Source organism: Halorubrum sp. JWXQ-INN 858, assembly GCF_009806985.1.
GTDB lineage: Archaea > Halobacteriota > Halobacteria > Halobacteriales > Haloferacaceae > Halorubrum.
In genome coordinates, this window is record NZ_WUAX01000014.1 from 1 (window position 1) to 57,671 (window position 57,671).

A 57,671-nucleotide genomic window follows, 5' to 3' on the forward strand; every position below is an offset into this window, starting at 1 on the left:
GAGTTCCGGGCGAGTACACTGCAATACGACAAGGCGACCGACGAGTTCTACTTCCACATTACAACCCGGAAGGACGATGACGACGAGTTCGAGGTTTCGGAAGATACCGGGCACCAAACAGTCCTCGGTATCGACCTCGGCGTCAACAGCCTTGCAGTATCTTCGACCGGCACGTTCTGGCAAGGTGACGACTACGATCATTGGTGCCGCGAGTTCGAGAAGCGGCGTGGTGAGATGCAACAGCGCGGCACGCAAGCCGCGCACAACGCACTCGTTCGCCTCGGAAAGCGCGAAGAAGCGTGGCGGAAACAGTACATCCATGTCGTCGCCAACGAGATCGTCACGGAAGCTGTCGAGAACGGATGCGACGTGATCGTGTTCGAGGACTTAACAGACATCCGTGAGCGGCTTCCACAGGCGAAGTGGCACCACGTCTGGGCATTCCGTCGCCTCTATGAGTACGTCGGGTACAAGGCCGCTGAACGAGGCGTTGCGGTGAAGCAGGTTGCGCCGAACCACACGTCCCAACGTTGTTCTCGGACGGACTGTGGGTTCACGCACGAATCAAACCGTGATGGTGAACACTTTGAGTGTCAGAAATGCGGTTACGAGGTCAATGCGGACTACAATGCAGCGAAGAATATCGGGGTGCGATACGCCCGGAAACAGGAACACAGCCTCCGTTCCTCGCCCAAGTCGGGGAGCGGAGACGCACCAGTAGACGTGCGTGTGAATGGTGGGATGTTGAGCGGCGAGAGTTACCAGCCTATTGCTGGCGACTAATTGCCGGGAGTCCACATCAAAGCCCCACCCTCAACGAGCGAACCGCGTATGCGGTGAGCGAAGTAGGGTGGGGTAGTTTACAGCGGTTCGGTTGTATCAGCCAGAGATCCAACCCGTGATCGGATGATACATAGTGCGAGCGCATACCCGCGTCTTTAGGCGCGGGAGGAGGTCAAGAACTCCAGGCTCGGCTTTCGGGACTCGGTGAGGAGTGACGCCGTGCAGAACCATAATCTCGGAGGATAGATTTGATGCGTGCCTTCTATCCAATTCTCATACCATGTGCGAAAAGTCGTGGGGAGAGTCTCCACGAATTCTCAATAAAGTATCTGTTCAGTGGTTGCAATAGGCATCTACTCGCTAATCCTGAATATCATGGCGTCTATTGACGCAGGAATTTTTCGCTTTTCCGCCGTGAAACCTGATCGTATGCCATCGCGGCGACACCCTCAAATCGATTCAGAGTAGTAATTTACATATCAAGATGAGTCCGGAACCCACCTCGCCTGACCGCGACGCTGATACGTTCCTTGCGCGGTTAGCGATCGAGGCGCCATCACCGATCCTCGTCGCAGAGGCCGACACGGGGACCGTCGTGGCAGTCAACGAGGCTGCGACCGATCTGTTCGGCCGCGACCGGTCGTCGCTTATCGGGATGCACCAGACGGAACTGCACCCCCCGGAGACCGAGACCCGTCATCGCGAAGGATTCGAGGCAGTTCAGAAAGGCCAGCAGCAACACGCAATTGCAGAAGTCGACGATCCAGTAACGATCCTTCGTGCAGACGGATCGACAGTCCCCGTTGACGCAACATCGACGACGATTACACACGGTGGCACCGAGTACGTACTCGGCGTCTTTCAGGACGCAAGCGAGCGCATGGCGTATCTCGACCGGCTCGAACGCCAGGCGACCGCGATGGATCTGACGACGTCCGGTATCGCTCTCCTGAACGATGACGGTGAGTACACGTATCTCAACGACGCGCACGTCACGATGTTCGGGTACGAGGACCCCGATGAGCTACGCGGCGACACGTGGCGACAAGTGTACACCAACGACGTCATCGAGCGGATCGAAGCGGAAATACTTCCGATCGTCGAAAAGACGGGGTCGTGGGACGGTGAACTGGTCGGCGTCAAACGCGACGGGAGTTCTATCACGCAGCAAGTGTCGCTTGCGCGGCTTCCCGACGGCGGAATAGCCTGTGTGAATATCGATCTCACCGAGCGGGAACGCCGGCTTCGTCGACTCGAGGAGACGCGTTCGCTCGCTGAAGAGATGATGATGGCGAACGAGTACGAAGCGGTGATCGAGACCGCGATCGAGGGGGTGACGGAAATTATCGACCGACCGTTCTCCGGCTATTGGGCGTGTAAAACCGTTGAGACGGAGACGACTGCTGCTACCGCTTCCGAGCAGACGGTGACTGACGCGCTCGTTCCAGTTGCTGTCTCCAGCGCGGGGCAGTCGATCGTCGATGAGGTACCGGAATTCCGGCCGGGCGAGTCGCTCGCGTGGAAAGCGTTTGATGCCGGCACGCCCGCATACTATCCGGATGTTGCCGCGGAGGCTCACGCCCACAACCGTAAGACGCCAATCGGTGCCGAATTCATCGTTCCCGTTGGAGATGACGGCGTGTTTATTGTGGGAGCGCCAGACACGGCTGGTTTCGACGAGAGCGAGCGCGAACTCGTCTTGATCATTACCCAATATCTCAGTACAGCGATACAGCTCGCCGCACAGAGACGGCAACTGCGCGAGGCGCGTGATCGAATCGAGGCCGAACGCGATCAGCTCGAACGAATCATCAACGCGGTCCCGCAGCTCATCTTTGCGAAGAACACCGACGGAGAGTTTCTGCTTGCAAACGAGGCGGTCGCGGAAGCGTACGGCACTACGGTGACGGATTTGATCGGGTCGACCGACGCCGACTTCACGGCCGACCCGGACGAGGTGGACGCGTTCACTGAAGACGATCAACGGGTGATCGAGACTGGCGACCCGCTGTATCGTGCCGAAGAGACACTTACCGACGCCACGGGTACGGAACGCGTATTGGAAACGTGGAAGATACCGTTTACCCCGCTCGACAGTGACGACGATGCGATACTCGGTGTCGCCAACGACATCACCGAGCTCACCGACGCACGCGACGAGATCGACCGACAGCGCCGGTTGACGAACCTGTACGCCGTGAGCAATCGTGTGTTCCAAGTAACGGATCCAGCGGACGCGTTCGACGCGTGTGTCGAGGCGATCGCCGACGTCGTGACAGCCGACGAGATTGGCGTATACAACCGCGACACGCCAGACGGAGCGCTCGTGCGGATCGCGACGGCGGGCGACGAGTCCGAAACAGCGAGTCGACAGCGGATCCCGCCGGGCGAAACGGACCTCTGGGGAGCGTTCAACGAACCCGGCACATACTGGCTCGACGGCGATGCCGTTCTCGACTCGACCGTGGCGGGCGAAAAGCACGCGCTCGTCACACAGCTCGATGACGCAAGCCTCCTGAGCGTGATCGTCGAGGAACCCGACGAGACGCTGGAGTCGTTCATTCGGGCGGTGAGCCAACAGGTTTCGGCGGCGCTCACACAGATACATCAGCAGACATCAATAGAGGGCCTCTCGGGTGACGTTGCGCGTACGGAACAGCAGGCAGATCGGTATCGAAACCTGTGGGCGGCGGTAGCCGAGGCCGTCGAAACCCTCGTGGCGGCCGACACAGCGGCGGCGGTGCGCGATGCAGTCATCGACTTCGGTGACCGAGTAGCGGAGTACGCGCTCGTCGGCACGTACGACCCCGTGACCGAGCGGGTCGATCCGCTTTCGGTGTCTGAGCCGGGCGGGCCGGCAAAGCTGTACGAAACGAGCGAGGAGCCGTTTCCCGCAGTCGCCGCCGCCTCACAAAACGAGCAGCAGCGTGTCGTGGACAGGCGGGCGCCCCCGAACGGCCACGGCGAGTATGTCAGCCGGTTGCTCCAGTTCGGCTACCGAGAATCGCTCGCGGCTCCACTAAGCTATCACGGGACCGTCCACGCTGTCGCCGAGTTCACCAGCACGGACGTCGGTCGGTTCAACGAGCCGGAGCGCCGGGCGATCGAGGCCGTGACCGACGCCGCCGGAATGCGTTTGTCGTCGCTGGACTCGACACACGGGGCGAACGCACCGCTCGTCTTCGATCTCGAGTGTCAAAACCCGTCGCCACTGTTTCCGGACCTTCCAGCTGACGGCACGGTCGTCGTCGAACACGTCGCGCTGACCGGCAGGGAGCACTTCCACATGACCGGCCGAATCGAGGGGTACACTGACACGGCGTTTCGCGACTACGTCGCAGTGACACCCGGTCTCGAACTCGAGAAGATCGACTCGGTCGAGGGCGACGCACACGAGGTCGCGGTGCGGATGACGGATACGCCGAGCCGGTCGCTGGCTCCGGTTCGCGACGTGCTTATCGAGACGGACACGCAGCTGCGTGGCGTTCGGTCCCGCCCAAACGCCGACGTCTTGGAGTTCTGGACGACAGATCCGACGGTGGTCGGTCACGTCCGTGAGAAGCTGTCCGCCGTTTCCGAGTCGCGTCGGCTCGTCTCGAAGCGGCATTTGTCCCGGTCGATCGAGGTCGGCGACGGGCCGAGTGGGAGCCCGGGGCTGACGCACCGACAGCAGGAGATAGCCGAAACAGCGCTTCAGGAGGGGTACTACGATGACCCGCGTGGTATCAGCGGCGCCGACCTCGCCGATCGGTTCGACGTGTCCTCGTCGACGCTCCACCAGCATCTACGGGCCGCGGAGTCGAAGATCATGCGTGGATTCTTCGAGTGACGAGCTGCCACCGACTGTTGCGAAGTTAAACACGGACATATCAGGCATTCTCTCCGTCTGGCATACATATCCGGGCGCAGAATTAGGATCGCTCACGGAGCATCTGTCAGTATGAATCCTCCCCGCGATCGTGCGGCGCGAAATTCGACACCCCGCCGTTACCGCCACCCCCCAACACGAGGAGGAGATTCCGCGTGAGTACCCGCTCGTTCGACCGGGCCACGATAGTGTACGAGTACCTGAACCGGTCAGATGATCTCACCGTGAGCGCAACGAGCGATGAACGCTCGTCGTGGGTCGATTCATCCGTCTATGCCGACGATTACGCGGACAGTCTAATCAAGCGGCTTCTTGACGCCGAGAGCCATCCCGGTGACGCGTTCGAAGCCGTCTTACAGCCGTCGCCAGAAGCGATCGCTCCGGCGTTCATCGCTGACACTGGCGTCCAACCTGACGATGTCGTTGGCTTTGCCGCGCCGAACTCTCAGCTGTTCGATGACTTGTTTTATGCCGTATACGCGGCGATGACCGAGAACGGCGCCGTACTGACGACGAAGTACCCGCGCCATGAGGTACGCTCGCAACTCTCGACGGTGGATCCGACCGTCATCGACGCGACGCCCGGGGCGGAGACGGATGGCGGCGTTGACGTCGCGACGCCGGAGTCCCGACCGGTCCGGTGTGGTGACCTCACCTCGCTCGGTGTCGCCGCCGAACGGGCGACGACACGACTCGCGACGGGTGATCGAACGGGAACATTCGCGATCGCGACGTTGACCCAACTGCTGGCGCATCATGACTCGACTGCACTCGATAGGTTCCTCCACGAACTGGTCGGCCAGTGGCGAAATCAGGGCGTCGGCGGGCTCATCCACCTGCCACCAGCGAGCGACATCGACGGTTCCAGCTGGTTTGGGTCGGCACACTTCGATTACGTTATTGAGATGCGAACCGACGACGGCCAGATTGAGGCGCGAGTGTGTGGAAAGCGAGATGTTGCCCCCACATGGCAGGTGGTTGGCTCGTCGCCGTGCTCGGATAGTGAAGCGTCGGCCCAAGCAGTGGACCGACAGCCTTCCGGAATAGTCGATGAAGACGGCGGCGAGTCTACCCCGGAGTGAATACGGTACTGTTACCCGACGAGTCCGTGTCACAACCCGGCCTCGGTTGCTGGGTTTCGGATCGCTGCCCCTCGTTGTGAGACGGGGCTTTGCCGACCCTTCCACACGCCTCGCAGTTTGTACGGTATGCCCCCTAGGACATCTGCCCGGGTGCGGCTAAACCCAGATTACGGTTTGCTGACGACGTCGGAACGCGAAGCACAACTTCGGTACCTGTGTCGGTCACGTCGACGTCGATCTCCCCGCCGAGTACCGAGACTAACATCCGAATCAGCCAGATCCCGAGCCCAGAACCGTGCTGTAACGGCGTCTCTTCGCCGGTGACGAGTACCTCCCGCTCGATATCTGGCATGCCAGGCCCGTCGTCGGCCACGACGATCTGGAGCCAGCCGTTGTCGACCTGTCTCACCGATACGTTGACGTACGGATCTTCTCGGTCTCCTGCGGCCACCGCGTTCTTTATCACCTCGGTAAGTGGGTGTGTAAGCCATCGTGAGACACTCTCGTTGGTCGCGTCGACAGAGACCGCGATCGTTGCGTCCGAGTGGTCATCTCGTACCGCCGTTGCGGCCGTTTCAGTGACCTCAGCGATGTTAACGCTCGACTCGTCGTGTGGTATCTCCCGTATCGCGCGATCGATCACCTGCATTTTGTTCGTAAGTCGTTCCCACCCGTCGAATATACGCGTCAGTCGGCGGAGATGATCCTGACGACAGTCAGCGTCCGGTTCCTCGGCGAGTATCGTTGTCCATCCCACGAGTTTATTTAAATCGTTTCGGACGTTGTGTCGGACGACCCGCTGGAACACCTGTAAATGCTGTCGCTGTCGCGTCTTCACGGTGATATCCTTCCCTTCAACCGCGATCAGCGTGATTTCACCAGCGGCTTTACGAATCGGCTTGAACGACACGTCGATGCGTGCGAGACCGTCTGGACCCTGTAGCTCTCCTTCGGTCTGGACGAGTTCACCGTCACCCGCGCGGTTGACCGCCTCACAAACCGTGAGCCCGTGGCCCGGGTCAAGGTTCAGCCACGGGAATTTGTCGATCGGTTCACCAACTATTGTCGACCGATCAACGCCGATGCGTGTAACCAGCGTATCGTTCACGTCGGTCACGATTTTGTTGGGGCGGACTAACGCGGTAAACTGGTGCAGGCTGTTAAACACTGCCTTCAGTCGCCGAGTGTACTTCTCGCGTTCAGAGATATCGATGAACAGCACATCGGTACCTACGACTTCGTCGTCGACGGTCCGCGGGATCGCCCGTAACAGACACGGGACCGTGTCGCCGTCCGTCGTCACGAGCGTGCGTTCCGCAACGGTGAGATCGCCGCTAAGCGCGCGTTCGTAGCCGTCTGTTTGGAGCGAATCGGCCGAGGTATCGTCGTAAAACTCGCTGAGCGGCTGTCCAACCACCGCCTCGCGCTCGTACCCCAGCGCATCGAAAAACGACCGGTCACAGGCCTCAATGACCGCTTCGCCGCCAACGGCCCGAGTTTGAACGAACAGCAGCGGGCCCTGATCAAACAGTTTCGACGCCCATCTCACACGCTCGGAGCGCTTCGTCGCGTCTCGCCCCATCGCCAGCACACTGGCGGAGCCATTACCGGCATCGCTCGCAACGGTGTGTAGATCTATCCACGTGACTTCGCTGTCATCCGTCTCGATTCGTATCGTCTCAGCAGCCGGATCGCCGGTCTCGATCGGCCGCCGTAAGGCGTCAGCGGCACGCTCGCGGTCTTCGGGGTAAACTACTGTTTGCCATTCGTCTATCGTCGTCGGGCTCGCTCCGACCGCCTCTCGTAAAGTGGCGTCCAACGTGACTGTGTTGGTACTGAAGTCCCACTCACCGATGCCCGTCTCCGTCCCGCTGAGGACGAGTTCCAGCCGCTCAGTCTGGTTTCTGAGCTCTCTGATCCGCCGTCGTTGCTCGGTAATATCGTGTTGAACTCCGATGTAGTTTGTCACGATTCCGTTTGCGTCTCGAACCGGCGTCACGGAGAGCTTCGCCCAGTACGGTTCACCCTCCGCGGTGTAGTTTCTCAGCTTAGTTGTTATCGGTCGCTCGGTTTCGATCGCCGTACGGATTCGCTTTGTCGTCTCCGAATCTGATCCGGGGCTCTGGAGGAATCTCGGGTTTCGGCCGAGAGCCTCTGACCGCTCGTATCCGGTTAGCTGTACAAATTCCTCGTTGACGTACACCAACGGGTTCCCCGGTTGGGTTGGGTCCGTAATCTGGATGCTGGTCCCTGCTTCGTCCAGCGCCCGCTCTTTTAATGCGAGTTCGTGTTCCCGTGCTTCACGATCGCTCACGTCACGCACTGTACAGACCATTCGGGACGGGGTGACTATTGTCAGGGACAGCTCTGCCGGGAACGTCGTTCCATCTGGCCGACTTCCCCTTACTCGCCCCTGCCAGTGACCATCGCGTTCGAGCGCGTCGAAAGCTTCCTTCTCGATCCGTGCCGCTTCATCCGCAGCGTATAGCTCCTGCCAACTTCGACCGAGCAGCTCCTGTTTGCTGTCGAATCCGTACATATCGACGTGCGTCTGGTCGATATAGACGTACGCCTCGTCGTCAAGGATGGCGACGCCATCGGCGGCGTCCTCGATCGCCTGTTGAAACGCACCGAGGCGAATATCCGAGGCGATCTCGCCTGTCGGGTCACGGGTCTGGGAGCTAATACGGTCGAGTGCCGCGGCGAGTAACCCTGCTGCTCGCTCGAGAACATCACGGACAGCGGCCTCGTCCAACGCGGTCGCGAGATCGTGGTGATCCCAGCCAACCGATAGCACACGCTCGGAATCGATCGGAACGAAAAGTTCCTGACGCGGAAGCCAGCGGTTATCATCCGGTGCGATTGGTCCGGCCACCCCGTCAGTTCGAACCGGCGCATCAGCCGTGAAACATCGCTTGATTAGAGCTGCTTCTGGTGGAGGGATTCGAGCCGACCGACCCGTCTGGCGTTCGGAACTGAACACCGGTGGGGACGACTGTTCCGACGATTGGCCATTCTCAAGGTTGCTACCATGCTCGTTGCGGCTTCGCCACACGGTAATCGCTGTGTCCCCCAGTGTGGTACGGACCGCAGTCAGTGTCCGATCAATAGCGCCACCTACTGTCTCTTCCCGGTTGAGATCGATGCCGAGGTTGAACAGTGCGTCATCGGTCATCTCGTCACAACTGGTCATCTGTCTGTGTTGCCAGCGGTTCAGTCGAAGACGACTGCGCGGTGAGGTCGTCAATCGATGTCTGAATGGCCCAGAGTTGCTCCACCACTGCCCAGAGCGGATCGCCGAGTTCAGTATCCGAAGTGTTGCTAGCGGCGGTCCAGACGTATTCTTCGGCCTCGGCGAACGCCGCTGCCGCCGCTTCGAGAGCCGCTTCGGTCGATTGCTGTGCGCGTGCGTCGGCTGACGGTCTATGGTGTGCTGGCCGTGTGCGGAACGCGTCTGCGTCGACGACCTCGATCCATCCGTCATGTGTCACAGTCACGAATACATCGTCGTATCGAAACGAAAGGGTCCCCTCTTCAATACGCGTTGTTGAACTATCCGGACCACCAAACAGGAGGTTGATTGTGTCGGCGTCGATATATCTGTCGAGACGCCGGAGATTTTTCGCATCTGTATTTTTAAACTCGGAGACAGCAGTGAATACAGCGTCGAGTGCTGACCGAGTAGTCGTCGGATCAAACCGAGTAACTGACGAGTCCGAGTTCATAGGTCTGTCAATATACATAAATAGTGGATCAATATATTTCGTCTCGCGGACCACTCCGCCTCTCATGGCCTATACCGTATATGTACGTGTGCGCGACTCTCGACAGACATCCGCTGGTAAACTTCATAAGACAACCGCGATTATCGAATCAGTCACAGATCGCCTGGCTTAGAGCGGAAACCCGCGTGACTCGATGGTCCCTTCGAGCCACGCGTTTTGCCTCTGACAGATTCCCCACTTCGTCGATAGCGTCAACCTAGTCTAGAGGTCGACAGGTTTCAGTCAGTCGAAGAAAAGTTATTTTCTTTGGCGGAACAGTCCGGCATCGAACAAAAGAATCGAATATTTGGGGGGAAGAGGCTGTGCTGAATCGCCATACAGCAGCAAGCTTGTATGTGGGTTAGCCAGATACGCCTCTGAGTTCGGGGGCAGCGTTGTCATTCACTGTGTCTACTCATCCTCCGTATCTGTTGCGGCCAAAATCTCAGGATACCGGTTCCGTATCGTCATCTCGCTCACGTCCGTAGCATCAGCGATATCTGTCTGTCGGAGCGACTCATCGCATCGCTTAGCGGCCGCGTACAATGCCCCAGCGGCGATGCCTACCGGATGTTTCCCGCTGTGAACGCCGTTTTCAACCGCTATTCCGGCGAGACGTCGTGCCTCTCGCTCTGTCGCGTCCGTACACTCCACGTCCGACGCGATCCGTCCGATGAACGAACGGGGGTCTGTCGGAGCGATTTCCAACCCGAGTTCACGTGAGACGTGTCGATACGCCCGCTCGACGCGAATTTGTTCGACGCGACTCACTGTTGAGACCTCGTCAATAGAGCGCGGGACATCATCCATGCGACTCGCCGCGTATAGCGCCGCAGTGGCGACGCTTTCAACGGCTCGACCCGTAACGAGTCCGTCCGCAAGTGCGCGACGATAGATGACGCCTGCTGTCTCTCGGGTGCTGTCGGGTACGCCAAGCGCGGAAGCCATGCGATTGATCTCACCGAGTGCATGCATGAGATTCCTATCCGCAGATGAGCGTCGTCGGAAGCGCTCATCCCACCGTCGGAGGCGACGCATCTGTTGTCGCTGTTCTCCTGACAGCGCGTTCCCCTTCGCATCGGTGTTTTGCCACCCAATCATCGTTGACAACCCTTTATCGTGTAAGAGGTTCGTGCTTGCTGGTCCGACGCGGGAGTCCTGATCGCCGGTGCCGTTTGGCGTGTACAGTTTGATGTTCGTATCAAGCGTCGCGTCTGAAACGACGAGTCCACAGTCGTCACAGACCGCATCAACGTTATCATCGGCTCGACGAAGTCGTCCGTGACACTCCGGACATGTGGTCCGACTGTGCTGTCCGTCCCTACCCTCCTCCGAAACGGAGTGGGTAACAGACTGTCCGTCGCCGGTTTCGCTCGATGAAGGCTCATCAGTACCGTTTCTGCGGGAAACTGTGTTCAGCCACTCTTCGTTAGTGCGCTCTTTCATCATGTGGCATCACCTCTCGTGACTGGGACAGGACAGACGCGTTCTACTGTGTGTCTGGCCAGTACTGTTCATTGTGAGCTCTGAGCTGGCGTTGAGTCGCTGATCCTGATACCATGCGCGGTAACTCTCGTAGCAACGGCAGATGGAACTGACCACACAGTCTTAGTGGGCACGGTTACCTCATCGATCGCGAGGCAGACGAGTTTTCCTTGTCCCCGCCGCGCCGCAATGACAAATTCAAACTGGCGTGATAGGTTGTCAGTCGCTGTCACGTGGACCGTTGAGAGCCCGTTCGCGCTCTCCCATGTTGTCGTGTCGACGACGCTGAGATCGCCTGCGGGAGTGACAGCAGTCGAGCCACAGGCTGGACAGCACCCTTCGTGTGGGGCCGTTCCGAGGTACCCGTAGTCGGTCTCACACGCAAAGCAGTGTTCCATGGTCCCTGACTAGTACCGATCCACGATCGTCTCTGCAATGTGTGACCGACCGGAACATGCCGGACAGGCGACTACGTCACCACCGTCTAACCCGAACACCGTCACGAATCGCTGTGAGACGTGTCCTCCGCAATGTGTACACTCCGGCATCGAATTACCCCAGCGAGCCCTCCATCTCGAGTTCGACGAGCCGGTTCAGCTCGACGGCGTACTCGATGGGCAGCTCTTCGGTGATGGGCTCGATGAAGCCCGAAACGATCATCTGTTTCGCGTCGTCGTCGTCCAGCCCACGCGACTGGAGGTAGAAGATGTCCTCGTCGCCGATCTTCCCGACGGTCGCCTCGTGGGCGACATCGACCTTCGACTCGTTGATCTCCATGTACGGCATCGTATCGGAGGTCGACTCGTTGTCGAACATCAGCGCGTCGCACTCGACGGCCGTCGAGGAGTTCTCCGCGCCGTCAGCTATGTGGACGAGTCCGCGGTAGTTCGTGCGGCCGCCGTCCTTCGCGATCGATTTCGACTCGACGGTCGACTTCGTCTCCGGCGCGTTGTGGTACACCTTCGCGCCCGTGTCGATGTCCTGCCCCTCGCCCGCGAAGGCGATGGTGATGTGGTTGTCGGAGGCGCCGCGACCCTTCAGGATCGTCGAGGGGTACAGCATCGTCGCCTTCGACCCCATCGACCCCGATATCCACTCCATGCGCCCGCCCTTCTCGGCGATGGCGCGCTTCGTGTTCAGGTTGTACGTGTTCTTCGACCAGTTCTGCACCGTCGAGTACTGGACGTGGGCGTCCTCGTCGACGAACACTTCGACGCCCCCACAGTGAAGATTAAATTTCGAATACTTCGGTGCCGAGCATCCCTCGATGTAGTGGACTTCGGAGCCCTCCTCAGCGATGATGAGCGTGTGCTCGAACTGGCCCATTCCCTCGGAATTCATCCGGAAATACGCCTGAACCGGCATGTCGACGGTGGTGTTTTCGGGGACGTAGACGAATGAGCCGCCGGACCAGATCGCACCGTGAAGCGCCGCGAACTTGTTGTCGCTCGGTGGGACGCACTCCGTCATGAAGTACTCCTTGACGAGCTCCTCGTGCTCTTGGACGGCCTCGTCCATGTTACAGAAGATGACGCCCTTCTCCTCCCACCGCTCCTGCATGTTCTGGTAGACGACCTCCGATTCGTACTGCGCGCCGACGCCCGAGAGCGCGTTCTTTTCCGCCTCGGGAATGCCCAGCTTGTCGAACGTGTCCTTGATCTCGTCGGGCAGCTCCGTCCAGTCGTCGACGCCCGCCCGGACGTCCACGTCGGGGCGGATGTACGGGATGATCTCGTCGACGTCGACCTCGCTCAGGTCCGGCTGGCCGGGCCAGTCGGTCGGCATCGGCATCTCTTGGAACTGTCTGAGCGCGCGCAACCGGCGCTCCAGCATCCACTCGGGTTCGTCTTTGTCCTCAGAGATGACGCGGACCGTCTCCTCGGTGAGCCCCTTCTCGCTTTTGAAGGCGGACTTCTCCTCTTTTTTGAACTCGAAGCGAGCCTCGGTGTTTGTCTCTTTAAGATCGTCTTGTTTTGAACTCATCAAAGTATTCTTCAGAGACTACGAATATAAGTGTGGCGCGCTAGAATATACTTTTGTAACGTATATAGGTTTCTTTAACGAAAGAGAATAACTTTATGAGGTTTAATTTGGTTATTCTAATTAATGAATTTAATAAGCGCCGAGAGGGCGATTCCGTGCAAAAAGGAACACAGTCACTCGTTAGCGAGAACGACTCGACAGCATTCAATCGCCGCTTCGATGTGGCGGTCGGCGACCACATCGTCTGTTTCGTCAGCCGACTCAAGCAGTGTGACAACCTGACGAACCCGTTTCTGTCTGGTTTGCGGGTCAAGATCGTCACTGGTAGCATCACGGGCGACTGCTTCAGCCTCTCCGAGCCATCGGTTCGTTGCTGGCGCTACTGGGCGATCTGCGGTCGCAGTTAGATGAGTCGCCAGTGCGTCGACCGCAGCCCGCGGCTCGGTTGGGATATCTATTTCGTCCGTCATCGTTGACGTATTGGCACCCACTGTGAAGAATTGTTGTCCCAAGCTACACTCCAGATGATTGAGGCGTCCCCAGCCTAGCACGACCCCTTGTTAGCCAGTGGTAACGCGTCCTCGGTATCTGTCCGGTCTCGTTCGATAGACACACCAGACGACACAAACCAATACGTAGCCGAGAACGACTGTGATCGAGTCGCTCCTCCGGATTGACGTCGTGCTCTTCGTCCTCATCGGCGTGCTGGGCGGCGCACACTGTATCGGGATGTGCGGTCCACTTGTGACGATGTACTCGAAGCAGATGACGCCGCAGCCTGACAGCGGAACGACGACAGCCAACGACGGACGTGCCGGTCATCTCACGACCTACGAGGTTCGCCAGCACTTCCTGTTCAACGTCGGGCGAGCGACGACGTACGCAATTCTTGGAACTGTCTTCGGCGCGCTCGGAAGCGTCGTCTTTGTCACCGCTGATCAACTGACACCGATGGCTGGCCTCCTGCGAGGCATTGTCGGTCTTGCGGTAGGAGGGTTCATTGTGCTGACAGGGGTTCGGTACGTCATCGGAGGGAGTGGAGGCGATATTCGAATACCCGGCGTACAGCGCGTCACATCGTGGCTTGCGACGCGAGTTCACCGACACGTCAACAGCCCAAGTATTGTCGGTCTTGGCGCCGTCCATGCGTTTCTTCCCTGTCCGATGCTGTATCCCGCGTATCTGTTCGCTTTCGCGAGCGGATCCCCGACCGCTGGGGCAATCGCTCTCGGTGCCCTCGGTATCGGGACGATCCCGGCCGTCTTCCTCTATGGAACGATTATCCAGTCGATCGACGTTGCCCACCGGCGTCGCGTCCATCGGTTGCTTGGCGTTGTGTTCGTTGTGCTGGGGTACGTGTTGTTCGCGCACGGACTGATGGCACTCGGTATACACCTCCCACACCCAATGTTCCCACATTATCAGCCTCTCGGTGGGATGGGACACTGACGCATTCGATGGATGTGTCGAATTAGTACCTAATTCAGTAGATTTCTCTAGGCAGAACACGGAATATCGAGGCGGAACCGTGACCGGAGACCGCGGCAGACCCAACAGACAGGTCTCCTAAGTTGATATACACCCGGAACCCAGACGGGGGTCTGTTGAGGATTTTAAAGACATTACACACCTCGTCTGGACCTGTACCTCACGTACGGACTCTTTCCATATCACTTCGATATATCGAACAACAGGACAGGGGGAGACCGTAATTTCAGACCACTCTCGTGTCGACTGGGAGATTCCGGGAGGAACTGGCAAAAAGAGGCCAATACCAACCGAACTGGATACTTTATCCGATGCGACTGAGCTCACTTACGCCAACAAAATAGACGTGATTGGGGATATAGGGCCGGATCTAATGGGATTTTCTGAAACAGATGAAGCCAAAGCATTCGCTAATAATCACGTCGGATCGACTATCACGTACAAGAGTAGCGATCGACCACTCGTCGATAAAATCCAAATGACAGATATGGAGTAAGTAGACCACTTTACTGTTAACCGCCTCAGAAATCACATGCACTGTTCTGACGACTCAACTCGCGACGAGCGTCTGTGAATGCGCTCTCTGTGTGAAGCGTACCAACTAGGGATTACTATTCGGAACAAGCTCAAAGAAACCGATCTCGTCACCGCGTTCGAGAAGCTCGATCATTCGATAGATGCTATCGAAGACGGGTATCCAGCGTGGCATCCTGCGCCGCTCTCTTTTCGCGCAATGGTTCTCTCGTTCGTGTTCATGGAGATAACGGGTGACTCGTACGCTGACTTCACTCGACGACTCACCCGGCAACCGGAAGTGGCGACTATCCTCGGTTTCAGCCGAGTGCCCGACGAATCGGCGTTCTCGCGGGCATGGCGGAACCGATTCGATGACGCGACCCACGAATACGTCCACGCTGCCGCACACTTTGTTGTCAAAGAGGTCCACGATCGCAACATCTCAGCGCCCGAGGTTCGGCCAAAGGCAGAGATCGTCGAGGATACTGAGGAAGCCGCAGACTCAATAGAAGACGAATCCTTCTCACAGGAGAAGATCATCCAGACGACGCGCCTCGCGCGTGATCACGCCTTTGGACACTTCGACTCTGATCGGGCGCCGAACGCCTCGTACGAGGACATGCAATTTTTCGAGTTACAGACGTTCATGGGGATGGTTCGGTGCGGAACTGGGCAGGGAGCGACTCGCTTCCAATACCGTCGTGGGGAAGAGTACGGTCCCCACGGTGATACTCATCTCCGCGCAGTCAAGCAGTTCGATCCTGACGAGCTCGTGGACGGCTTCAACGAGACGACGGATCGCTTGCTTTCCGTGATCGCCTCTGAAGTGTCCCTTCGGAGACCAGTTACCGCTGCGATCGATATCACGACTATCCCCTATTACGGGGATGTCGAAGGGATGCCGATGGTCAGTGGAACGAAGGGCAGAGACGATCGAGCGTTCAAATTCGCGACGCTCTCGATCATTGGACAGAATATTCCGCTCGTTCTCGCCGTTGAGCCAGTCCGAGAGAGTTCTGAATGGGATGAGAACCCGCCGAATCAGATTCATCGAACAGTACGGCAACTGGTTCGGCGAGCGAAAGAACACGTCCCGATCGAGACAGTGCTGTGTGACCGAGAGTTCGACTCAATGCGGGTGTTCCAGACTCTTTCGAACCTCGGTGTGAATTATCTCATCCCAAAACGGATCTCCAACACCGAGCGGGAGGTGTTTGACCAGATGGACGAAGACGGTCAGGACGTAGCTGTGGAATCGTCTTCTGTTCACGTCGAAACGGGTTCGCACTCAATGCGGTTCCTGTACGTGCCGTCGACGAGTGGTGAGGGAATGACCGTCTTCGCGACGAATCTCCGGGTTGGACCTGACTAGGCCGAGACGTTCTGTCGACGCTACAGCCGCCGGTGGCAGATCGAGAGCGAGTACAAGAGCATCAAGGGAGACTTTCTCGCGAAGACCTCCTCGAAAGATTACCGTGTTCGCCTATTCTACTTCGTGTTCGCGGTTCTTTTATACAACATCTGGCGGCTGACCGATTTTCTGTTGAAAGCAGGCGTCGACGGAGAGATGGACTACGCACCAGTGTTGACTGCGGGTGAGTGTGTTGAGCTCGTTGCCTCGTCGTTGATTCCGTACGACTAACCCACTGAGATCTCGCTGGGTCCGCTCCTCAAGAGTGACAACCGTATTCAGCAGCGCCAAAATCCACGCAATTTCGTACGCTCTTCTGGTAGTTCGAGAGTAAAGATTCAAAACCGATGCCTGATCGGTGAGAATCACCTCAACTTGATGGCGATTCGATCCAAAACTGGTCTATCCTCCGAAACTGTGGCAGAACGAGATCCAAAATTCTGTATAGCAATATATAGTGTACAAATATTCTTAATACAGAATTTCGCTTCTAGGAGGCTCAAAATCCCCGAATTCTTTCGATGAACCGGATACGACACGTGGTCATGATTATTCTCGTAATCACGACCACTTTGAAGTACCCCGACGCCGTCGGTGAAGCACGACTGCTGCAATCGGCTCAGAAAGACGCTTCCCCCGGGGTAGAGCCGCCAAGAACGGGGTTCGAAATTTCTCTGGGTCGCCTCAGCCGAGTCTGTGAGATGGCGAGGGCCGTGTTCGTGATAGACCAGATGCCTGTGACCTATTATATGACACAGCACGAACGGTGTTCTATGACTGGAGGTGAATCAATTTCCGAGGGCCCGATGAAACGCCAACCCACGGGTGAAGACCGGGTGCGGATGGTCGCCCGACAGGTTTCAGAGCCGCGGACAGCAAACTGGATCGCCTCCGAAGCGGACTGGTCACACGGGCCGACTAAGCGCGCCCTCGAACGGCTCGTCGACGACGGCATCCTCCACCGTGACGACACCGGGACCCACACGACATACTTCCCCGATTATCGTCGTCAAGCACTCACGGAGGCCATACGCCTTCGGGACAGCGACCACACCGTCGAAGACCTCCCCCAATGGCTCACCGAGATGAACGCTCAGATCCGAGGATGGAAGAACGAGTTCGATGTCGAGTCACCGAACCAACTTCGCGGGACGATCGTTGACCAGGTACTCGACGTCACCGAAGAGGATCGTCGCCGAGAGATCTCGCGTGAGTGGGAACAGCTTCAACGGCGAATCGAAATTGTGGGTTTTGCCATCCGAGAGTGGGACTTTCTAGCCACAGCGACCGAACGTGGTGAGGCCCGGAGGTGACGGACCTCGTTCTCCGCACGTCCGTTGCTAGCAGATGAATATTTAGGCTGATTTCGACTCACGTATAATGTTTTTATAGTAGTGGTCCGTGATACGGCATATGAACCGTGAGACGGATAGTACGAACTCGGCTGGGGCAGCTATTTCGCTTTCGATACCCCCTTCAGATCCGACTTTATTCAAACATAAGGCGACGAGCGATGTCCTTCTCTTTTTAACAAATCACCGATTCAGTGACTTCTCACTGCGAGGACTCGCGACACAGATCGGTCACTCACACCAGTCCGTCCGGCGGGCAGTGAACGTTCTCAGCGCGAACGACTTGGTCATCGAATCGCCCGAGAGCAACCAGCGACTCGTCCAGATCAATAGACAGCGCCTGTCGATTCCAGACGATCCGATCCTCCGGATTCCCCAATCAGAGTATCACCAACCCGTCAAAGCCGCGGTTACAGAGCTCCGTGAAAACATCAACGACGTCGTGGGCATCATCCTCTATGGGAGTGTGGCCCGGGGCGAGGCTGACCGACGAAGCGATATCGATCTCTGGGTGCTAACCCGGTCTGGGCGGGCGGAAAGCCAACGAGAAGCGAACGCTGTTGCCCGTGACCTCGAAGACACGGAGTTCGATGGTGACCGATATGCCTACGATATCGATGTCGAGGCTGTCCAGGCGCTCTCGGCATACACCGAAGATATCCGAGAGATCGTCGTTTCGGGAATTCCGGTCTACAAGACGAATGACTTCGAAACCGTCGAGAACCTCCTCTTGGAGGAGGGGGTCGCCGATGAGTAACGGCTCGGACCCGGCTGCTGTGCTCACAGCACTCGACCGCGCACAGGATGCCTTCGAGATGGTCGGACGCGGTCGGACAGCGTTCGAGGACGGAATTAGTGCTGACGAAGACTGGAAGACACAGCTGACGAAAGCGTGCCGACTCCTCGAAGTCGTTGACACGCTTCAGTCACAGGATGGGTACTACACGGCCGTCATCGAGGTCTGTTTCGGCGCAATTGAACGGTCGATCGAGGCGTACGCGCTTGCGATGACGAACGATACGCTTCAGGATTTTCAGGACCACCAGTTCAGCTACGAGCGTGCCCACCAAATCGGGCTGTTTGAGCGGGAGACTGCAGAGGCGATGAAGGACCTCTACAGCGAGAACCGGACAGAGAGTTATTACGGCGGCGGACGTCCAACCCAAGAACAGGCGGAAGCAATGACTGATCTCGCCAGCGCGGTCCATCAGTTTGCAGTAAGCCAAATTCGGGAAGGCGGCGTCTGTTTGTGTGACTGACTACGTTTCAACATTTCAAGAGAGCATGGACCGGAATACACCGACGGAATGGGACCCGGGGACCTCACTTTTCGAGTCGTTCGACCGCTACCTCCAGGACAAGGGGAAAGGCCGCGGTGGCGACGGCGGGAACTATCGACGAAACGCTGCACGCGAACTCGAGCGGTTCGCCGAGTGGGCCGCCGGCGACCGTGGCGATGACGACTGGACTGGGATCGTTCCCGACGACGTCGACCGCGACCCCGCCTTCGAGGACCTCGACGAACGCGTGTTCCGCGCATACGCCCGACATCTCGCCGGGGATCGCGGGCTCAAACAGAACACTGTACAAACCTATTACCGCTATATCTCTGCGTGGTGCGGGTGGTGCGTCAACGAGGGGTACCTCGAGGCACACTACGCACAGCGGGCGAGTGCAATGGCGCCGCTCCCCGAGGACGACGGCCGCAAACCGGGCGATCAGCAGGCCTGGACGTCCGAGCAGCGACACGACCTCACCCGGTACGTCGACGAGCAGACCGGTGACGCCGTCGAAGCGTACACGACGCTCCCGGAGGACACTGCCCCGCTTGAGAAGCAACGAGCGCGCTACACGGCACTGAAGGCGGCTCGCGACCGTGCCCTGGTGTTCGTCCTTGCGTACACCGCAGTCCGAGTCGGTGAGCTCCTTCGGGACCCGAACGACCCGCGTCGACGCGGCGTCCGGTGGGAGGAGATCTCGCTCGACGACGGGAGTATGGACGTCTACCGGAAGAAACAGCAGTGGGACGCCGCGAGTCTCCCCGATCCCGTGATCCTTCCGCTGCGGAACTACCGTCGACTGATGGACCCGCCAACGGAGCGGTGGCCAGTGTTCCCCACGTTCGACCAGCGGACTCTGGCGGAGCTTGTACGGGACGAGCTGGCTGATCGAGGGAAACGCCCAGAAGCAATCGCTGAACGCCGCTCGGAGTACGCTCGTGACCTGCTGCTGGCGCTTGATGAGGACATCCGACCGCCGTCGATCACGACGGATGGCGCACGATCGGTTCTCCAGCGGCTCTCGGGTGCAGCGGAGGTCGGCATCGACCATCCGAAACACGATTATCTCGCCCCCCACGGCGGTCGGCGTGGAATGGGCGAGGTTCTCGTCCGAGCGTTTGGATACACGGTTGCAGCCCGATATCTCGATAACTCTGAAGAGATGGTTCGTGAACGGTATTCGCATATTGAGGCAGGGGAATTGGGTGATGTCGCTACCGAGGCTCTCGAGGAGATCGACAGCATCTCGCACTAGACTGTTCCAAACCGTGAGGGGGCCGACTTCTCGCGGTACCTCAGCGTGCTCGAGAGACCGGCCACCGAGTGCAGGTGCGTCCAGTTACCGCCCGCCACGTCACCGCTCGAGGAACTGCTCGGGCGTCACCCGTGATAGCCGCATGGCGTTGCCGGTGACCCCGAGGCTCATCCCCATATCGCCGACGAGGACGGCCATCGCGACGCTCACGTAGCCGAAGGGGACGCCGACCGCGAGCAGGAGCTTCACGCCGAGGCTGCTCCAGACGTTCTGTCGGATCACGCGGTTGGCCCTGTTCGACAGCGCGTAGAGGTACGGCACCTTCCCGATGTCGTCGCCCATCAGGGCGATGTCCGCCGTCTCGATCGCCGTGTCGGTGCCCGCGGCCCCCATCGCCACGCCGACGGAGGCGGTCGCGAGCGCGGGCGCGTCGTTGACGCCGTCGCCGATCATCGCGACGTCGCCGTACTCGGCTTTCAGCGCCTCGATCGCGTCGACCTTTCCGTCGGGCAGGAGCTCCGCACGGAACTCCTCGATTCCGAGCTGGGCCGCCACCGCCCGCGCGGTTCCCTCGTTGTCGCCGGTGAGCATCACCGGCTCGACCCCGAAGTCACGCAGGTTCGCCACGGTCCGCTTCGCGGCCGGCCGGACCTCGTCGGCGATCGCGACGAGCCCAAGCAACCGATCAGCAGTGCCGACGAGGATCACGGTCTTCCCCTCGCCCTGCAGCGCGGCGATCGCGTCCCCGTAGCTGTGGTGTCCGGTTCGCGTCTCGTGGTGTTCGGATCGTGTCCCCGTGGCGCGTTCGTCGGCCGGCATCGACGCGGGGATGCCGCCGTCGGGAAACGCGACCGGATCTCCGAGGTCGATCCCGAGCTCCTCGAACAGCCCCGGCTTGCCCGCGTAGTACGTTTCACCGTCGATCTCCGCGCGAACGCCCTTCCCGGTGATGCTCTCGAAAGCGTCCGGATCGGGAGCCTCGAGGCCGACCTCGCCGACTCGACGGAGGAGGGCGTCCGCGATCGGGTGTTCGCTCCGACGCTCGAGCGCGCCGCCGTATCGGAGGACGTCCGCGGCCGACGCGTCGTCGAACGGCACGACGTCGGTCACCGTCAGGGCCCCCTTGGTGAGCGTCCCCGTCTTGTCGAACGCGACGGCGTTCACCCGTCCCATCGTTTCGAGGTGGGTTCCCCCCTTGACGAGGACGCCGTTGCGCGCGGCGGAGGTGATCCCGGAGGTGACGCTTACGGGCGTCGAGATGACGAACGCGCACGGGCAGGCGATGACGAGCAGGGTCAGCCCGCGGACGAACCACGTCCGCCATTCGCCCGTGAACGCGTGTGCGTACCCCGCGACCTCGATCGTGGCGGTCCCGTCGATCAGCAACGGCGGGAGCGCGGCGGTCAGCACCGCCAGCAGGACGACGGCCGGCGTGTAGACTCCGGCGAACCGGTCGACGAACTGCTCCTTGTCGGTGCGTTTCGTCTGTGCCTCGCGGACGAGATCGATGATCCGCGACAGCGTCGAGTCGGCCGCGTCGCTCGTCGCCTCGAGTTCGAGATACCCCGCCTCGTTGAGCGTCCCGGCGTACACCGCGTCGCCGCTCGACTTGTCGACGGGGACGCTCTCGCCGGTGATCGGCGACTGGTCGACGGCGCTGTGACCCTCACGAACCGTTCCGTCGACCGGGATCTTCTCCCCCGGACGAACCGCGACGAGGTCGCCGACCACGACCTCGTCGACGGGGACCGTCACCTCCACGCGGTCGTCGTCCCGGTCGCTTCCGTCGCCGCTGGCGTCTCGCTTTTCGCCCGCGTTCGTGGGTGCCCTGATGACGGTCGCCTCGTTCGGTGCCAGCTCCATCAGCTCGCGCAACGAGTCGCGCGTCCGGTCCATCGCGTATCGCTCGAGCAGTTCGGCGGTGCTGAACAGGACGGCGAGGGTCGCGGCCTCGACGTAGAGACCGATCGCCGTCGCGGCGACGATCGCGGTGCTCATCAGCAGGTCGATGTCGAGACTGCGGTTGCGAGCCGAGTAGTAGCCGCTCCGAACGATCGGGGCCCCGCTCAGCAGGGCGGCGGCGACGAACGCCGCGTCGGCCCCGGTGAGACCGAACAGTGGGGTGGCGAAGACCGTCGGGTTCCACCCCGTGACGACGAACTCGAGGAGCAGCCCCGCGATCAGGAAGACGGCACCGATCCCCGTTCGGATCGCGCGCTCGCTCGCCCACACCGTCGTCGTCGGGGCGATGCCCCGGTTCGTCACCTCGTATCCGGTCCCTTCGACGGCGTCGATGACGTCCGCCTCGGTGGTTCTCCCGGGGTCGTACGTCACCGTGGCGGTTCCCGTCGTCGGACGGAGATCGGCCTCGACGACACCACCAACCCGCCCGAGACCCTTCTCGATCTTCCCCGCGCAGGAGGGACAGTCCATCTCCGGGACCGACAGCGCGGCCGTCCGCTCGCGCCGACGCCCCCGCTCGTCCGTCCGGCCCGGATCGGTGCCCGCCGCGTCCTCTCTCATCGATTCGATGTACGAGACCGACCCGGATACGCCTTTCTTGGAGTATTCCAACCGAACGACGACGACCGGGGTTCGGGCAGATCAGGGGACGGTCGACACGTCCCCGGGGATGCGATCGCCCGCGACGTACCGTTCCGCCAAATGCGCCTCGGCGCGCCGCAGCCGGTACGTGAGGGTGGATCTCGGGACGCCGAGCCGATCGGCGAGGTCGCTCACGTCGTTTCGGCGCGGCGTCTCGTAGTAGCCGTGTTCGACGGCGGCCCGGAGCGCCGCGTCCTGCTCGGCGGGAAGGCCGTCGGTCCCGCCTCGAGCGGCCGGCCCAACGTCCGTCAGGCGCGTGACCGCCAGCGTGGCACGGTCCCCGACCGCCTCCTCGACCGCGTCGAGGAACGCTCGGACGTCGCCGCCGCCCGAGTGGATGACCCGCCAGTCGTACTCGCGCTCGGCGTGTCGCGTCTCGAAGAGCGCGCCGTCGCCGAGATGGTCAAGCGCGATATGCGGGACCGACGTACAGACGGGGGTACGCTCCCAGTAGGAGTAGAGCACGAGCGTGTCGGCGGCGTGTTCGAGCACCTGTGTGGTCCGTGCCGCCCCGCACTCCGCCGTGGCGAGGCAATCGGCGTAGTAATCGCCGACGCGAAAGGCCCGCTCGACGTCGTCGAGGGCGTCGGCGGGACCCGCCGCGTGGTCGACTCTCCACAGGCTCTCGGGGGTGGCGTGTAACGACAGCGACCGGATCCGGACCTCGGGGTGGTCGGCGAGGGCGTCCGCCACCGCGTTGGTGCCGGGTTCGTACCGGAGCGTGAAAGCCAGCTCTCGCATACCTTTCGTAGGCGCTCCCGAGGTGATAGCCCTTGTTCACGTCGGGGCTCTCGTCCGTTCTCGTTCGATCGCGTCGCTGGTTCTCCCGTGACTCAGATGGCGTCGTCGGGGTCGTGCTCCGACGCCATCCGCCGGGCTTCCGTCGCGTACTGTACTCGCCGTTCGGGCTCTGAAACGTCGCCGAGGTCCTCGGGTGCGCTGTCTATGGCGGCCGTGGTGTCGCGGACGTCCTCGAACGATGTGAGGGCTCGCTCCTTGCGGAAGTATCGCTTCCCGTCAGTGGTGGCGTACGTGAGGATGATCACGTTCTGTTCGTCGTCGGAGTACGTCCGCTCGACGAGCCACACGCGGATACGGTCGGTCGCCCCGTCGGTCATACGAGCGACCACCCCACTGAGTCGAGGGCCTCTCGGGACATAGCTGAACGGACGATCCGAAACGGGATAAATCCGTGACATGTCTGTATCGTTCCGTCGGTTCGAGCGCCGTCGTCTCGCAGCGGTGGAGCCGCCGGATCACCGCGTACGGCGGATCGTCGCGCAGGCCGACGCGTGTGGCGACTGACGGGCCGCGCGTATCCGGCCGACGGTATTCGCCACAGATGACGGCTTCGCCGACCCGTTACAGACAATTCACACACAGATCTCTCGCAGATGGTTGTTACAGACTATTAATACAGACAGATTATACGGGTAGTTTATACATACAGTTGTTACAGATAGTTATTACAGACAGATAATACAGATAAATAATACAGGCGATTGTTATGGATATTTAATACAGACGATTGGTGCAGAGCCTTCCACACGATATCACAGGCGGGCGCCATCCCTGGCTCTATCAAACCCCCCAACCCTTGCCCACACAACTGGTTTTTCAGTATCTCAATCAGGGTTTGGTAATTGTTGGCAAAGGTTCAATTCCCTCGCCCCCGAGCGATCGATCAGACTGGAACGATGTCGCTTGATACCGCGGACCACGCGCCCGGCAACGGGTTCGATTCGATAGCGGAGGTGTTAGCCAAGGCGAACGAGGAGAAGACCGGCGACCAGCTCGCGGGGGTCGCCGCCGACTCCGAGGCCGAACGGGTCGCGGCGAAGCGGGCCCTCGCTGCCACTCGCCTGGAGACGCTTCGCCGGAACCCCGTCGTTCCGTACGACGACGACGAGGTGACCCGCGTCATTCAAGACGCGGTCCGGGAGCCGGTGTACGACCGGATCCGTGACTGGACCGTCTCCGATCTCCGAGAGTTCCTCGTCGATAGCGCGACCACGGACCGAGAGATCGGCGCGATCCGCCCGGGGCTCACCAGCGAGATGATCGCGGCGGTCACGAAGCTCATGACGAACATGGACCTCGTCTTGGCCACCTCGAAGATGACGGTGACCGCGCGCTGTAACAACACCGTCGGCACCGACGGGTCGCTCTCCTTTCGGCTCCAGCCCAACCACCCGTCCGACGACGTCGATCGGATCCTCGACGCCACTCGCGAGGGACTTTCGTACGGCGTCGGCGACGCGGTGATCGGCATCAACCCGGTCGAAGACGGCGTCGGGACGGTCACTGACGTCCTCGAGGCGACCCACGAGTTCATCGAGGAGTGGTCGATCCCGACACAGAACTGTTGTCTCGCGCACGTCACCACGCAGATGGAGGCGATACGGGAGGGTGCGCCGGCCGACCTGTTGTTCCAGAGCCTCGCCGGGACGGAGGCGGGCAACGACGAGTTCGGCGTCGACGTCGACGTGCTCGACGAGGCGCACGACCTCGCACGGCGGCGCTCCACCGCGTCCGGGCCGAACGTGACCTACTTCGAGACCGGCCAGGGCTCCGAGCTCTCCGGCGACGCCCACGAGGGCGTCGACCAGCTCACCCTCGAATCCCGGTGTTACGGGCTCGCGAAGCGGTACGACCCGTTCCTGGTCAACACGGTCGTCGGCTTCATCGGTCCGGAGTACCTCTACGACGGCCGCCAAGTGATCCGTGCCGGACTCGAGGACGTGTTCATGGGCCAACTCCACGGGATCCCGATGGGGATCGACGCCTGCTACACGAACCACATCCAGGCCGACCAGAACGACATCGAGAACCTGGCGGTGCTGTTGGCGGCCGCCGGCGCGAACTTCTTCATCACGGTTCCGATGGGCGACGACGTCATGTTGAACTACCAGTCGAACAGCTACCACGACGCCGCCGCGCTGTGGGAGGTGTTCGACCTCGGCCCCGCGCCGGAGTTTCGCGACTGGCTCGCCGACGTGGGGATCTGGGAGGACGGCCGTCTTACCGACCGCGCGGGTGACCCGACGAGGTTCGTCCGATAATGCCCCTGAACGACGACACGTCGACGGCGAGATCGCCGTCGGACGAGCCCGCACGCGGGACGCGACCGGACGTCGGCGTCGACGACCCCACGGACCCGAACCTCCTCGATCGGATCGTCTCCCGGAGTCCCTCGCGGCTCGGCGTGGGGCGTGCCGGCCCGCGGCCGACGACGGAGACGCTGTTGCGGTTCCGCGAGGACCACGGGATCGCCCGCGACGCCGTCACGAGCCGCGTCGACGAGGCGGTCCTCGCGTCGCTTGATCTCCTCACGATCGCGACGCTCGTCGAGAGTCACGAACAGTTCCTCGCACGCCCGGACCTCGGTCGCGAGATATCCGCGGAGACCGCCGACTACCTGCGCGAGCACTGTCGGATGGAACCGCAGGTACAAGTACTGGTCAGCGACGGGCTCAGCTCGACCGCGGTCGAAGCGAACCTCCCGGACCTCCTGCCGGCGCTGCTCGACGGGCTGGCGGCACGCGATCTCGACGTCGGCACCCCGGTGTTCGTCGAGCACGGCCGCGTCGACGTGATGGACGCGATCGGCGAGGAGCTGGACGCCGACTGCTGTGTGATACTCATCGGTGAGCGCCCGGGCCTTCGTACCGCGGAGAGCCTCAGCGCCTACCTGGTGTACGGGCCCGAGCGCGGGACGCCGACCGCGCGCAAATCGGTGATCTCGAACATCCACGACGGCGGACTCCCCGCCTCCGAGGCGGGAGCCGCGATCGCCGACCTGATCGCGGAGATGTGCGAACGGGAAGCGAGCGGGCTCGACCTCCGCGAGGGCGACCGCGACTTCCAGAAGTGAACGGGCCGTCGCGGTCACCCCCAGCCGCGATCGCTTCTCATCGCAGTCATCCCCCGAACACGAGGGTCTTGACGACGACCGGAACGGCGTCCCGATCTCCGAACGGTTCGCCGATATCGAGCCGCACCCCCGCCTCCAACCGGAGTTCGTCGAGGACGGGGACGGGATCGGCCAACTCTCCAGCGAGGAGCTGACCGAGCACGTTCGCACAGTTCTCGCGAGTGACGATGACGACGGCGAGGTCGTCGGCGATCGACTGCACCGCGGACGCGATCGCCGCCGCGGTCGTCGCGAGGTCGTCGTACGCGAGCGAACCGATCTCCGCGACGTACAGGGCGAGCCCGTCGACGTCGTCGAAGTCGTACAGGTCGCGGGCGGTACGGACCGCACGCTCGAAGCGATCCGGTGCCGTGCCCGACCTCTCGTTTGGCGGATCGACCGCAACGACGGGGACGTCCCGGAGCGGCAGCCGATCGACCGGCAGCCAGATCGTCCGGCCGGAGAACGTCGTGGACTCGGTGCCGACGCCGACGACGGTCGCACGCAGGTCCTCGGCGAGTTCCGTCGGCCGATCGGGCAGCCCCGACCGGTCGCGGATCGACTCCCGGAGCGACGTCGCAAGGAGCGGTCCGAGGTCGCCGAACCGGAACGGGTCCACGGCCGCTCCCACCGGCTCCGCGGTACCGTCTGCTCCGATCGAACCGTCCCGCCCCTCGCCACGATCCTCGCTGCGATCAGCGTCGCCGTCGTCCGCCAGGTCGTTCACGAGATGACCGACCCCACCAGTGACGACGAGGTCGCCGATCTCGACCGGCTCGTCCGGTAACGCTCCCATCGCGAGCGACTCGATACGGTGATCGAACGGGGGCCCGTCGACGCAGTCGACGATCGCGCTCGCGGCCGCGTCGGCCAACGGCCGAAGGGTCGTTTCGGTCGCGGGGTCGCCGACCGCCACGTCGAGGTCGTCCGCTTCGATCAGCCGTTCGGCGGCGGGGGAGAGCTCGGTGACGTACCCGTCGTCCCGCCCGCTCACGCGGGCGATCCGTGCGCCGACGTCGAGGACCCGGGTGTCGAGGAGCGTTTCGCCCGCGAACACGGCCACGTTGGTGGTTCCTCCGCCGACATCGACGTTCGCGACGACGCGCCCGGTCTCGGCGGCGTGGGCGGCCGCCCCGGAGCCGCGGCCCGCGAGGACGGCTTCCAACGACCCCCCGGCGGCGGCGGCGACGAAATCGCCGGCGTCCCCCGCGATCCGGCGGACGAGCGGCTCCGCGTTCCGTCGTTTCGCCGTCTCCCCGGTCACGATCACCGCGCCGGTATCGACCGTAGCCGGCTCGATCCCCGCCGCTTCGAAGGCGTCTGTCACGATGGCGGCGACCGCGTCGATGTCGACGGTCTCCGCGTCGACGAGCGGCGTCGCGTGGACCGCACCGCGATGGACGACCGTTCGGTCGCGGATCTCGGGCGTCCCGGCACCGTCGTGGGTCGGCGGCGTCACCCGAAGCCGACTCACGACGACCTGCGTGGTCGTCGTTCCGACGTCGACCCCGACGCTGGTGATCGGCTCGGTTCCCGATGGCATAGCCCTACGTTGACGGGCGGTCGTAAGGCGTTGTCGGCGGTCGTTCCTCGCCCGACCCTTTCATCAGCCGCCGAATGGTGAGACGACCGGTGACCTCGAACTCGACTCGATACGCCGAAGCGTGCGCAACCGTGTTCGTGGCCACTGAACGATGGATCGAGGACCGCCGGGGGAGCCTATCGTGCTAGCGTCTCGCTCAGTTCCGCCGGCACGGCCGGGGATGAACCGAAACGTCCTTTCCATGCCCGTGAGGGGATCAGTCCGTGCTCTCCAACGCGTTCGGCTACCCGCTGGCGGACGACGACCGACTGAAAACGCACCTCATCGGGTCCCTGCTCGTCGTCGGATCGGTCCTCGTGGTACCGCTGTTCGTCCTGTTCGGGTATTTCGTCCGGACGGTCAACCACGCGATCGACGGTCGTCCGGTGCCCCGCTTCGAGGCCTACGGCGAACTCATCGTCGACGGTCTCAAGCTCACGGGGATCGGGATCGCGTACTTCCTCGGCCTCCTCCTGGCGATGTTCGGCGTCGCGCTCCTCGGCTCACTCAGCGAAACGGCCGGAACCGTGGGCTTTCTCCTCCTCGTTCCGGCGTACTTCGGCCTCCTCTACGTCTCCACGTCGGTGTTGTACCACTTCGCGCGTCGTCGTCGGATCGGCGACGCCTTCGACCTCCGCGCGGTCGCCGGGACGGCCCTGAGCCTCCGGTACCTGCTCGTCGTCGTCCTCGTGTGGGTCGTCCTCCCCACCGCGTTCGCCGTCCTGCAGGTGCTGATCGGGCTGACCATCGTCGGTCTCCTCCTGATCCCCGCGACGCTCGTGTACGAACTGATCGTCTATGGGAAGCTCATCGGCGACCTCGAACCCTGACCCGAAGGTCGGGGAGAACCCATGGTGGGAAGAACGTCGGCGGACGGTCACTCACCCCGCATCGGTCACGCCTCGAACGCCTCAGTCAGTCGACTACGAGTGGCCGGAGACCGGGACGGGCTCGTACGGCTCTGCCAACCACGCTAACTCCGAGTCGGAGAGGTCGACGTCGAGCGCCTCCACGGCGTCCTCGACGTACTCCGGTTTCCGTGCGCCGACGATGGGGGCGTCGACGGCGTCCTGATGGAGCAGCCACGCGAGCGCGACCTGGGCCATCTTCATCCCCCTCTCGTCGGCGAGTTCCGCGACGCGTGCGTTGATCTCCCGGCCGCCCTCGGTCGCGTAGGTGGCCAACCGCCGCTTGAGGTTGTCGTCCGTCTCGCCCCGGACCGTCGCTTCGACCTCGTCGTACGGTCGCGTCAGGAACCCGCGTGCGAGCGGGCTCCACGGGATGACCCCGATCCCTCGCGCCTCACAGAACGGGACCATCTCGCGCTCCTCCTCGCGGTACGCGAGGTTGTAGTGGTTCTGCATCGTGACGAACGGCTCGTAATCGCCCAGCTCCGCGGCGTGGACCGCTTCGGCGAACTGGTGGGCCCACATCGAGGACGCGCCGAGGTACCGCACCCGTCCGCGTCGGACCGCGTCGGTCAGCGCGGACAGCGTCTCCGCGATCGGGGTGGCGTCGTCCCAGCGGTGGATCTGGTAGAGGTCGATCGTCTCCATCCCGAGCCGGTCGAGGCTCGCTTCCAGCTGCGTCTCGATCGCCTTCCGGGAGAGCCCGCCCGAGTTCGGATCGGACTCGTCCATCTGGAAGTACACCTTCGTCGCGACCACCTGTCGATCGACGTCGTAGCCGTCCAGCGCGTCGCCCAACACGCGCTCGCTCGCTCCCGTGTTGTAGTTGTTCGCCGTGTCGAAGAAGTTGATCCCGTTGTCGATCGCCGTGTCGACGACCGCCTGTGCCTCGTCGGCCGAGAGGTGCCACGGGGCGTCGCCGCCGAACGTGTTCGTCCCGATGCAGATCCGACTCACCGTCGTGCCCGTGTCGCCGAGCGTCGTGTACTCCATCCCGCTACCCCGAAGCCCGCCCACAAGTAGGTTCGGGTGGCGTGACGGGTCGTGTTCGGAGACGCGGACTTCATGCGGGGGTGAAGGGTCTCGACCACTCGTCGACGGTTGCTTCGGTCCGCTCGCCGAACTCGAAGGCAGCGGCGAGCCACACTAGCGCCCGGCGACTTCAACGACACCGAACGTGTTCGCCGCGTTCTCGCGAGACGGATCCATCCGTCGACAGTTAATCTCGGCCGGGAGGTACGGTCGACCGAACGCATGACTGACGACGCTCGGATCGAACGGCGGCGCTTCGTACAGCTTACGGCAACCGCAGCCGTCACGACGGTGCTCGCGGGGTGTTCCGGCGGCGACGCCGACGACCGCGGAGGGAGTTCCGGAGGAGACGATGGAGCCGACACAGGTGACGAGCACCTCGCCGACGAACCGGACTACGGGGGCTGGTTCGACGACGTCGACGGCTACGACGGAACCGTCGACGCGACCGGAAACGATCGCGTCTCCGTCACCGTGGGGTCTGACGGTGGACTGTCCTACTCGCCGGCCGCGGTGGCTGTGAGCCCTGGAACCACGGTCGTCTGGGAGTGGACCGGTGACGGCGGTGCACACGACGTTTCGGCGGTGGACGGGGGCTTCGAGAGCGAGTCGGTGGACGACGAGGGGTTCACCTTCGAACACACCTTCGAGGCGGAGGGGGTCCACGAGTACGTCTGCACGCCGCACGAGGCCGTCGGAATGAAGGGCGCGGTCGTCGTTCAGTGAGGCCGCCAGGTATCGATCCGCGGTGACCGACCACCGGTTCGGTTCCGGCGGTCGAGCTCAAACCGATGCACGACACGGATCGTGTGGTTCGCGATCCGATCGGCGCTTCCCGTCGCCTGCTTCCGTTTCTCCACGATATCGGATGTCACGGTCCGCTTTCGTGGTTACCGTCGACCTTCGTGTGAGCTTCGCCCTGATCGGGTGAACGAGGTCTTCGAACCGGACAGCGAATACGCCGCCGAGGAACGAGGTCTTCGAACCGAGCCCCGAACGTGTTCGCGCGTTTCCTATCGGACAGCAACCGCCTCGACAACCTATATCCGGCACTGAGCTACGTCCGACTGTCGCACGGGAATCGGAGACGACGGAGGCCCAACAATGTCGCAACCCACCAACCCATCGATCGATGCGGAGACCGGAACCGACGAACCGACCGACTCGGCGTCCGACGAGGGCTTCGACTCGCTGTTACCCGGGATTCGTCGCCGGGAGTTCATGAAGACCGGTGCGGCAGTCGGCGGACTGGCCGGGCTCGCCGGCTGTAGCAGTCTGCTCGGCGGCGACGACGACGACGGGACCGTCTCGGCCGCTCCAGACCACTCGGTCCCGCCCGGTGACCACGACGAGTACTACGCGTTTCTCAGTGGCGGCCACGCGGGCGACATCCGCGTGTACGGCCTCCCTTCGATGCGGGAGATCATGCGGATCCCGGTGTTCAACCGCGAGAGCGCCCGCGGATACGGGTACGACGACGAGAGCCGCGAGATGCTGGAAGAGGCGGGCGGCTACACGTGGGGCGACACCCACCACCCCCGGCTCAGCCAGACCGACGGCGACTACGACGGCCGGTTCGCGTACGTCAACGACAAGGCGAACGGCCGGATGGCGCGGATCGACCTGAAGTACTTCGAGACGGACGCGATCTGTAACATCCCGAACCAACAGGGAACCCACGGCGCGTGTGCGCGGCTCCCCGACACCGACCTCATCTTCGGCGTCGGCGAGTTCCGCGTTCCGATGCCGAACGACGGCCGCGACCTCCACGACCCGGACGCCTACGAGTCCGTGCTCGCCGCGATCGACCCCGACTCGATGAACGTCGAGTGGCAGGTGCGCGTCGACGGCAACATGGACAACGGCGACGGAAGCAAGCAGGGCCGTTACTTCTTCGCGACCGGCTACAACAGCGAGGGTGGCGTCAACGAACAGGAGATGACCCGCGCGGACCGCGACGACGTGAAGGCGTTCGAGCTCGATCGGATCGAGGCAGCGGTCGAGGCCGGTGACTACGAGGAGATCAACAACGTCCTGGTCGTGGACGGCCGGAAGGACAGCCCGCTCAACCAGGGCGACGACCCGATCGTTCACTACATCCCGATCCCGAAGAGCCCGCACGGCGTCAGCGTGACGCCCGACAACGAGTACGCCATCGCCAGCGGGAAGCTCGACCCGACCGCGTCGGTCATCGACATCGATCTGATCGACGAGGTCGACGACCCGACCGACGCGGTCGTGGGGCGGCCGCAGCTCGGACTCGGCCCGCTACACACTGCGTATGACGGTCGCGGACACGCGTACACGACGCTGTTCATCGACTCACAGGTCGTGAAGTGGGACATCGAGGCGGCCGTCGAGGCCGAGCCGGAGTCGGAGAGCCCCGTCATCGAGAAGATAGACGTCCACTACAACCCCGGCCACCTGATCGCCGCGGAGTCGTACACCGAAGACCCCGCCGGCGACTGGCTCATCTCGCTGAACAAGCTCTCGAAGGACCGGTTCCTCCCGGTCGGTCCGCACCACCCGGAGAACGACCAGCTGATCTACATCGGCGACGACGAGGCCGGGATGCAGCACGTGAAGGACTCGCCGGCGTACGCCGAGCCGCACGACGCCTCGATCTGCCATCGCTCGAAGCTCGATCCGGCCGACGTCTACGACCCCGATGACCTCGATCTGGAGTACACTGCTTCCGGCGAGGAGACGATGGAGCGGGTCGCCGACGACCGTGTCGAGATAGACATGTACTCGACGCGGAACCACTACGGCTTCGAGGAGATGACGGTACAGGAAGGCGACACCGTCGAGATGAAGGTGACGAACGTCGAGACGACGAGCGACCTGCTTCACTCGGTCGCGATCCCCGAGTACGACATCAACGTCAAGCTCGCGCCACAGGAGACCCGCAAGGTGACGTTCACGGCGGATAAGCCGGGCGTCTACTGGGTCTACTGTGCGTTCTTCTGTAGCGCGCTGCATCTCGAAATGCGCTCGCGGCTCATCGTCGAACCGGAGGACTAAGGCCATGCGATCGTCGCTCGCGCGTTTCACCGAGATACGACGGGCGTTACCGGTGCTGGCAGCGGCGCTGCTCATCGGCGCGCTCCTCGTCCCGGTGTGGCGGATCACGCTCACTGCGCCGCAGTACCCCGGTCAGACGCTCCTGGTCGACCTGTACGCGTATCCGCGCTTGGGCGGCGATCACGTCGAAGTACAAGGGCTCAACCAGTACGTCGGGTTCTACTTCCCCGACCCGGTGTACACGGACCCGAACTACGCCGTCCACGAGAACGCGATCGCGGCCCCCGAGTGGCTGCTCGGCCCCGTCGTGTACGTGGCGCTCGCGCTGACGGGCGTGTTCGTCGCGCTCGCACCGACGGACCGGAAACTCGAGGTCGGTCTGACCGCACAGTTCGCCGGCACGATCGCGGTCTTCGTCGGGATGTTCGCGTTCATCCAGTACCGATTGCATCAGGCGGGACAGGCGCTCGACCCCGGTGCGCCGCTCCGCGGCGTCGACCCGTTCACGCCGCCGCTGCTCGGCAGCTACGAGGTCGCGAACATCAGCGGGTTCGCGTGGTTCGGCCCGGGCGGATACATGACGATCCTCGCGATCGCCCTGCTCGGTGTCGCCTACTTCACCCGCGATACCGACGCTTCGATAGTCGATCTTCCGGCGCTGGCTCGGGTCGCGTTGGGGACCGTCCACGGAACGATCGTCCGCGATCGGGAACGGCAGAATCGGAGGCGACGGGAGCGAGCCCACGACGATCAGGAGGGCTCAGTGACGGACATGACGGACTTGACCGACGTGACGAACACGACGGACCTGACCGACGTGAGGGACGATGGAGGTCGCCATGTCAGATAACCGATCGTGGGTCGAAGCCGGGTTCCTGATCGCCGTCTGTGTGGTCGCGGTCGTCGCGCTTGCGGTCCCGTTGGTCGTCGGGGGGTCATCGCCCGCCGAACCGACCGCGACGATCGCCGTCGAGACGGACGTCGCCGCGACCGGTGTCACAGCACCGGAATCGGCCGGATCCGCGACCGTCGACGGCGAGACCTACGACACCGCAAGGTCGGCGGTCGCCGCCGCGGAACCGGGACAGACCGTCGTTCTCGACGGCCGGTTCGACGAGCGGATAACCGTCTCGGCTGACGACGTGTCGCTCGTCGCCGCCGACGGCGGTGCGGTTCTCGATGGCGGCGGGGAGGGGCGCGTTCTGACGGTCGACGGCGACAACGTCACCGTCACCGGCCTCTGGGTCCGTGGGTCCGGATCGGACCTCGGTGCCGAGGACGCCGGCGTGTTCGTCGCGGGGAACGAGGCACGGATCGAGACCGTCCGCGTCACCGACTCGGCGTACGGGATCTGGCTCGACAGCGTCGACGGGACCGTGATCGAAGACGTCAGGATCGACGGGCGAGAGCACGTCTTCCCGGTTACCGAGCGTGGAAACGGCGTTCACCTGTACGAGAGCGGCGGGACGGTCATCCGCGACAGCGAGATCGTCGCCGTTCGCGACGGGATCTACTTCTCGTGGAGCACGGGCGTGCTGGCCGCGAACAACACGATTCGAGACTCCCGGTACGGAGTGCATTACATGTACTCCGACCACAACCGACTCGTCGACAACGTCGCCGCCGACAACGGCGTCGGTTACGCGCTCATGGTGAGCGAGGGGCTAACCGTCGCGAACAACACCGCGGTTCGCAACGACGACACCAGCGGACACGGGATCCTGGCGAAGGACATCGAGCGCTCGAAGATCACCGGCAACGCCGTCGTCGACAACGCGAACGGGCTGTACGTGTACAACGCACAGGACAACGACCTCACCGACAACCTCGTGTTCGGAAACGACGTCGGGATCCACAGCTCCGCCGGGAGCGAGGGGCAGCTCGTGGCCGGCAACACCTTCGTCGCGAACGCCCACGCCGTCTCGACGCCCCGAAACTCGCTGGTCTCGTGGAACGACACCGATCGGGGCAACTACTGGTCGGGCGCCCGAACCGTCGACCGGACCGGCGACGGCGTGAGCGAGATCCGACACCGACCGTCGGGGCTCGTCGAACACCTCGTCGCGGAGCATCCGCAGGCGGCCGTCTTCGCGAACAGCCCGTCGTTCGAGGCGGTCCGGCTCGCGGAGGACTCGTTCCCCGTCATCGAGTCGCCGGGCGTCGTGGACCGACGACCGCTCGTCGATCCGCCGCACGACTGGCGGAACGGGACGGGAGTGACACGGGGAATTGAACGCGAGGGCCGGGCGGACACATCGACGGAGCCGACACTGGCGGGATCGGCTGAACCGTCTGAACCGGCTGAACTGGCTGAATCGGCTGAATCGGAGGACCACGAACCATGAACGTCAACGCCACCGAGGTCAGGAAGACGTACGACGACGTAACCGCCCTTGACGGGCTCTCGCTGTCGATCCCGAGCGGGTCGACGTTCGGGATCCTCGGGACGAACGGAGCGGGGAAGTCGACGCTGTTCAGGCTGCTCGTCGGTCACGACCGGCCGGATGACGGGACGCTCGCGGTGGGTGGAGCCGACGTGACCGCCGAGGGACATCGGATCCGCGAGCACGTCGGGTACCTCCCGGAGCGTGTCGGGTTCCCGCCGGCGCTTACCGGTCGGGAGGTCCTCGCGTTCCACGCGACCGTTCGCGGGCTCCCCGCCGACGGTCGGATCGACCGGGCGGTCGACCGGGTCGGACTCGAACCGGCCGCAGTCGACAGGGCCGTCGGCGGCTACTCGAACGGAATGCAACGACGCCTCGGTCTCGCGACGGTGCTCCTTCCGGACCCCGCCGTGTTGATCCTCGACGAGCCGACCGCTGGTTTGGATCCCCGCGGCGTCGACGAGTTTCACCGGATCGTCGGCCGGATCAACGACGAGACGGACGCCACCGTCGTCTTCTGCTCGCACGCCCTTGCCGAGGTCGAACGGCTCTGCGATCGCGTCGCCGTGCTTCACGACGGAGCCGTCCACGCCGTCGGGACGGTCGACGACATCGTCGCCGCAGCCGACGCCGACCCGACTCCCAGCGAACACGGGTCCCGGACGGGGCTGCGGGCCGCGTTTCACGACGTCGTTACCGCTGCCGGGGCCCCACCGGTGGAGGTGTCGCGATGACCGACACCTCGGCCGCCGAATCGACCGTCGAGGACGATCCGCTCGCACAGCACGCCGCACAGCACGCCGCACACGACGGCCGTTCCAGGGGCGCCGATCGTCGGAGGGTCGTCCGTCACGTGCGTGCCGTGGCGGCAACGGAGTACCGTCTCGCCGTCCGAGGACGGTGGGCGCTCGCGTTGACCGGACTGTTCACGCTGTTCGGGGCGATGATCGTGACGTTCAGCGGCTCGACGGTCGGGCCTGACGGCACCGAGCGGATCGTCGCCTCGCTGACGAGCCTCGCCACCTATCTCGTGCCGCTGGCTGCGCTCGCGCTCGGGTACGACGCGATCGTCGGTCGGGAGGCGGAGGGTTGGCTCGCCGTCGTGTTCTCGCTCCCGATTCGACGGGGCGAGTTCGTCGCCGGGACCTATCTCGGTCGCCTCGTCGTGCTCGCCGGGGCGACGGTGCTCGGGTTCGGGTTCACCGGCTTCCTGCTCGTCCGCGAGTTCGGCGTGGCCCGCTGGGGAGCGTTCGTGACGTTTCTCGTCGCGGCGGTCGCCGTCGGCGCCGCGTTCCTCGCGATCGCCGTGCTACTGTCCACGGTCGCCCGCGAGAAGACGCACGCGCTCGGCCTCTCCCTGCTCGTGTGGGTCTGGTTCGTCCTCGTACACGACCTGCTCGCGTTGGGAGTCATCGCGGCGTTCACGCTCCCCGACACCGTCCTTTCGGTGCTGGTGGTGGCGAACCCGGCGAGCGTCTTCCGCGTGCTCGTATTAAGCGGGCTCGGCACCGCGGCCGGAGGCGGTTTCACCGCCGTGCTCGCGGACACGGGACTTTCGGCCGCGATCCTCGCCGCGGCGCTGCTCGCCTGGTGTGTCGCTCCCGTCGTGCTCGCGGTGCGTCTCGTCGATCGACGCCGGCTGTGACGACGCCCGGTCACTCCGCGGCGTCGGCCTCGTCGAACTCGATCGGGTGCCGCGGGAGGTCGTCGACGAACTCCCGGACGATGGTTCGCTCGACGCGTTGGAGCACCTCGCTGCACGTCGATTTCGCGATCCCGACGTGTTCGGCGACTTCCGTCAGCGTACACGTTCGCGGCACGTCGTAGTAGCCCCGTTCGACGGCCTCGAACAGCACCTCACGCTGTCGGTCGGTGAGGGACCCGCCGGGGTTCAGCCGCTGTTGGACGTAGACGACGTCGAACTCCGCGCCGACGGCCCGGAGCATTCGCCCGAACTCCGCGACGCGCTCGTGGGAGCCGGTGACATCGATCCGTGCGACCCCGTTTTCGATCTCGACCGGCATCTCGATCGGGACGCCGGCGCGCTGTGCGGCGATCATCAACAGCGGCGCGTGTGCCTCTATCTGGACCGTTGCGACCCCGTCGTCGACCGCCATCACCGACACCTCCGCGATCGTTTCGTGGGCCGCGATCGCATCGAGCAGCGAGTCGATGTCGTCCGCGGTGAGTTGGACGAGCGCGAACCCGGCACCGTCCCCGGGGAGCGCGGTCAGTACTTCGATCCGCGCGTCCGGAAACTCACGGGAAACCTCGCCGACCCACGGCCCCTCGGGGAGATCGACGAGCAATCGTGCCTGTGCCATACCGCCGGTACGACACCGTGGCGCAAATGGGTTCCCCTCTCCATCGTCCCCGTTATCCTTTCACCATCCCCTCACCACCCCTTTCGTCATCGTCCCCGTCATCCCCCGCCATTCTCCGTCATTCCACCCCATCCCCCGCCACTCTCCGGTATCCCTCTCGTCGTCACCGGGCCACGTGCGAGGCGACGCGTCAGGTGAAGTAGATCCCCAACACGATCACGAACACCACGAGCGGGTACGCCAGACCGACAACCAGCCCGTAGAGGGCCAACAGAACCCCCCACTGTCGCGCAATGACGTCCGCATCGGCGTCGAGGTCGAGCGCGTGATCCGGGAGCCATCGGCGCGTGAGAACCGCCCACGAGCCGGCAGCGACGGCCAGCGCCGCGATCAGCCCGTTGAACGGAAACGTGCCGAACGTGACCGTGCAGACGAGACCGATCATCAGCACGCACGCGACGCTCGCGGTCAGAGCGGCCGCGAACTCCCGTCGACGGGTTACCTCCGATGGCGGCGTCCCGAAGAGACGGGCCGCGAGCAGCCGCAACGGAGTCCGCGACAGACGGAACCCCGTAACGACTCCGAACAGTGCGATCCCGCCGAGGACGCCGAACGGGACGCCGACGCCGAGGTAGACGAGCGAGATGACGGCGTAAACCCCGGCGAGGTCGCCGATCGCCGACAGGTAACGGCTGAGGGTCACGAGGGCGGCCGGGTCCCGTGCCGTCCCCCCGTCGACGAGCGCGTACACCCGGTCGTCGACCGGACCGACGTAGAGCGTCTCGCCGACGACGGCAGGCTCGTTGGTGATCGCGTAGTCGGCGTTCACCTCGTACGTCCAGCGCTCCTCGCCCGTTTCGCGGTCGAAGGCGTACATCACGCCGTCCCACGCACCGACGAACACCGTGGTCTCGGAGGCGATCGGCCGGGAGGAGAACCCCGTCGACGAGCCGGCGGACCACTCGACGTCGCCGACCTCCCTGTCGACGGCGTGTAACTGCGTCGGCCCGCGATCGCGGCTCGGCCCACCGGGAACGAGCAGTCGGTCGTCCGTCACCGCGAGCGGCTGCCTCGAGGTCCCCGGCGCGTCGAACATCGTCGTCACGGCCCCCGTTTCGGCGTCGATCGCGAGCGGGGACCGAGCGTTCACGTACGCCGTCCCGTCGTGGACGGCCGGCGCGGAGAGGTCGTGACCGCCGGGGTGTGACGTGTGCCACCGGTCGCTCCCGTTGCCGGCGTCGAGCGCCCTCACACGGTCTCTCCCGCCGAATCGTTCCACGGTGGTGACGACGGTCCCGTCCGTGACCGCCGGCCGTGCGATCCCGTGAGAGCCGATGTCGGTCCGCCAGCGCTCCGTGCCGTCCTCGTCGATCGACATCACGAACCCCGCCTCGTCGGCTCCCCACCGATCGTCGTAGTTCTCGCCGGCGATGTAGAGGCGGCCGTCCGCGGCGGTGAGCGTCTTCCAGCTGAAGACCGTGTACCCGTAGCGGTCGGCGGCGGCGGCGAACCGCCACTCGACGTCACCCGTTCCCGCGTCCAGTGCCACCACCTCGTGGTGGTCTTCGACCACGTCACGCCCCCGCTGCTCGGAGACGTGGACGTACACCGTGTCCCCGTCGACGATCGGTTTCGAGGAGACGGCGTCACCGACCTGAGCCCGCCACTCCCGCGTCCCGTCGGCGGCGTCGTACGCGGTCACGACCCCGCGACGCTCCCCGCCGGCAACGAACGCGCGCCCGTTCGCGACCGTCACCCCGGGACCGTACCCCGTCACCGAGATCCATCCGGGGCCGACGTCGCCGTCGGGACCGGCGGCGTCCGGATCGAACGCGGTCTGTCCGGGGTCGTGTCCCTCCATCGGCCACGAGCCGTCGTCGCTCGCTGCCCCGATCGCCGATCCACCGATCGCCGGTCCGCCGCTCACCGAGAGAGCCGTCGTGCCGGCGACGGCGAGGACGAAGGCGAAGGCGATCAAGAGCGGGAGGGCCCGCCCGATCCTCGGCGAGGGGTCGTCCATGGCGGTCCCTTTCCGGGCCCTGAACAAAAGTATGCCCGAGGGTACGGGGGCTCGACACCAGGATCCGCGGGGGAGAGAGTTCAGCGGGGAGGAATTCAGCGAGGGGTGAGGGTTACGGACGGCGGGTCAAGACCCGCCGTCGCTGAACAACCCGTCAACGATCGTTTCGATCAGCTGCTCCTCCACCTCCTCGTACGCGATGAGATCGGTGGCCCCGATCATGGAGTCGCGGGACCGAGTGACGAACACCAGCGACCGGAACATGCTCCGGACCAGCTCCGGGTCGTCGAACCGGAACCCGTCCACCTGTACCCACCGTGACGCGTGCGTGAGCTCGCTTTCGGGCCGTTCGTTCGCGATCGATTCGCGCTCGGCGTCCGACAGCCGGTCCTCGAGCTCCCGGAGCTCTCCCTCGACGATCAGCCGCGAGATGAGCGGGCTGGCCCGCACCTCACGGAACAGGGTCCGAAGCAGCGCGCGGACCTCGTCCTCGGGGGTGTCCGCCTCGGCGACCGCGTCGTCGATGAGCGCCTCCAACCGGTCCCGCTCGACGCGCAACACTGCGACGTACAGCGTCTCCTTGGAGTCGAAGAACTGATAAAACGTGCTCGTCCCGATCCCGACCGCGTCGGTCACGTCCGAGATCCGCGTCCGTTCGAATCCGAAACGAGCGAACAGCTCGCGCCCCTCCTCGACGAGCCCGGAGCGGATGCGTTCCTGGTCCTCCTCGGAAAACCGGCTCATTGTTCTCTCCGTGTCACGAGACGATCGCCCCGTTTGACTGTTCGCATACGGCCCCTTCGAATCCAAAAACGAAGTTATTATTGGTTCGTGGACGAAGATACGGGCGTGAAACGTAACGCACCGCAGCTCCATCGACTCGGTCTCCGCGACCCCACATGAACGGGAGAGCGCTCGCCGTCACGCTCCTCGCCGCTATCCTTCTCCTAACCGGCGTCGCGGTCGTCGCAGCCGGTGCCGGCTCGACCTCCGGAGCGTCCGCCGCCCCCGGATCGGGCGGGGCTGCCGGATCGAACGCCTTCCTGACGGACGACACGGTCGTCGCACAGCAGGCGCCGCCTGGCGTCCGTGGGGAGCCCGACCTGAACGTCCACCTCCCGGATCCGAAGGTCAACCCCGGCGAGACGAACACCGTGACCGTCCAGGTCTCGAACGACGGCGACCTGAGTTACGGAACCGCCGAGGTCAGGGAGGTCGTGACGACGGCGAGGAACGTCCGCGTCGAGGCCGAGGCGGACTCCCCGCTGACGGTCGAGACCGGACAGACCGCCATCGGCTCCGTCACCGAGAACCAGCCCGGTGAGACCGACGTCGCGATCAGCGTTCCCGACGGCGTCGAACCGGGGACGTACGACCTCGACGTCGAGGTCCGGTACTCGTACACGCGCCAGCAGGACGGCGGCGTCACCCAGGACCGCACGCGCACGATCACCGACACCGTCGAGGTGGAGGTCGACGACGACGCCCGGTTCGAGATCACCAACGCGACCACCGACGCGCTCGTCGGCGACCGCGGCACCCTCGAAGCGGACGTCGAGAACGTCGGTGCCGACACCGCCCGCGACGTCGACGTCGCCCTGGAGTCGTCGAGTACGGGGCTCGGATTCGGCGACCAGCCGCGGGACTCGGCGCGGATCGCGGAGTTGGATCCCGGGGACACGGCGACGGTGAGCTACGATATCGCCTTCGACAGCGACGCCCCGGTTCGGGAGTACACCCTCGACGGAACCGTCTCGTTCAAAACGAGCGACGGCCTGCGTCGTGTGGACGAACGCCCGTCCGTCGGCGTTCTCCCGATGGACGCACAAGGATTCAGCATCGACGACGTCGAGTCCGATCTCCGGGTCGGCGAGAACGGCGACGTGTACGGAACCGTGAGGAACGACGGCCCTGTCGAGGCCCGAAACGTCGTCGTCAGGTACACCGAGGAGTCACCGAACGTGATCCCGATCGAGCGCTCCGTCGCGGTCGGAACCCTCGAACCCGGCGAGGACGCCTCCTTCCGTCTCCCGCTCGAGATCGGCGGCGAGGCGGAGGCGATCAGCCGGACCGCCGACGTCGCGATCCAGTACCGGAACGCCGACCTCGAGACGCGACTGTACGAGGACGTCGAGCTGCTGTTCGACGTGGAGCCGAAACGCGACCAGTTCCTCCTCGACGTAGAGACCCGCGAGATCCGCGCCGGCGACACCGTCGCGTTCGACGTCGACGTCACGAACAACCTCGATCAGACCGTCACCGACGTCGAGGCGCGGCTGTTCGCCGACAGCCCCCTCGACAGCGACGACGACGAGGCCTACTCCGAGTCGCTCGCCCCCGGCGAGACGACGACGCTCACCTTCGAGCTGGAGGCGGAGTCGTCCGGGACCGGAAAGACGTACCCGATCTCGTTCGACTTCCGATACGACGACGAGCGCGGGAACAGCCAGCTGTCGGACACGACCCGCGTTCCGATCACGGTCGTCGAAGGTGAAGGCGGGTTCCCCTGGCTGGCCGTGGTCATCGGGCTCGTCGTCGTCCTCGCGGCCGGCGGCGGCTACTACCTGTACAGGCGGGACGCATAGATGAGCGGACCCGGCGACCGGATCCACGAGGTAACCGCCGGCGTCAACGAGCGGATCGTCTCGCGCCCGAGGACGGTCGTCGCCGCGTTCCTCGTCCTCACGGTCGTCTTCGCCGGCGGCATGACGGCCATCGATACGGCGGTGGACCCGACGGAAGGGTTCACCGAAGATCTCCCCGAGCAGGAAGCGCTCGACACGATCGATCGGGAGTTCGACGACCCGTTCGCGGCGGATAGCGAGACGACACAGCTGATCCACGACGGTACCGACGTCCTCACCCGCGAGGCGCTCGTCGAGATGCTTCGGTTGCTGGAGCGGATCGAGGCCCGTGACGACCTCCGGATGGAGTCCGCGAACGGCCCGGCGACGCTCGTCGCACAGGGGATCGACCCGGCCGCGGAAACGCCGACCGAACAGCGACGGGCCGTCGAGGGGGCGACGAACACCGAGATCAGACAGGTCGTCCGGGAGCTCGCCGACGATCCCCGATTCACGGCGACCCTCTCGACCGACTTCAACGCCAACCAGGCGTCGGCGTCGACCTCGATAACCGTCGTCTCACACGACGTCCCGCGGGGTTTCTCCACCGGTGACGTCCAGTCGATGCAGACGGAGATCGGTTCGTTGGCGGCGGACGCACCCGCCGACATCCGACCGCTCGGGGAGGGGATCTTCAACGCCGAGTTCGAGGACATCATCGGGGACTCGTTGCTGATCGTCATGCCCGTGGTCGTCGTGATGCTGCTCGGCTTCCTCACGATCGCCTATCGTGACCCGATCGACCTCGCGCTCGGACTGTTCGCGCTGTTGATGACGCTCGTCTGGACGTTCGGTTTCCTCGGGTTCTCGGGGATCCCGTTCGACCAACAGCAGATCGCCGTTCCCGTCCTCCTGTTGGCCGTCGGCGTCGACTTCGGGATCCACATCGTCAACCGGTATCGGGAGGAGACCGTGGAGGGAAAAAAGCCGATCCCCGCGATGCGGATCGCCGCGAACCAGCTCGCGATCGCGTTCGTCATCGTGACCGTGACGGCGGTGTTCGGGTTCGGCGCGAACGCGATCTCGGACCTCGACCCGATCCGGAACCTCGGGATCGTCTCCGCGGTCGGCATCGTCTTCACCTTCCTGATCTTCGGGCTCTTCCTGCCCGCGGCGAAGCTCGAAACCGACCGGCTCCGTGAGGCGTACGGCGTGCCGGAGTTCAACTCGTCGCCGATCGCGTCCGACGACTCCGCGCTCGGCCGTCTGCTCTCGGTGTCGGTGTCCGTCGGGCGGCGCGCGCCCGCGCTCTTCGTCGTCCTGCTGTTGCTCGTCGGCGGTGGGATGGGCGCGTACGGGATGGGCGTCGACACGACGTTCGAGCAGGAGGACTTCCTGCCGCCCGAGGAGCCGGGATGGTACGTCGAGTACATCCCGGAGCCGTTCGCACCGGGCGAGTACACGATCACGGGGACGATCACCCTCCTCGACGATCGGTTCGAGACCGATCAGGACCAATCGATAACGCTGTTCGTCGAGGGGCCCTTCGAGGAGGACCACGCGCTCGAAGCGTTGGAGAGCCCGAACGACGACCCGCCGGGCAGCCTCGCCGTCGGTCCCGGCGGGCGCGCCGAGGCGACGAGTATCGTCACGGTGATCCAGTCACACGCCGACGCCGACCCGGAGTTCGGGGCGCTCGTCGCGCGGAACGACCGCAGCGGGAACGGGATCCCCGACCGGAACCTCGACCGGATCTACGACGAGCTGCTCGCCTCGCCCGCCGGCCCGCAGGCCGAACAGTACCTGACCGACGACCGCCGGGGTGCCCAAGTCGAATACAGCGTCGAGTCGGGGGCGACCCAGCGTGAGGTGTCCGCCGACGGCACCGAACACGCTGAGAGCTTCCGCTACGCCGCCACCGCGACGGGGGAGATCGTTATCTTCGACGCGATCACTCGGATCATCTTCGAGTCCGCGATCCAGGGGATGATCCTCGCGCTCGGCCTGACGACCGTCTTCCTCATCGTCTCCTACGGCGTTTTGGAGGGGAGACCGTGGCTCGGCGTCGTGAACGTCTTCCCGATCGGGATCGCCGTCGCGTCGTTGATCGGGACGATGCGGTACTTGGGCATGCCGCTCAACGCCCTCACGGGGACGATCCTCTCGATCGCGATCGGGATCGGGATCGCCTATTCGGTTCACATCACCGCCCGGTTCATCGACGAGTACAACGCGGGGGGCGACACGTTCACGTCGCTGCAGACGACGCTCACCGGGACCGGCGGCGCGCTCACCGGGAGCATGCTCACGACGGCGCTCGGGACCGGTTCGCTCGCGCTCGCCATCACGCCGGTGTTGGGCGACTTCGGCTTCCTGATGGCGATGAGCGTCGTCTACTCGTTCGTCGCGGCGGTCGTCGCGCTCCCCCCGGCGCTGTTCCTTTGGGACCGGTTCGCTACGGGCCCCGGAGGCGATCGAGCGCCTGGCGACGATCGCTCGGCGGACCCGAGTCGATCCCGTCACGGATAACGGAACGGCGTTCCCACCACGTCGCGATACCGATCCGCTCGCGACCGTTCCACCGTTGTTGTTGAAACGACGAGTACGGGAGCATCGAGACACGGGCTCACGCGGACGATCGGACCCGTGTCGGGCGTGTCCCGCTCGTTCGTCGCATCCCTCCACACCTCGTCGCGTCCCTCCACACCTCATCGCGTCCCTCCACACCTCATCGCGTTCCCGTCTCCTCGAGAACTCGAGCGGCGGAGCGCTGGATCCCCTCGGCGCGCACCGCACCGATCCCCGTGACGTCGGTCAGGTCCTCGCGATCGGCCGCGACGACGTCGCCGACGGACCGGAACCCGTCGTTTCGCAGTCGGGTAGCGATCACCTCGCCGACCCCGTGAACTCGTTCGAGATCCGCCGCCGCAGAGTTCACCACCCGCCGCGCAGTAGGGGAAAGCATCGACCGTACAGTCACGATGCCGGACCGATCGCTGTTCGAGCCGGGGCGGTCGAAACGTGGCTCACCGACGGTGACCCTCGCCGCGTCTGCCGTCCGGACGGAAGCGAGTTCGAGGACTCCCGGATCGGGATCAACCACGCGGATGTCGCGCAGGACGGTCATGGGTCCCCGCGTACTGGTCATCGATCGACCGGCGGTCCGGATGTCGTCCATTCGGGTCACGACGTGTCCGACCTCCGGGACGAGTCGAGCGGAGCCTCGAACCGCTCACCACACTCGGGACACGTCGCGTCCGTCGTCCGCCGCTCGTCCTGATTGACCCGCCGATACAGGTCCTGGAGATGATCCACGTCCGCAACGAAGAGGTTCTCTATCACGTGTGGTGTCACGGCGTTCAACGAGCCGAGGTCGGTGACCACTCGCGACAACAAGAGGACGGTCAGATACGCGGGGTCCGACTTGACCCGAGGATCCTGGAGCGGCTTGATCTCGTCGATCGCCGTCGCAAGCCGCATCACACCGTCTCGGTGGAGGCTTCCTTCGTCGTCAACGTACCCTTTCGGGAGCGTGAACTCGAATTCGGTTTGAACGACAGGTTCGGTCATGGCGAGTCGTTCAGAGACGACATATAAAAACCCTCACCGCCGATCAACCGGAAGGATCGACCCTGAAGGGTGTTAATCGGACCCGGTGGGCGGTCCGGCCGTAAATCGAACGCCGCGTGTCACCCCGATCACGGGTTTCCTAACCGAGAGAATATTATTCGACAGCATACCACACGATGTCACGCCGATACAGCGAGGACTGTTCGCCGGTTCATATCGGAGCCGTCGGTCCTGTTGGAAGCGTTCCTTCCAAGTAATGCGGTGCGGTGGCTGTACCACACGATGACACTCGATATCGGGTCGAAGCAACGACTATGGCGGTACCTCCCGTACAACGAGCCGTGACTCGACACAGCGGGCAGACGGACCACCGGATCGCGTTTATCTGTGTCCAAAACGCGGGACGGAGCCAGATGGCAGCCGCGTTCGCTAAGCGCGAGCGCGATCGTCGTGGTGTAGACGATCAGATCGGGATAATCACCGGCGGGACACAGCCCGCCGACCACGTCCACGACGTCGTCATCGAAGCAATGGCAGAGGTGGACATCGACCTCAGCGATCGAACGCCACGGGAGGTAACGCGCGACGAGTTACAGGGAGTCGATCTCGTCGTCACGATGGGCTGTTCGGCGTCGGACGTCTGCCCGGTGACGTGGAACGGTGAAAACCGTGACTGGGATCTCGACGACCCGCACGGGCGTCCGATCGGAGACGTGCGGAAGATCCGCGCCGAGATCGAAGAGCGCGTCGTCACGCTGTTCGACGAAATCATGACGGATCCGTCGTCCGCGGAGTGACGCAGTTGTAAGAGGAGTGAGCCGGCGATTCGCCAACTGCTACATTGTCGGGAGCAGTCAACAGCAGTCGTCGGCACCACACACACGCTAACGTCGATCCCCCCTCTTCATCGATCGCTTCGTCGTGAACGCGAACTCCGAAGACGATCCCTTCGCCGCTGTGAGTTCCTCGCCGAACGTCTCGGCGGCCGCGACGACCTCGTCACCGGGAGCGGGGCCGCAGACGCCAGTGAAACAACACGTCGTTTCTTCGGAGAGAGTGGATCAGTCGTCGTGTGGAGTTGGATTGGCTGTCGTCGTCTGAACCGTCAGCCCCAACGGGACGCGACATCGGTGCGTTTCCCTCTTTCCAACTATTTAAATGAACGATCTATCAATAAATTATAAGCACTTCGATAGAGACAGATACGGCTATAATGGAGATTTAATATGGGTACGGGAGATCACGTATCCGACGATCCACAACGCTTACTCTCATATCGGTTCAATCGTTTCGTATGTCATCGACCGATCGCCTGCGACGATACGTCGCCGACGAATGCGGCTCCTGTACCGACGAGGACCTGTCCGAGCGGCTGGCGGAGCTGGAGGCATTGACCGAGGCCACGGGCGCCTCAGACCTCGACGCCGACGTCGAACTGCTGTCGGCGCTGGGCAACGAGACGCGATACAAGATCGTCCGAATGCTTCACACGGCCGACGACGAGCTGTGTGTGTGTGAGCTCTCACCGCTGTTAGACGTGAGCGACAGCGCGATCAGCCACGCCCTTTCGAAGCTCACCGACGCCGGGCTCGTCGCCCGCCGGAAGGACGGCAAGTGGCGGATGTACCGCGCGACGCCGCGTGCGAACGCCGTGCTCGTCGCGCTCGACGGCTCGCGACCGCTGTAAGAAGGAAGACGCGTCGGCCCGGAGCAGCTCAGTGAAATCGCTCGTGAACAGCACGACGACCGCGATCCCGATCGGCACGGCCATCATCACGTAGTCTCACGAGTCGAACAGCGCCGCCTCGACTCCCGAGAGGGTCATCGGGCGAGGAGACACGTTTAGCCACATATTCAGTTGTATTCGGACATAGCGGATGCAGTATGCGATCAGGCGACACGGGATGTCGCGATCTCCGAAATGCACGGTCTGAGTATCTGTCCCGCTCGTTTCGCGGACGTCTTTGTGGCGATTTTCGACGGGTTTTGGCGATATTAGGCGTACTACTGTCCTCGGGCATCGTTCCGTCGTAGACCGGTAGTGAAGGGGTCGCCGTTATCACACTTCCGGAGGATCGAAGACGTCTTAAACGTTTGAATGGATACTGAATCGTATGTCGCAACGAACGGCTACTCGAAACGATCAGACGAACCGTGAAGATGAGATCTCCGTCGACGGGTCGCTAAGCGAGGAGAGCAAGCGTCAGCGTGAGGGTATCAACAACGTCGGCGGGTTCGGGATGCGGACCGGCGAGTCGGACCTGGTCTTCTTCCAAGGGATCCTCCCGGAGATCAACGGAGACGTGAAGGGATCGGAGCCGATCGACGAGCAGATACGGATGTGTTTGGATCGGCTCGAACTGATGCTCGAAAACCGTAACGCGTCCCTCGCGGATGTACTGAAAGTCGAGATCCAGCTCGCGGACGCGGGCGCGGGGGCAGCCGTCGATCGAGCGTACGAGTCGCGGTTCGACGACGTCGCGTTCCCGCCGCGGACCGTCGTCGGCGTCTGCTCGTTGCCCGGCGGTGCCGGCGTCCAGCTCGACGTGATCGCGGCCGAAGAGTGACTGCACTGCGGTCGCCGGTTCGGTTCCGTCGCATACCTCGTGTCGCCTCGTCATCGGGCGCGCGGCGGATCGACAGAACAGTTAATCCGGTCGCGGCAAAACACGTCGACAATGGCCGACTCCTCGTCCGACCCGTCTGCCGAGGCGGATCTCGACACGCTGATCGACGACGCGACGACGGCCGTCGACGTCAAAGCGCTGTCGGCGTTCGGATACGAGACGCGGTACCGACTCGTCCGCCTACTCGTCGAGGCGAACGATCCAGTTCCGTTCGACGAGATCACGCCGTACGTGCCGATAAGCGACAGCGCCGTCAGTCATGCGTTGACGCTTCTCTGCGACGCCGGACTCGTAGAAAAGCGGAAGGACGGACGATCTCGAAGCTACTCGAGGACGGAGCGAGCGGAGGCGCTCGTTGAGGCCCTCGACCGAACGCGATGAATCAGCGGTCGCGCGTTCTCCGACCGATCTGACGCGAATCCGTGGGTGTTGACGTTCACGAGTCGATCCCGCACGGCTGCGGGTAGTTCACCGACGTCGATCGTCGTCTATAGCGATGAGCACAGAAAATATGCCGAAGACGAGGGATCCAGCCTATTTTAATAGATGAACAATCATAAATCTATTGGGTAGAAAATGCACCCATACCTTGCAGAGGTCATCGGAACGGCGATTCTCATCGTATTCGGTGGAGGGGTCGTCGCCAACGTCGTGCTCAACGAGACGAAGGGAAACGGTGGCGGCTGGATCGTCATCACGTGGGGGTGGGCCATCGGGGTATTCATGGGCGTGTTCACCATCAGCCAAGTCAGCGGCGGTCACATCAATCCCGCCGTGACGATCGGGCTCGCTGCTGCCGGATTGTTCGATTGGGCGCAGGTCCCGGCGTACATCGTCGCACAGACGGTCGGTGGATTCTTGGGAGGCGTAGTGGTATGGCTGGCGTACAAAGATCACTTCGCCGCGACGGAAGACGAAGACGCGAAGCTGGCGATCTTTTCGACCGCTCCGGAGATCCGAAACTATTCGTCCAACCTGCTGACCGAAATCATCGGAACGTTCGTACTGGTTTTCGGGGTTTTATACATGAACTCCGCGGGATTCTCTGACGCTGCGTCAGGTGAGGTACTCCAGGCGATCACCATCGACGGGCAAGAGGTCGGGTTCGGGCTCGGGGCGCTGTCGGCGCTCCCCATCGCCCTCGTCGTGCTCGGTATCGGGCTCTCCTTGGGTGGCCCCACCGGCTACGCGATCAATCCCGCACGCGACTTGGGCCCGCGGATCGCACACGCGGTGCTCCCGTTTCCGCACAAGGGACCGTCCGACTGGGCGTATTCCTGGGTGCCTATCGTGGGTCCGATCCTGGGAGCGCTCCTCGCGGCTGGACTGTATCACCTGCTGTGAGACGGGACGGCGCAATCTCTCGGGCGGGAAGCGTTATTCGAGCATATAGGCGGATATGAATACCACCGAGATCGACGGGTTCGAGCGTTCGTCCGCGACGCGGAGCGGCTCCTCTCGCTCGAAGGAGCGGCCGCGACCGGATCGTACTTCCTGACCCCCTTCGAAGAGTTTTAATATATGAATAACTGTTCATCTATTATGGATCAGGAAACGACCGAAGCCGGATCGGATGAGGGCCGCAATACTGGGATGAACGTCGACCTCGAATTGAGCGAAGAAAGCAAGCGCCAGCGCGAAGGAACCGGAAATATCGGTGCGTTCGGGAAGCGAACCGGATCGTCCGACCTGCGATTCTTCGAGGGTGTTCTGCCCGAAATCGGCGGAGAGGTGTTGAACGATCATTCAGTCGAAGAGCAGTTTTCGACCGCGCTCGATAACCTCGAATCGGCCCTTGCCGACAACCGGAACCTGACGCTCAACGACGTGATGAAACTCGAGATCCAGGTCACGGATCCGAGCGCCGCGGAAGCGGTCGATCACGTCTACGAGTCGCGCTTCGACGACGTCGAACTTCCGCCGCGAACCGTCGTCGGCGTCTGCTCGCTACCCGGCGGTGCGGACGTACAACTCGACGTGATCGCGGCCGAGGAGTAGCCACTTCCAGCGACATCGCCATCCACGTAATGTACACTAACACGCTTCCGACGCACCAGTATCGATCGCCGTCCGATCCCTTCGATGCCGCGGAGGTGACGCCGTCGTGAGCGAGACGCCACACGAGCACGGGCCCGACTGCGGTTGCGACGCCTGTGGCGATCCGCGCTCGATGGACTTCCTCGACAAGTACCTGACCGTCTGGATCTTCGGCGCGATGGCCGTCGGTGTCGGGCTGGGCTACGTCGCACCGTCCGTTGTCGGACCGATCCAGGACTACTACCTCGTCGAGATCGGGCTCATCGCGATGATGTACCCACCGCTCGCGAAGGTGAACTACCGCCAGCTCCCGCGAGTGTTCTCCAAGTGGCGTATCCTTTCGTTGAGCCTGATACAGAACTGGCTCATCGGACCGACGCTGATGTTCGCGCTCGCGGTGGTCTTCTTCAGCGGGATCATTCCGTGGTTCCCCGCGCGGCCCGAGTACTTCCTCGGGCTCATCTTCATCGGGATGGCCCGTTGTATCGCCATGGTGCTGGTCTGGAACGACCTCGCGGACGGATCCAGCGAGTACGCCGCGGGGTTGGTCGCGTTCAACAGCGTCTTCCAGATCGTCACCTACGGCGTGTACATCTGGTTTTTCGCGCTCGTTCTCCCGCCGATCCTGGGGCTCGACGCGATGGTCGCCGGGATCGGCGCGTTCGACATCACCGTTCAGCAGGTGTTCTGGGCGATCGCGATCTTCCTCGGCATTCCGTTTGCGGGCGGGATCGTGACCCGGCTCGGTGGGGTCCGCTCGAAGGGTGAGGAGTGGTACGAAGAGCAGTTCGTGCCGAAGATCAGTCCCCTCACCCTGCTCGCGCTGCTTTTCACCGTTATCGTGATGTTCGCCACGCAGGGCGACAACATCCTCTCCCAGCCGCTCGACGTGGTGTGGCTCGCGGCCCCGCTCACGATCTACTTCGTGGTGATGTTCCTCGTGAGCTTCGGGATGGGACGCGGCATCGGTGCGGACTACTCGACGACGACCGCGATCGGCTTCACCGCCGCGAGCAACAACTTCGAGCTCGCGATCGCCGTCGCGATCGCCGTCTTTGGCGTCGGCTCAGGCGTCGCGTTCGCGACGGTCATCGGTCCGCTGATCGAGGTACCCGTCCTGCTCGCGTTGGTGCACGTCGCGATCTACTTCCAGGACCGGTTCGACTGGACCGGATACGAGACGGGACGGATCGATCGCACTGCTCCGATCGACGACGATCCGCTGGAGTCCACCGGGGACGACTGACGCGGGGCGACATCCTCGAACGCGGGGCGACGTCCTCGAACGCGGGGTTCAACGGGACGCTCCGTGGGGACACAGGCTCCGCTATGATCCCGATACACCGGTTTTCAGACGGGTTGCTCGCCCGGAAGGGCCGGACACTGAAGGGTGTGGATCGAGCGATCCGTCGCGGCCCGCGTTGATAAATGGCCACAGAGATAGCGTTGGCGTTTATAAGTGGTCGTGGCGACGACGTGGGTGTTTATAAGCAGTCAGACGGGTTGCGGAGAGTCGGTCCCGAGACGAACGACGAAGGAACCTCGGGGGCGCGCCGTACCGTCCCGCAACGCGGCCTCACCCTCCCCAGCCTCGCAGTCGGGGCCGCCGAGAACCTCTGGCGGCCCCGACTGCTCCCTCGCGCGCGCTTCTCGCGCGCCGACGCAGGTTCTCACATGCGAAAACCGCACCGATCACTGATAAATGCCGTCGCTGCCACCGGGATCCGTTCTCAGCGACCGAGCGGTCACGGGAGCGTTCGGCGCGTCGACGATACCGAGCGTGCATCGGGTCGATCCCTCCGTGTCCGGCCCGCCAGAACACCTAACACGAACGTAAGCGAAACGACACGTATGCCCCTCCATGCCGTTCGCAACATCGAGACCGCGTTCGTCGTCACCAGGGAGTTCCTGACGCCGATCGGCGTCCGTCGGTGGCTGAAGCTCGCCTTCGTCGTCTTCTTCGTCGGGGGCGGGTTGAGCTTCCCGTCGGCGCAGTTCAACACCTCCGGCGGCTCGGGGGCGTCCGGTCCCGACGGGCCGTCGAACGGGGTCCCCGTGAGCGACCTCCCGTTCGCGCTCCCCGTCGATCTCGTGACCATCGTCGCGGCGGTCGCGATCGCCGGAGTTGTCCTCGGAGCGCTGTTCGCGCTCGTCGCCGCGATCATGGAGTTCGTCCTGGTCGAGTCGCTCCGCAGCGGCGAGGTGACCGTCCGTCGCTACTGGCGCGGGCGGTGGCGACAGGGCATCCGCCTGTTCGGCTTCCGAGTCGCGATCGGCCTCCCGATGCTGGCGCTGTTCCTCGGCTGGCTCGCGGTGTTGTTCGTGCCGCTTCTCATCGGAACGGACCCGCTACTGCCCGTGACGGCGTTCCTCGTGGGGGTCCCGTTGTTGTTCCTCGTGGGGGCCCTCTACGCGGTGGTCTCGGGCTTTACGACCGTCTTCGTCGTACCCCTGATGATCCAGCGCGACTCGGGGGTGCTCGCGGGGTGGAAGCTGCTGTGGAGGTCGATCAGATCGGAGTGGAAACAGTACCTGGCGTACCTCGTGATCGGGTTCCTGCTGACGGTCGCCATCGGGCTCGTCGCCTCCATCGTGGTCGGGTTCGTCGCGGTCGTCCTACTCGTTCCCGTTGCGGTCGTGGTCGTGCTCGCGCTCGTGGCCCTGTCGGTCCCGTCGACGGCCGTGATCGTCGCCGTCGTCGGCCTCGCGCTCCTGTTCGGGGCGGCGATGGTCGTCGTCTGGGCGATCGTACAGGTCCCGGTCGTGACGTACCTCCGCTACTACGCGCTGCTCGTGTTGGGCGACGTCGACGGGTCGTTCGATCTGATCCCGGACAGGCGTCCCCCGGAGGATACCGATGCGGGCGCGTAATCCGACGCGAGGCTGGCGGTCCACGTTCCGCGGTGCGGCCGCGCTGTTCGCGCTCGGCGTGGCCGGCGTCGTCGCCGTCGCCGTGTACTCGGTTCCGGCCCTCCGCGAGGTCCCGGAACTGGCGCTGCTGTCGTACCCCGCGCTCGTGCTGATCGCGGCCGTGAATCCGGCCTTGTTCCTCGTTCCCGCGGTGGTCATCGGCGCGGTCACCGCGCCCCGGATCGGCCTTCAGTCGCACGTCTTCGCGTGGGGATCGGAAAAGGAGGTCGACTGGAGGGCGTTCCGGGCGTCGATCCCGCTCGCGGCCGCCACGGGAGCCCTCTTGTTCGGCGTCGTGGCCGTCCTCGACGCCGTGTTCGCCCCGGTGACGGGGCTGCCCGCCGGCGACGCCGCCACCGGAGCCGAGGCGATGCGTGAGCTGGTCGCATCGATCCCGATGCGGCTCCTCTACGGCGGGATCACGGAGGAGGTCCTGTTACGCTGGGGAGTCATGGCCCCCGTCGCGTTCGTCCTCTGGTGGGGTCGCCGGAAGCTCGGTGGGGGCGGAGACGGCGTCGGGGAGAGGGGAGCAATCGGCGAGACGCCGTCCGCACCGGTGATGTGGGCCGCTATCGTGGTCAGTGCGGTCGTCTTCGGGATCGGCCACCTGCCCGCGTTGGCGGCGGTCGTCGAGGTCACCGCCGCGGTGGCGGTCCGAACCGTGCTCCTGAACGCGATCGTCGGGATCGCGCTCGGCTGGCTGTTCTGGCGGCGGTCGCTCGAGACGGCGATGGTCGCACACGCCGCGTTCCACGTCGCGCTCGTCGCCGTCTCCGCGGTGCTGATCTGGGCGGTGTAGCAGCCCGGTGGGCGTCGGATGGCGTCGGATACGGACCTCCCGTTTTACAAGCCGCGAGGACGAGTAACACACCATGGCATCGTTCCTCGTCGTGTACGGGACGGGAGAGGGACAGACGGCGAGCGTGGCGGCCCGGATCGGCGAGACGCTGGCGGAGCGCGGCCACGAAGTCACGACCGTCGACGTCGAGGAGGCAGCCGCAGACGCTCTCGTGGACGGGTTCGACGCGGCGTTGATCGGGTCGTCGATCCACGGCGGAAGACACCACGCCGGGATCCGAGCCCTGATCGAGCGGGAACGGACCGCGCTGGCGACGCGACCGACCGCGCTGTTCCAGCTGTCGCTGTCGTCGGCGGTCGACGACGAACGTCGGCGAGCGGAGGCCGCGAAGTACGTCGACGACTTACTCGAGGCGACCGGCTGGGACCCGGACCGGATCGGGCTGTTCGGGGGCGCGCTCCGGTACTCGAAATACGGGTTCCTCAAGCGGATCGTGATGAAACGGATCGCCGCGGGCGCGACCGGGGACGTCGACACGTCTCGGGACCACGAGTACACGGACTGGGCGGAGGTCGAAGCGTTCACGGCGGACTTCGCGGCGTTCGTCGAGGGGCGACTGAAGGAGCGGAGAACGGGGGAGTGACTAGTCGTCGGACACCGCTCCGACCGGGTCCGGGTCGACGTCGACCCCGTGCGTGTGGAACGCGCTGAGACTGTTGTACAGTCCGCGTTCGTAGATGTCCGGCTCCTTGCTCACGCCGAGGTGAGAGCCGATCTTCGCGTCGGCCCAGTAGGCCTCGTGTGGCCCCTCGAACAGCCGCCGCAGCAGGCGAGGATCGGCCTCCAGCTTGACGTAGTCAACCGACAGGTCCGGGTCACGGGTATACTCGAACCCCTCCCCGTTCATGGAGAGAGCGAGATAGACGTCGTCGACGAGCGAGACGTACACCGTGGTGTCGGTCGCGTAGCCGATCCGTTCCCGTTTCGCCTCCAGCTTCTCGTAGGCGTGGGGCACGTACGCCTGCAGCTCGTGAAGCGAGGGGGTCGGGTCGGCCTCGTAGTCGAAGGAGCGTTCGGCGAGCACGGTGTCGATGTACTCCTGCTTGGCCGCCTGGTCGATCGGCTCGAACGGCGACGATCGCTCCCCGTCGGCGAGGTCGATGTGTTCGCCGGAGTTGAGGAAGACGCACTCGTGCTCGTCGGGATCCACGTGCTCGACGAAGAACTCGCGGGCCTGCTCGCGCGGCGGGTTCGCCGTGTACTCGTTTCGGTCCGCGAGGTCGCCAGCGAGGACGTACTCGCCCGCGAACGGCATGTAGTACGACGGCTCGAACGTCTCCAGGAAGTTGAGCGCCAGCTCGTGTTTCTCGCGGATCACGCGGTCGCGTTCGGAGATCAACTCCTCGTGAGTGTAGTTCGTCATCGCCTGCGGATAGAACTGGGCGGCGCTGTACTGGTGACACAGCAGGTCGACGTCACCGTACTGGTCGACGATCTGTCGACAGCTCGCCTCCGCGATCGGGTACGGGCAGTCGTTGGTGTTGACGACGGTGTGCTCGCCGTTGTCGATGACGGCCATCGAGTCCACCTGCGTCGAACCCGTCTCGTCCGCCTTCGTGTCGTACCAGCTGCAGCCGAAGAAGTTCCCGCACAGCTCGGGGTCACAGCCGTCCGCCGCGAGGACGTTGATGTGCAGTCCCCCGCCGAGGTGAGTGCGCTCGTTGTGCGGGAGTTCGATCGCTTCGAACCCCAGCTCCTCGACGGCGTCGCGGAGGTAGTCCCAGCGGTAGTCGTGGATCAACACGGGGATGTCCGTGTCCATCCGGCGAAGCGTGTCGGGATGGAAGTGGTCGGGGTGGATGTGGGAGATGTAGATGTAGTCCACGTCGTTGAAGTCCTCCGGGTCCGGCTCCAGCGGAGGGTAGTGCGCCCACGACCCGTAGTACGCGCCGTCGAGGAGCCACGGGTCACAGAGGATCGACGTTCGATCGTCTTCGATCAGCACCGCCGCCGAGGACAGATACGTCGCTTGCATGGACGACGATACCCGTCCATTGACCCTTTGTTACCCACTGGTTTCGGAAGGAAACGTCGTCCCAACGGTCCGTCGACGCCGGAACGACGACCGTGCGATCGTCGGTCGGTGCGTCGACCTGGCGTCCCGTGACGGGTCAACCAACCCCGGCCGACGCGACGGGGGCGCGGCGAGGACCGCCCGAACGAACGGCTTTATCCGTTCATCGGCAGTGCGGGGACGTATGGGATCGCTGTGGGACACCGTTGGATACGTCATCAGTTCCGGCTACCGCGTGTCGGTCGTTCGTCGGCTCGCTGCGACGGCGTCGACGCCGACGGAACTCGCGTCGACGATGGGCGTTTCGACCACGCACGTCTCCCGAGCGCTCGGACAGCTCCACGAACGGAACCTCGTCACGGCCGCGACCGCCGACGGACGACTGACCCGCCGGGAGTACGCGCTGACGCGGCGCGGCGAGTCGGTGTGGGAGACGATCGACGCGAACGGGCTCGCGATCTGACGTCGAGAACTGACCCACTGACGCTGACGTCCCGGTCGGCTCGGCGACGTGTCGAAACACCGTGCTTCGACGGCGGTGTCGTTCGCGGTGACGGTCACCGTCGGCTCGGCGTCGGTGGCTACTCGACCGTCCCGTTCAGGGCCCGATTGATGGCCGCGTCAGCGACCATCGCGCACAGCAGCAGCACGATACCGACGGCGAGGATCGGGACCCGCCGCACGCGGGACGGCAGGCGTCCGCCGTCGGCCAGCGCCGGGGTGGCGTCGCCGCCGGGAGCGTCGGTTGTTTCCCCCTGTCGCTTCCGCGACCGGAGCGCCGTTAACGTCCCCATACCGACGCCGATCGCGCCGCCGACGTACAGCCCCGACCGCGCCGCCTCCGCCTTCGTGGTCCGGCGGACGAACAGCCGCCACAGGAACGTCCGAAGGAGCATCAGCGAGACGAGCGGGACGTAGGTCCGGTAGTCGATGTGGCTCTCCTCGTCGCGGTACCGCGCGGAGACCGGCACGTCGACGACGCGGTAATCGTTCGCGCTCAACCGGACCAGGAGGTCGTTACAGTAGCCGTAG

General features: G+C 63.7%; 47 protein-coding genes and 1 pseudogene (1 of these 48 running past the window's edge). 32 read left to right on the forward strand and 16 right to left on the reverse strand.

Annotated elements, in window-relative coordinates:
* From GRS48_RS11065 to GRS48_RS11075, 3 genes are all read left to right on the forward strand, one after another.
* Positions 1 to 783: RNA-guided endonuclease TnpB family protein (locus GRS48_RS11065; protein WP_159486482.1), on the forward strand; the 783-nt coding region annotated here is incomplete at its 5' end.
* Positions 784 to 1,267: 484 nt separating this feature from the next.
* Complete coding sequence (locus GRS48_RS11070) at positions 1,268 to 4,612, forward strand: PAS domain S-box protein (protein WP_159486484.1); 3,345 nt, start codon at positions 1,268 to 1,270, stop codon at positions 4,610 to 4,612.
* 194 nt (positions 4,613 to 4,806) lie between these two features.
* A complete protein-coding gene (locus tag GRS48_RS11075) occupies positions 4,807 to 5,733 on the forward strand; it encodes a hypothetical protein (protein WP_159486486.1) in 927 nt (308 codons plus the stop codon).
* 133 nt (positions 5,734 to 5,866) lie between these two features.
* On the opposite strand, the gene GRS48_RS11080 is transcribed toward GRS48_RS11075, so the two are convergent.
* The 4 genes from GRS48_RS11080 to sufB form a co-directional block, all read right to left on the reverse strand.
* Positions 5,867 to 8,530: a PAS domain S-box protein gene (locus GRS48_RS11080; RefSeq protein ID WP_159486488.1), complete on the reverse strand. Its 2,664-nt coding sequence runs from the start codon at positions 8,528 to 8,530 to the stop codon at positions 5,867 to 5,869.
* A gap of 382 nt (positions 8,531 to 8,912) precedes the next feature.
* The gene (locus GRS48_RS11085; RefSeq protein ID WP_159486490.1) at positions 8,913 to 9,458 is read right to left on the reverse strand and encodes a HalOD1 output domain-containing protein; all 546 of its coding nucleotides are present in this window, start codon (positions 9,456 to 9,458) and stop codon (positions 8,913 to 8,915) included.
* A gap of 450 nt (positions 9,459 to 9,908) precedes the next feature.
* Complete coding sequence (locus GRS48_RS11090; RefSeq protein ID WP_159486492.1) at positions 9,909 to 10,946, reverse strand: transcription initiation factor IIB family protein; 1,038 nt, start codon at positions 10,944 to 10,946, stop codon at positions 9,909 to 9,911.
* 588 nt (positions 10,947 to 11,534) lie between these two features.
* Positions 11,535 to 12,965, reverse strand: a complete 1,431-nt coding sequence (sufB, locus tag GRS48_RS11095; protein ID WP_159486494.1) for a Fe-S cluster assembly protein SufB — start codon at positions 12,963 to 12,965, stop codon at positions 11,535 to 11,537.
* Between the two features lie 651 nt (positions 12,966 to 13,616).
* On the opposite strand from sufB, the gene GRS48_RS11100 reads away from it, so the two are divergent.
* The 7 genes and pseudogenes from GRS48_RS11100 (at position 13,617) to GRS48_RS11130 (ending at position 20,267) form a co-directional block, all read left to right on the forward strand.
* A complete protein-coding gene (locus GRS48_RS11100; RefSeq protein WP_321168410.1) occupies positions 13,617 to 14,414 on the forward strand; it encodes a sulfite exporter TauE/SafE family protein in 798 nt (265 codons plus the stop codon).
* A 229-nt stretch (positions 14,415 to 14,643) separates the two neighbouring features.
* Positions 14,644 to 14,949: a nitrous oxide reductase accessory protein NosL gene (locus GRS48_RS15435; protein ID WP_394351203.1), complete on the forward strand. Its 306-nt coding sequence runs from the start codon at positions 14,644 to 14,646 to the stop codon at positions 14,947 to 14,949.
* 78 nt (positions 14,950 to 15,027) lie between these two features.
* Positions 15,028 to 16,611, forward strand: a pseudogene (locus GRS48_RS11110) (transposase).
* A gap of 500 nt (positions 16,612 to 17,111) precedes the next feature.
* The gene (locus tag GRS48_RS11115) at positions 17,112 to 17,693 is read left to right on the forward strand and encodes a hypothetical protein (protein ID WP_159486788.1); all 582 of its coding nucleotides are present in this window, start codon (positions 17,112 to 17,114) and stop codon (positions 17,691 to 17,693) included.
* A 100-nt stretch (positions 17,694 to 17,793) separates the two neighbouring features.
* On the forward strand, positions 17,794 to 18,489 hold the full coding sequence (locus GRS48_RS11120; RefSeq protein ID WP_200840260.1) for a nucleotidyltransferase domain-containing protein: 696 nt from the start codon (positions 17,794 to 17,796) through the stop codon (positions 18,487 to 18,489).
* Positions 18,482 to 18,991 (forward strand): DNA-binding protein, encoded by a 510-nt coding sequence (locus GRS48_RS11125; protein WP_200840261.1) that lies wholly within the window; start codon positions 18,482 to 18,484, stop codon positions 18,989 to 18,991. The genes GRS48_RS11120 and GRS48_RS11125 overlap by 8 nt, the downstream gene beginning before the upstream one ends.
* A 25-nt stretch (positions 18,992 to 19,016) precedes the next feature.
* Positions 19,017 to 20,267 carry a phage integrase SAM-like domain-containing protein gene (locus tag GRS48_RS11130; RefSeq protein ID WP_159486792.1) on the forward strand — a complete coding sequence of 417 codons (1,251 nt, stop codon included), beginning with the start codon at positions 19,017 to 19,019 and terminating at the stop codon, positions 20,265 to 20,267.
* Positions 20,268 to 20,366: 99 nt separating this feature from the next.
* Here the strand turns inward: GRS48_RS11130 and GRS48_RS11135 are convergent, their stop codons facing one another.
* The 3 genes from GRS48_RS11135 to GRS48_RS11145 form a co-directional block, all read right to left on the reverse strand.
* A complete protein-coding gene (locus tag GRS48_RS11135) occupies positions 20,367 to 22,790 on the reverse strand; it encodes a cation-translocating P-type ATPase (protein ID WP_159486496.1) in 2,424 nt (807 codons plus the stop codon).
* A gap of 81 nt (positions 22,791 to 22,871) precedes the next feature.
* Positions 22,872 to 23,612, reverse strand: coding sequence for a helix-turn-helix domain-containing protein (locus tag GRS48_RS11140; RefSeq protein WP_159486498.1), 741 nt, complete (start codon positions 23,610 to 23,612; stop codon positions 22,872 to 22,874).
* A gap of 92 nt (positions 23,613 to 23,704) precedes the next feature.
* Positions 23,705 to 23,989, reverse strand: a complete 285-nt coding sequence (locus GRS48_RS11145) for a hypothetical protein (protein WP_159486500.1) — start codon at positions 23,987 to 23,989, stop codon at positions 23,705 to 23,707.
* A 579-nt stretch (positions 23,990 to 24,568) separates the two neighbouring features.
* On the opposite strand from GRS48_RS11145, the gene GRS48_RS11150 reads away from it, so the two are divergent.
* Positions 24,569 to 25,933 carry an ethanolamine ammonia-lyase subunit EutB gene (locus GRS48_RS11150; protein ID WP_159486502.1) on the forward strand — a complete coding sequence of 455 codons (1,365 nt, stop codon included), beginning with the start codon at positions 24,569 to 24,571 and terminating at the stop codon, positions 25,931 to 25,933.
* The gene (gene eutC / locus GRS48_RS11155; RefSeq protein WP_159486504.1) at positions 25,933 to 26,745 is read left to right on the forward strand and encodes an ethanolamine ammonia-lyase subunit EutC; all 813 of its coding nucleotides are present in this window, start codon (positions 25,933 to 25,935) and stop codon (positions 26,743 to 26,745) included. Before GRS48_RS11150 ends, eutC begins: the two co-directional genes overlap by 1 nt.
* Positions 26,746 to 26,791: 46 nt before the next feature.
* On the opposite strand, the gene GRS48_RS11160 is transcribed toward eutC, so the two are convergent.
* Positions 26,792 to 28,327 carry an ethanolamine ammonia-lyase reactivating factor EutA gene (locus GRS48_RS11160; RefSeq protein WP_159486506.1) on the reverse strand — a complete coding sequence of 512 codons (1,536 nt, stop codon included), beginning with the start codon at positions 28,325 to 28,327 and terminating at the stop codon, positions 26,792 to 26,794.
* A gap of 263 nt (positions 28,328 to 28,590) precedes the next feature.
* On the opposite strand from GRS48_RS11160, the gene GRS48_RS11165 reads away from it, so the two are divergent.
* Positions 28,591 to 29,196, forward strand: a complete 606-nt coding sequence (locus tag GRS48_RS11165; RefSeq protein ID WP_159486508.1) for a DUF4013 domain-containing protein — start codon at positions 28,591 to 28,593, stop codon at positions 29,194 to 29,196.
* A 93-nt stretch (positions 29,197 to 29,289) separates the two neighbouring features.
* Here GRS48_RS11165 and GRS48_RS11170 read toward each other — a convergent pair whose 3' ends face one another.
* On the reverse strand, positions 29,290 to 30,267 hold the full coding sequence (locus GRS48_RS11170; RefSeq protein WP_159486510.1) for an aldo/keto reductase: 978 nt from the start codon (positions 30,265 to 30,267) through the stop codon (positions 29,290 to 29,292).
* Between the two features lie 261 nt (positions 30,268 to 30,528).
* Here GRS48_RS11170 and GRS48_RS11175 point away from each other — a divergent pair, with 261 nt between their 5' ends.
* From GRS48_RS11175 to GRS48_RS11200, 6 genes are all read left to right on the forward strand, one after another.
* Entirely contained in the window at positions 30,529 to 31,032 is a 504-nt protein-coding gene (locus GRS48_RS11175) for a halocyanin domain-containing protein (protein ID WP_159486512.1), read from the forward strand.
* Between the two features lie 378 nt (positions 31,033 to 31,410).
* A complete protein-coding gene (nosZ, locus tag GRS48_RS11180) occupies positions 31,411 to 33,330 on the forward strand; it encodes a TAT-dependent nitrous-oxide reductase (RefSeq protein WP_159486514.1) in 1,920 nt (639 codons plus the stop codon).
* A gap of 4 nt (positions 33,331 to 33,334) precedes the next feature.
* A complete protein-coding gene (locus GRS48_RS11185; RefSeq protein ID WP_235028053.1) occupies positions 33,335 to 34,180 on the forward strand; it encodes a hypothetical protein in 846 nt (281 codons plus the stop codon).
* A complete protein-coding gene (nosD, locus tag GRS48_RS11190; RefSeq protein WP_159486516.1) occupies positions 34,170 to 35,675 on the forward strand; it encodes a nitrous oxide reductase family maturation protein NosD in 1,506 nt (501 codons plus the stop codon). The genes GRS48_RS11185 and nosD overlap by 11 nt, the downstream gene beginning before the upstream one ends.
* Positions 35,672 to 36,448 carry an ABC transporter ATP-binding protein gene (locus tag GRS48_RS11195; RefSeq protein WP_159486518.1) on the forward strand — a complete coding sequence of 259 codons (777 nt, stop codon included), beginning with the start codon at positions 35,672 to 35,674 and terminating at the stop codon, positions 36,446 to 36,448. The genes nosD and GRS48_RS11195 overlap by 4 nt, the downstream gene beginning before the upstream one ends.
* On the forward strand, positions 36,445 to 37,359 hold the full coding sequence (locus tag GRS48_RS11200) for an ABC transporter permease (RefSeq protein ID WP_159486520.1): 915 nt from the start codon (positions 36,445 to 36,447) through the stop codon (positions 37,357 to 37,359). The genes GRS48_RS11195 and GRS48_RS11200 overlap by 4 nt, the downstream gene beginning before the upstream one ends.
* A 10-nt stretch (positions 37,360 to 37,369) precedes the next feature.
* Here the strand turns inward: GRS48_RS11200 and GRS48_RS11205 are convergent, their stop codons facing one another.
* The 3 genes from GRS48_RS11205 to GRS48_RS11215 all read right to left on the reverse strand — a co-directional run bounded on the left by GRS48_RS11205 (position 37,370) and on the right by GRS48_RS11215 (position 40,802).
* A complete protein-coding gene (locus tag GRS48_RS11205; RefSeq protein WP_159486522.1) occupies positions 37,370 to 38,038 on the reverse strand; it encodes a helix-turn-helix domain-containing protein in 669 nt (222 codons plus the stop codon).
* Positions 38,039 to 38,228: 190 nt separating this feature from the next.
* Complete coding sequence (locus tag GRS48_RS11210) at positions 38,229 to 40,058, reverse strand: PQQ-binding-like beta-propeller repeat protein (protein WP_159486524.1); 1,830 nt, start codon at positions 40,056 to 40,058, stop codon at positions 38,229 to 38,231.
* A 126-nt stretch (positions 40,059 to 40,184) separates the two neighbouring features.
* Positions 40,185 to 40,802 (reverse strand): TetR/AcrR family transcriptional regulator, encoded by a 618-nt coding sequence (locus tag GRS48_RS11215; RefSeq protein ID WP_159486526.1) that lies wholly within the window; start codon positions 40,800 to 40,802, stop codon positions 40,185 to 40,187.
* 155 nt (positions 40,803 to 40,957) lie between these two features.
* On the opposite strand from GRS48_RS11215, the gene GRS48_RS11220 reads away from it, so the two are divergent.
* Both GRS48_RS11220 and GRS48_RS11225 read left to right on the forward strand, forming a co-directional pair.
* On the forward strand, positions 40,958 to 42,643 hold the full coding sequence (locus tag GRS48_RS11220) for a COG1361 S-layer family protein (protein ID WP_235028054.1): 1,686 nt from the start codon (positions 40,958 to 40,960) through the stop codon (positions 42,641 to 42,643).
* Positions 42,644 to 45,151 (forward strand): RND family transporter, encoded by a 2,508-nt coding sequence (locus GRS48_RS11225; RefSeq protein WP_159486528.1) that lies wholly within the window; start codon positions 42,644 to 42,646, stop codon positions 45,149 to 45,151. It abuts the gene before it with no gap.
* Positions 45,152 to 45,350: 199 nt separating this feature from the next.
* On the opposite strand, the gene GRS48_RS11230 is transcribed toward GRS48_RS11225, so the two are convergent.
* Positions 45,351 to 45,749, reverse strand: coding sequence for a helix-hairpin-helix domain-containing protein (locus GRS48_RS11230; protein WP_159486530.1), 399 nt, complete (start codon positions 45,747 to 45,749; stop codon positions 45,351 to 45,353).
* Between the two features lie 56 nt (positions 45,750 to 45,805).
* A complete protein-coding gene (locus tag GRS48_RS11235; protein ID WP_200840262.1) occupies positions 45,806 to 46,192 on the reverse strand; it encodes a hypothetical protein in 387 nt (128 codons plus the stop codon).
* Between the two features lie 341 nt (positions 46,193 to 46,533).
* Here GRS48_RS11235 and GRS48_RS11240 point away from each other — a divergent pair, with 341 nt between their 5' ends.
* The 10 genes from GRS48_RS11240 to GRS48_RS11285 all read left to right on the forward strand — a co-directional run bounded on the left by GRS48_RS11240 (position 46,534) and on the right by GRS48_RS11285 (position 55,208).
* Entirely contained in the window at positions 46,534 to 46,989 is a 456-nt protein-coding gene (locus GRS48_RS11240) for a low molecular weight phosphatase family protein (RefSeq protein WP_321168411.1), read from the forward strand.
* A 497-nt stretch (positions 46,990 to 47,486) separates the two neighbouring features.
* Positions 47,487 to 47,879, forward strand: coding sequence for a metalloregulator ArsR/SmtB family transcription factor (locus GRS48_RS11245; protein WP_159486534.1), 393 nt, complete (start codon positions 47,487 to 47,489; stop codon positions 47,877 to 47,879).
* Between the two features lie 427 nt (positions 47,880 to 48,306).
* The gene (locus GRS48_RS11250) at positions 48,307 to 48,759 is read left to right on the forward strand and encodes a RidA family protein (protein WP_159486536.1); all 453 of its coding nucleotides are present in this window, start codon (positions 48,307 to 48,309) and stop codon (positions 48,757 to 48,759) included.
* A gap of 111 nt (positions 48,760 to 48,870) precedes the next feature.
* A complete protein-coding gene (locus tag GRS48_RS11255; protein WP_159486538.1) occupies positions 48,871 to 49,200 on the forward strand; it encodes a helix-turn-helix transcriptional regulator in 330 nt (109 codons plus the stop codon).
* Positions 49,201 to 49,395: 195 nt separating this feature from the next.
* A complete protein-coding gene (locus GRS48_RS11260; protein WP_159486540.1) occupies positions 49,396 to 50,163 on the forward strand; it encodes an MIP/aquaporin family protein in 768 nt (255 codons plus the stop codon).
* A gap of 198 nt (positions 50,164 to 50,361) precedes the next feature.
* Positions 50,362 to 50,817: a RidA family protein gene (locus tag GRS48_RS11265; RefSeq protein ID WP_235028056.1), complete on the forward strand. Its 456-nt coding sequence runs from the start codon at positions 50,362 to 50,364 to the stop codon at positions 50,815 to 50,817.
* A 106-nt stretch (positions 50,818 to 50,923) separates the two neighbouring features.
* Positions 50,924 to 52,102, forward strand: coding sequence for an ACR3 family arsenite efflux transporter (arsB, locus tag GRS48_RS11270; RefSeq protein WP_321168412.1), 1,179 nt, complete (start codon positions 50,924 to 50,926; stop codon positions 52,100 to 52,102).
* Between the two features lie 605 nt (positions 52,103 to 52,707).
* Entirely contained in the window at positions 52,708 to 53,727 is a 1,020-nt protein-coding gene (locus GRS48_RS15365) for a hypothetical protein (protein WP_159486542.1), read from the forward strand.
* Positions 53,714 to 54,565, forward strand: a complete 852-nt coding sequence (locus tag GRS48_RS11280; protein WP_159486544.1) for a CPBP family intramembrane glutamic endopeptidase — start codon at positions 53,714 to 53,716, stop codon at positions 54,563 to 54,565. The genes GRS48_RS15365 and GRS48_RS11280 overlap by 14 nt, the downstream gene beginning before the upstream one ends.
* Before the next feature lie 73 nt (positions 54,566 to 54,638).
* On the forward strand, positions 54,639 to 55,208 hold the full coding sequence (locus GRS48_RS11285) for a flavodoxin domain-containing protein (protein WP_159486546.1): 570 nt from the start codon (positions 54,639 to 54,641) through the stop codon (positions 55,206 to 55,208).
* Here the strand turns inward: GRS48_RS11285 and GRS48_RS11290 are convergent, their stop codons facing one another.
* Positions 55,209 to 56,600 (reverse strand): MBL fold metallo-hydrolase, encoded by a 1,392-nt coding sequence (locus GRS48_RS11290; protein WP_159486548.1) that lies wholly within the window; start codon positions 56,598 to 56,600, stop codon positions 55,209 to 55,211. It lies immediately after the preceding gene.
* Between the two features lie 223 nt (positions 56,601 to 56,823).
* Between GRS48_RS11290 and GRS48_RS11295 the strand changes: the two genes are divergently transcribed.
* Positions 56,824 to 57,102 (forward strand): winged helix-turn-helix transcriptional regulator, encoded by a 279-nt coding sequence (locus GRS48_RS11295; protein WP_159486550.1) that lies wholly within the window; start codon positions 56,824 to 56,826, stop codon positions 57,100 to 57,102.
* A gap of 118 nt (positions 57,103 to 57,220) precedes the next feature.
* Here GRS48_RS11295 and GRS48_RS11300 read toward each other — a convergent pair whose 3' ends face one another.
* Positions 57,221 to 57,671 carry the 3' end of a glycosyltransferase family 2 protein gene (locus GRS48_RS11300; RefSeq protein ID WP_159486552.1) on the reverse strand. Its footprint extends 590 nt past the window's final position, so 451 of the gene's 1,041 nt are visible here — the last part of the coding sequence; its start codon lies beyond the right edge, outside the window; it ends in the stop codon at positions 57,221 to 57,223.

Excerpts from the sequence above, each read along its gene's own strand:
- GRS48_RS11230 (WP_159486530.1), bottom strand. The coding sequence starts at position 45,749 with ATGACCGTCCTGCGCGACATCCGCGTGGTTGATCCCGATCCGGGAGTC.
- GRS48_RS11225 (WP_159486528.1), top strand. The coding sequence starts at position 42,644 with ATGAGCGGACCCGGCGACCGGATCCACGAGGTAACCGCCGGCGTCAAC.
- GRS48_RS11285 (WP_159486546.1), top strand. The coding sequence starts at position 54,639 with ATGGCATCGTTCCTCGTCGTGTACGGGACGGGAGAGGGACAGACGGCG.
- GRS48_RS11130 (WP_159486792.1), top strand. The coding sequence starts at position 19,017 with ATGGACCGGAATACACCGACGGAATGGGACCCGGGGACCTCACTTTTC.
- GRS48_RS11125 (WP_200840261.1), top strand. The coding sequence starts at position 18,482 with ATGAGTAACGGCTCGGACCCGGCTGCTGTGCTCACAGCACTCGACCGC.
- GRS48_RS11085 (WP_159486490.1), bottom strand. The coding sequence starts at position 9,458 with ATGAACTCGGACTCGTCAGTTACTCGGTTTGATCCGACGACTACTCGG.
- GRS48_RS11120 (WP_200840260.1), top strand. The coding sequence starts at position 17,794 with ATGAACCGTGAGACGGATAGTACGAACTCGGCTGGGGCAGCTATTTCG.
- nosZ (WP_159486514.1), top strand. The coding sequence starts at position 31,411 with ATGTCGCAACCCACCAACCCATCGATCGATGCGGAGACCGGAACCGAC.
- GRS48_RS11170 (WP_159486510.1), bottom strand. The coding sequence starts at position 30,267 with ATGGAGTACACGACGCTCGGCGACACGGGCACGACGGTGAGTCGGATC.
- GRS48_RS11255 (WP_159486538.1), top strand. The coding sequence starts at position 48,871 with ATGGCCGACTCCTCGTCCGACCCGTCTGCCGAGGCGGATCTCGACACG.
- GRS48_RS11210 (WP_159486524.1), bottom strand. The coding sequence starts at position 40,058 with ATGGACGACCCCTCGCCGAGGATCGGGCGGGCCCTCCCGCTCTTGATC.
- eutC (WP_159486504.1), top strand. The coding sequence starts at position 25,933 with ATGCCCCTGAACGACGACACGTCGACGGCGAGATCGCCGTCGGACGAG.
- GRS48_RS11185 (WP_235028053.1), top strand. The coding sequence starts at position 33,335 with ATGCGATCGTCGCTCGCGCGTTTCACCGAGATACGACGGGCGTTACCG.
- GRS48_RS11235 (WP_200840262.1), bottom strand. The coding sequence starts at position 46,192 with ATGACCGAACCTGTCGTTCAAACCGAATTCGAGTTCACGCTCCCGAAA.
- GRS48_RS11115 (WP_159486788.1), top strand. The coding sequence starts at position 17,112 with ATGCCTGTGACCTATTATATGACACAGCACGAACGGTGTTCTATGACT.
- GRS48_RS11145 (WP_159486500.1), bottom strand. The coding sequence starts at position 23,989 with ATGACCGACGGGGCGACCGACCGTATCCGCGTGTGGCTCGTCGAGCGG.
- GRS48_RS11215 (WP_159486526.1), bottom strand. The coding sequence starts at position 40,802 with ATGAGCCGGTTTTCCGAGGAGGACCAGGAACGCATCCGCTCCGGGCTC.
- GRS48_RS11150 (WP_159486502.1), top strand. The coding sequence starts at position 24,569 with ATGTCGCTTGATACCGCGGACCACGCGCCCGGCAACGGGTTCGATTCG.
- GRS48_RS11090 (WP_159486492.1), bottom strand. The coding sequence starts at position 10,946 with ATGATGAAAGAGCGCACTAACGAAGAGTGGCTGAACACAGTTTCCCGC.
- GRS48_RS11175 (WP_159486512.1), top strand. The coding sequence starts at position 30,529 with ATGACTGACGACGCTCGGATCGAACGGCGGCGCTTCGTACAGCTTACG.
- GRS48_RS11280 (WP_159486544.1), top strand. The coding sequence starts at position 53,714 with ATGCGGGCGCGTAATCCGACGCGAGGCTGGCGGTCCACGTTCCGCGGT.
- GRS48_RS15365 (WP_159486542.1), top strand. The coding sequence starts at position 52,708 with ATGCCCCTCCATGCCGTTCGCAACATCGAGACCGCGTTCGTCGTCACC.
- GRS48_RS11290 (WP_159486548.1), bottom strand. The coding sequence starts at position 56,600 with ATGCAAGCGACGTATCTGTCCTCGGCGGCGGTGCTGATCGAAGACGAT.
- GRS48_RS11250 (WP_159486536.1), top strand. The coding sequence starts at position 48,307 with ATGTCGCAACGAACGGCTACTCGAAACGATCAGACGAACCGTGAAGAT.
- GRS48_RS11200 (WP_159486520.1), top strand. The coding sequence starts at position 36,445 with ATGACCGACACCTCGGCCGCCGAATCGACCGTCGAGGACGATCCGCTC.
- GRS48_RS11295 (WP_159486550.1), top strand. The coding sequence starts at position 56,824 with ATGGGATCGCTGTGGGACACCGTTGGATACGTCATCAGTTCCGGCTAC.
- GRS48_RS11245 (WP_159486534.1), top strand. The coding sequence starts at position 47,487 with ATGTCATCGACCGATCGCCTGCGACGATACGTCGCCGACGAATGCGGC.
- GRS48_RS11205 (WP_159486522.1), bottom strand. The coding sequence starts at position 38,038 with ATGGCACAGGCACGATTGCTCGTCGATCTCCCCGAGGGGCCGTGGGTC.
- GRS48_RS11265 (WP_235028056.1), top strand. The coding sequence starts at position 50,362 with ATGGATCAGGAAACGACCGAAGCCGGATCGGATGAGGGCCGCAATACT.
- nosD (WP_159486516.1), top strand. The coding sequence starts at position 34,170 with ATGTCAGATAACCGATCGTGGGTCGAAGCCGGGTTCCTGATCGCCGTC.
- GRS48_RS11140 (WP_159486498.1), bottom strand. The coding sequence starts at position 23,612 with ATGCGAGAGCTGGCTTTCACGCTCCGGTACGAACCCGGCACCAACGCG.
- GRS48_RS11195 (WP_159486518.1), top strand. The coding sequence starts at position 35,672 with ATGAACGTCAACGCCACCGAGGTCAGGAAGACGTACGACGACGTAACC.
- GRS48_RS11070 (WP_159486484.1), top strand. The coding sequence starts at position 1,268 with ATGAGTCCGGAACCCACCTCGCCTGACCGCGACGCTGATACGTTCCTT.
- GRS48_RS11160 (WP_159486506.1), bottom strand. The coding sequence starts at position 28,327 with ATGCCATCGGGAACCGAGCCGATCACCAGCGTCGGGGTCGACGTCGGA.
- GRS48_RS11135 (WP_159486496.1), bottom strand. The coding sequence starts at position 22,790 with ATGAGAGAGGACGCGGCGGGCACCGATCCGGGCCGGACGGACGAGCGG.
- sufB (WP_159486494.1), bottom strand. The coding sequence starts at position 12,965 with ATGAGTTCAAAACAAGACGATCTTAAAGAGACAAACACCGAGGCTCGC.
- GRS48_RS11220 (WP_235028054.1), top strand. The coding sequence starts at position 40,958 with ATGAACGGGAGAGCGCTCGCCGTCACGCTCCTCGCCGCTATCCTTCTC.
- GRS48_RS11260 (WP_159486540.1), top strand. The coding sequence starts at position 49,396 with ATGCACCCATACCTTGCAGAGGTCATCGGAACGGCGATTCTCATCGTA.